We start from the raw sequence: 54746 nt of genomic DNA, 5'->3' as shown, positions 1-54746 counted from the left end.
CCCCTCGGCGGCCGTGTACGGGAGCTCGTACAGCGCCGCCTGCTCGTGGTGCGCCCGGCGCCACGCCTCCAGCAGGGGCGTCGCGTAGTGCGGGCGGCCGCGCGGCGCGAACAGGAACGCGCCGAGTTCTTCGGGGGCGTTGGCCGGGCTGAGGTGGGTGTGGCGCAGGAGGCCCTTGAGGCCGCGGCGGTACTTCACGGCGTCGAAGGCCAGGTCCTTGCGGGCGGCCAGCCAGTCACGCGCGATCGCGCGGGTGCGGCGGTTGTTGACCCCGGCCCGGCGCAGGGCGTCGAACAGCCCGTACACGCGCTGCGGCGGCAGGGCCGTCAGACGGGCGGCGATCAGCCGGCCCTCGCTGCGGCGCTGGTCCGTGGTGGCCTCCCCGGCGGTCTCCAGCAGCCGGCGCACGATGAGGACCGCGTTGTGGTCGTTGATGTCGAGCGCGAGGACCCCGGCGTACAGGTCGCGGTAGTTGCCCAGCATGTACGCGTGGAGGAAGTCGAGGGACAGGCGCTGTTCGTCCGCGCCGTCGTGGAACTCGCGCTGGCCGGTGGAGGTGATCGCCGCGTTGACGAAGAGCAGTACGTCGTCGGCCGCGATGAGGTCCGCGTACGTGTCCATGCTCTTCCTCCCCCGTGGTGGATGCCGGCCGGGGAATGGGGGCACGAGCTGCGAATCATTGCTTCAGAGGCAGGTTCCGGAAGTCGCACCGGAGTCCCGCGGCCGGCGGAAGGACCGTAACAGAGCGGGCCGTGAGGGCTCCACCGACTTCCCCCGCGAGGCCTCCGGCAGGCGCACGCGAGCGCACGCGTACGCCCCCGCACGCCCGGCGCACACTACCGACGGGGCCGGCTGAGGGTGCTTCCGACCCGTCAACAAGGGCCGCACCGGAAAAGGGAGATTGTCACTCTATTCCCGCTAAGGGATGGCTCACGTAGGTTCGTTGAGCTTCAGGTGTTTATGCTTCAACCGCTATGACGGACAGCCAGACATCCCGCGCTTTACGCGCCTCAGCCGACGTGGTCATCCTCGGTGCAGGTCCGGCCGGGCTCGTGCTCGGAAACCTCCTGCTCGCCGCCGGGACCGACTGCGTCATCCTGGAACGGGCCTCCCCCTCCCGCGTCCGGACCCGCGCCCGTGCCGGTTTCCTCGCCCCGAACACCGTGCGGATCCTGGACGGCCACGGCCTCGCCGACGGCCTGCACCGGTACGGCCACCCGCACGCCGCCTGCGAGTTCCGCACGCAGGACGGGCGGTTCCGCCTCGACTACGGGGCCCTCGGCCAGGGCGGACGGCACCACGTCTACCCGCAGCAGGACCTCGTCACGGACCTCCTGCGGCACTACCTCGGCCGCGGCGGGCGCATCCGCTTCCGGACCGAGGTGCTCGCCGTCCACGACACCGACGGCACCCGGCCCTCCGTCACGGCGCGCGGGCCCGACGGCCGCACCGTCCGGTGGACCGCACGCTACGTCGCCGGCTGCGACGGGCGCCGGGGCGCGGCCCGCCGCTCCCTGCCCGCGGACGCCGTCCACCACCACGACCACGGCGTCACCTGGCTCGGCCTGCTCGCCCAGGCCCCGCCGAGCCTCGACGCCGTCGGCTACGCGGTCCACGACCGCGGCTTCGCCGGACACATGGCCCGCACCCCGGAGGTGACCCGCTACTACCTCCAGTGGCAGCGCGGCACGGCCGCCGACGCCTGGCCCGAGCAGCGGATCTGGGACGAGCTCGACATCCGGATGCGCGCCCCGGAGTACGGCCCGCTGAACCGCGGTGCCCTCCTGGAGCGCGGGCTCTTCGACCTGTCCTGCGACGTGGCCGAACCGCTGCGCCACGGCTCGCTGTTCCTGGCCGGCGACGCCGCGAGCGTGCTCGCCCCCGCCGCGGCGAAGGGCGCCAACCTGGCGGTCCTGGAGGCCGAGATGCTGGCCGAGGCCCTCGTTGACGCCCTCACCCGGGGCGACACCGGGGGACTCGACACGTACTCGGACCGGAGCCTGGAACACATCTGGAGGGCGCAGGAGTTCACCGGTTGGATGACCCGGCTGCTGCACGCGCCACCCGACGGCGACCCGGGTGCCGGATCGTTCTTCCAGGCCGCCCGGCGACGCTCCCGCATCGCCTCGCTCCGCACCTCGCGCAGCCACCAGGACTGGTTCGCCGACAACTACGTCGGCGTCTGAACCTGCCGCGCCCCGCGCCCCCTTCCCCGGATCACCCCCGCCAGGCCCCGCTCCGCCCTGCCATGCCCCGCCCTGCCATGCCCCGCTCCGCACCGGCCCGAGGACATTTCCACGATGACGACGACGCTCGCCGGCGAAACGATGCTGCCCCGCGCATCGACGCTCCCCGACGAAACGATGCTCCCGGACGACACGGCCCGCCTGCGCGCGGCCGCCGCGTTCGTCCGCGAGCACGACAGCACCACCCTGCTGCCGCTCCTGCTGCCCGGCATCGACGGCCCGGAGCTGCGGACCCTGGCCGAGCGCTGCCGCTTCGCCCATGCGGGGACGCTGCTCTTCCCCTCCGATGCGCCGAGCCTGCGGGCCCAGCTCGACGCGTGCGGGCTGGACGCGGACACCCCCTCCCACCCCAGCGTGGTCGTCCGCGAGCGGCTCGCCCGGCGCCACCGGCGCGACCCGGCCGAGCTCGACGTGAGGATCCTGCGCCCGCGGGTGTCCGGAACCTCCGGAGAGCCCCGTGCGGTCGAGGTGTTCGCCCTGATCGTGCCCCCGCACTCCGCCCTGGAGCACATCGCCGCCTACGAACGGCCCCGCCGGCACGAGGCCCACCTCGCCTTCGAGATCGAGCGCCCCGACCCGCTGGTCCTGCGCGGCCTGTGCGCGACCCTGGCCCGCCACGGAGCCCGGCCCGACGGAGGCGGCTACAACCCGCACGAGAACGGCACGGTCCTCTACTTCACCACCCCCACCGACACCGCCTGCGGCTACCGGCGACTGGAGCTCTACGCCCACGGCGACCACCGCGGCGTCCTCGCCGACCACCTCGGCCACCAGGGCGGACGGCCGCCCGCCGAAACGCTCCTTCACCTGCTCACCGGTGCGTGGACCACCCAGGCCCTCGCCTCCTTCGCCCGGCTGCGCCTGCCCGATGCCATGGACACCCGCACCGCGTCCCGTACCGAGGACCTCGCCCGTCTGACCGGCACCCATCCCGAGGGCCTCGGCACCCTCCTGCGGTACCTCGCGATGCTGGGCGCCGTCGCCCCGGACACCGGTCCTGGCGGGCAGGAAGGTTTCCGCCTCACGGGGCTCGGAGCCCTGCTCCGCACGGACGAGCCCGAATCGATGCGCCCCCTCGCCCTGATGTACGGCGGCCCGTTCTACCGCTCCTTCGGAGGCCTCGACCACGCCGTGACGACCGGGCTGCCCGCCTTCGACCACCTCTTCGGCGAGAACCACTTCGACCACTTCGCCCGCGACCCCGGCCTCGCCGACCTGTTCGACCGGTCCATGGCCGCGAGCGCGCGCATGTTCCGGCCGCTCCCCGCCCACCCGGTCGTCACCGCCGCGGCCCGGGCGGCCGCGTCCGCCACCGTCGTCGACGTCGCGGGCGGCAACGGAGAGCTGCTCGGCCAGATCCTCACCGCCCACCCGGGCCTGCGCGGCGTCCTCCTCGAACGCCCGCACGCCGTCGAGGCGGCCCGCCGCCTCCTCGACGCCGCGGGATGCGGCGCGCGCTGCACCTACCGCGCCGGCGACTTCGCCGACGTACCGCCCGGAGGGGACGTCTACCTCCTCTCCCGCGTCCTGCACGACTGGGACGACGACCGCTGCCGGGAGATCCTGCGCCACTGCGCCCGCGCGATGCCGGACCACGCCGACCTGCTCATCGTCGAACGCCTCCTGCCCGCGGACGGCTCACCCTCGCTGGCCACCGCCTGGAACCTGCACATGCTCTGCAACGTCGGAGGCCGCGAACGCGACGCCGCCCACTACGCCCGCCTCCTGGAGGACGCCGGCCTCCGCCTCCACGGCCATGCGCCCCTGCCCCTGGACGCGCACGTCCTGCACGTCCGCAAGGCCCCGTCCCGGTGAGCCGCGCCGCGTGCACGTCCGTCCCGGTCCGCGGAGCCGACGGGAGCGCCGCGCCGGGCCGTTCGGGCCGGCCGCCCTCCTGAGCGTTACGCGGGCACCGGGCGCCCGCCCTTTGTAGGCTGGCCCCGGGCGCGCGGTGCGTCCGGACGCGGCACACTGCTACGGCGCTGGACGGGCGGGCTCATGACGACTGCACGGGATCTGCTGCTCCTCGCCCTGGACGGCACCGCCGGGCGGACCGCCGAGCAGGGCGACCTGTCGCTCGCCCTGGCGGGCGCGGAGGCGATCGACCTCCTCGGCGCCGGTGCCGTCCGGCTGGACGGGGACCGGATCGTGCCGGCGGGCGAACGGGCCCTTCCGGACCGGCTGCTCGCCGAGGCGGCCGCGTCCCTCGTCGGGGACGCCCCGTTCGAGTCGCTCACCGACTGGCTGTGGCGCCGGGGCAGCGGCCTGGCCAAGGGCTACCGGGCCGTCCTGGAGTCGGAGGGGGAGCTCGTCAGGGAGCCCCGCCGGGGCCTGTTCGCGCGCGCGGGCGAGCCGGCGGCGGCCGACACTCCGGCCCGCCGCCGGGCCAGGGCCCGCCGGGCGGCGGCCGAACCCGTACTCGCCGCCCTGCTGGCAGCCGTGGTCCACGGTGAGGGGGACGAGGACGCGCCGGACGTGACCGACGACGACAGCGCGGCGGTACTCGCCGCGGTCAACGACGCGGTGGTGGAACTCGCCTCCGAACGCCAGCGTCGCGCCGTCGACGAGGCCGCCTTCGACAACATCTGGCGGGGCACGGGAGGCTGACGCGCGGTCAGCCTCCGGCCACGACCCTGTTCGCGTACGCCGCCAGCTGGGCCCGCAGCCGCTCGCGCGGCACTCCCTCACGGTCGGCCAGCTGCTCCACGAGGTCGGCCCGGGTGGCGGCGAGCAGGGCGTGCGCGGTGAAGCCGGGCTCGGTCAGACCGGGGACCTGTTCCAGCACGGACCGGAGCAGGCCGTGCCACCCCTCGTAGCCCCCGGCCCGGTACGGGCTGCTGCTCGCGCTCTCCTCCAGGGCCAGCGCCAGGCGGCGGTTGTCGAGCTTGAAGCACAGCACGGCGTCGAGCAGGGCGGGCACGCGTTCCTGCGGGGGAGCGGCGGGCCCGAGGGGCGGCGGGCCCGACTCCACGGCCTCGCGGACCGGTTCGAGACGGGCCTCGTACAGCGCGCGCAGGAGCCCGGCCCGGTCGCCGAAGGCCCGGAAGAGGGTGCCCTTGCCGACCCCGGCCGCCGCCGCGATGTCGGCCATCGTGAGGTCCTCGGGGCTCTCGGAGCGGGCGAACAGGGCGTCCGCGGCCTCCAGTACGGCCTGCCGGTTGCGGGCGGCGTCCTTGCGGACGCGGCGTTCGGGTTCGGGCGGCGGGGTCACCGGATACCTCCGATTGAAAAACGGACCGCGGGTCCGTATTGTTGAAGCGGACCGACGGTCCGCATTCTTTGAGTGGAGGATACCCATGTCCGCAACCGCACCGCCCGCTCCCGCCGCCGTGTACCGCCACGGCCTCGAACTCCTGCTGGCCAAGGACACCGACGGCTGGGTCGCCCTGTGGGCCGAGGACGGGGTGATGGAGTTCCCCTTCGCACCCCCGGGGCTGCCCCGCAGGCTCGACGGCCGGGCGGCCGTCGCCGACTACATGCGCCCCTACCCCGACCGGATCGACCTGCACGACTTCCCCGAAGCCGACCTGCGGATCCACGAGACCGGCGATCCGCGGACCGTCGTGGCCGAGATGCGCGGGGTCGGCCGCTGGGTGGAGGACGGCAGCCCCTTCGACATGACGTACATAGCCGTCGTCACCGTCGAGGACGGCCGGTTCACCTCCTACCGCGACTACTGGAACCCCCTCGCCGCCGGCTCCGGCACCGGCCCCGCCGGGGCCGGCCGATGACCGCCGCGAACGCCGCCCCCGCGACCGGCACCACGCTCGTCATCGGCGCCACCGGGACCACCGGGAGCCGCACCTGCGCACAGCTGGCGGCCGCCGGGCACGCGGTCAGAGCCGCCGGCCGCAGGGCCACCCCGGTGCCGGGCGCCGAACCGGTCGCCTTCGACTGGTACGACCCCCGCACCCACGCCGCCGCCCTCGCGGGCATCGACCGCGTCTACGTGATCCCGCCCGTGGGCGATCCCGACCCGGCCGCCGCCGTCCTGCCCTTCCTGCGCCGGGCCCGCGCCGCCGGCGTCCGGCGCGCGGTGCTGCTGAGCGCCTCCTCCATCGAGGAGGGCGGCCCGGCGGTCGGGCAGGTCCACGCGGCACTGCCCGGGATCTTCGACGAGTGGGCGGTGCTGCGCCCGTCCTGGTTCATGCAGAACTTCACCGGCGGCCACCTGCACGCCGAGAGCATCCGGACCGAGGGCGTCATCCGCACCGCCACCGGGACCGGCCGGGTGGGCTTCGTCGACGCCGACGACATCGCGGCCGTCGCCGTCCGCGCCCTGACCGACGTCCGCGCCCCCGGCACCGACCTCGTGCTCACCGGCCCGGAGGCCCTCGGCTACGACGACGTCGCGGCCATCGCCGCCGAGGTCACCGGGAGACCCGTGGTCCACGAGCCGCTCTCCGGTGCGGAGCTGCGCGACCGGCTGGCCGCGCTGATGCCCGCGGAGTTCGCCGCACTGCTCGCCGGCATGGACCGGGCCATCGCGGACGGGGCCGAGGACCGCGTCACCGACTCCGTCCGGCGCCTGACCGGCCGCCCCGCACGGGGCCTCCGTGCCGTCATGCGGCGGGAGCTCGGAGCGGCGGGGGGCGCCGGCCGCTGACCGGGGCCCCCTTTCAGCCGGGGAGCGCGTCGGACAGGCCCGCGCCGAGGAGCCGGAAGGCCCGGTCGGCGGCGGCGACGGCCTCCGGGTAGACCTCGTCGGCCGGGCGGCCCGCCTGCACCTGGCGGCTGTTGCGGTCGGCGAGCGTGCGCAGGACGGTGACGACCTGCACCGCGGCGAGCCGTGCGGTGAGCTCGTCGGCGCCGGCCTCCTCCAGGGCCTCGGCGAGGGCGGCGATGCTGCGCCCCGCGTAGCGGATCAGCCGCTCGTTCAGGCTCTCCGTCGTGCTCAGCAGCCGGGCGAAGGCAATGGCCTCCGGGTCGGAGGTCAGGCCGGTGTTCGGGTCCCGCCGGGCCAGGGCGTCCAGCTCGTGGGCGTGGAGGGCGGCCAGCGGATCCGTACCGGCCGGGCGGGCGCGGACCACGCGGGCCGATTCGTCCTCGTGGTCGGCGAACACGTGCAGGACCAGGTCCTCCTTGGTCGGGAAGTAGGTGAACAGCGTGCGTTTGGAGACCTCGGAGGCGTCGGCGATCTCCGCGATGGAGACCTCGTCGAAACCACGGCTCAGGAACAGCCGCAGCGCCGCTTCGAAGATCGTCTGACGGGTCCGCTGCTTCTTGCGTTCCCGGAGTCCCAGTTGCTCAGCCATGCGCCCACGATAGCAATGGGGCACCGAGGCGAAACTTGCACCTGGTATAGTTATCGACCAAGTGAAGGAATCTTCCTGGGAGGCTCCATGAACACGCAGGTCACCGATGTCGTCGTGGTGGGCGCCGGCGGCGCCGGGCTCACCCTCGCGACCGAGCTCGCCCTCGCCGGGGTGCACGCCGTCGTGCTGGACCGCCTGCCCGGCCGCAACCTCCAGTCCCGTGCCGGCGCGATCCAGCCCCGGACCGCCGAGGTGCTGGCGCTGCGCGGCCTGCTGGACGGGGCCCTGGAGCGGGCGGTCGACTACCGGCTCGAAGGCGGCCACTTCGCGGGACTGCCCGTCCCCCTGGACTACACGGCCTGGGACACCCGCTACCCGCACCCCGTGCTGCTCCCGCAGGACCAGCTGGAGGCGGTGCTCGAAGACCGCCTCGTCGAGCTCGGCGGCCGGGTGCTCAGGGAGCACCGGCTGACCGGCTTCCGGCAGGACGCCGACGGCGTCACGGTCACCGTGACCGCACCCGACGGCGACCGCTCGCTGCGGGCCCGCTACCTCGTCGCGTGCGACGGGGCCCACAGCAGCGTGCGCAAGATCATCGGAGCCGACTTCCCCGGCCAGGCGGCCACCGTCCGCATGGCCACCGCCGACCTGCTGCTCACCGGCGACGTCGACGACAGCACCACCGGGCACATCAGCTCGCGGATCCACACCTCGGCGCAGGGCCACTTCGCCATGATCACGCCCTTGGCGAACGGGCTCCACAAGCTCATCTTCAGCGGCCCGCGCACCATGCTGGCCGAGCGCGACGCCCCCGTGACCCCCGAGGAGGTCCGAGAGGTCCTGCGCGCCACCCACGGCGGGGCGCTCGACGTCGCCGAGATCCGCTACTCCTCCCGGTTCAGCAACGCCAGCAGGCAGCTGGAGCAGTACCGCCACGGCCGCGTGTTCTTCGCCGGTGACTCCGCCCACATCCACTCACCGGCCGGAGGCCAGGGACTCAACCTGGGCGTCCAGGACGCGTTCAACCTCGGCTGGAAGCTCGCCGCCGTCCTGCGCGGCGAGGCCGGTGCGGAGCTGCTGGACACCTATCAGACCGAGCGGCACCCCGTGGCCGAGCGGGTCCTCGCCCTCACCCGGGCCCAGGGCGTGGTCATGGGGCCGCAGCGCGACGGCGGGCTGGGCGAGCTGCGCGACGTGCTCACCGATCTGCTCCGCCTGCCCGATGCCAACCGCTACATGGCCGGTGTGATGGCGGGCCTGGACCTGTGCCTCCCGTCTCCCGACGCCGCCGCCCACCCGCTGCTGGGCCTGCGCATGCCCGATGTCGAAATCGGCACCGCCGACGGCGAGCCGGTCCGGTTCAGCGACCTGACGCGGACCGGCCGCGCCGTGCTCGTCGACTTCACCGACGCCCACCTGACCGCCGCGGCCCCCTGGGGCGACCGGGTCATCCGAGTGCGGGCCAGCGCGGAGGCGGGCCCGGCGGACGCCGAGGCCGTGCTCGTCCGCCCCGACGGCTACGTCTGCTGGGCCGGCGGCGCCGGACTCACCGAGACCCTCACCCGCTGGTTCGGCCCGGCCGTCCCCGCGGACTGCGAGGCGGTGGGGAGCCGGGGCGAGGGCCCTACGGGGTGACGCGCACTCCGCCGCGGCAGCCCGCGAGGGACCTGCTCAGGATTCCTCGGCCACGGCGGCACCCGCGGACCGGGCCGCCCTCCGCCTGCGGTACACCACCGCCGCGCACACCGCGGCGGCGAGGACGGCGACGGCGGACCCGCCGAGGGCCGGGTGCCGGCCGAAGAGCCTTCCCAGCACTTCGAGCACACCGAGTCCCGCGGTGGCGTAGATCAGCGCCCAGGCCGCCCCGCCCAGGAACAGGGCGGGGAGGTAGCGCGGCAGGGGCATGCGCATGCTGCCCGCGAGGAAGTTGGCGGCGGTCTGGAAGCCGACGGTCAGGAAGGACACGGCCACCACCGGCGCACCCCACCGCTGGATCGCCCGCTCGGCACGCTGGAACTTCGCGGAGGAGACCCGCCCGGAGAACCTGCTGCGGCGGGCGCCGGCGCCGGCGAGCCACCCGATGGCGAACGTCCCGCCGGCGCGGAGCAGGACGATGACGTACAGGGCTCCGGCCGTGACAGCGATCTTATCCACGAGGCCCCGTCCCGAGCTCGGGGCACGGCCCCGGAACGCCCGTCACCCGCAGGGGCGCTCCGCCCCGGCGGGGCGCACGACGCGTACGAACCCGGTCACCGTTTCCCACCTGCACCCTGCCTCTGCCCGTTCCGTTCCATGGGTCGCCACCTGCACGCTCGCACGTCAGGCAAGGTAAGCCTAACCGCACGCGCATGCGGGGCATAGGCATCGGCCCGCCCGAGGTGCCGCGCGGCCCCTCCGGAGCCGGACGGGCGCCGGGCTCCCTGCGCGGCGCGGGGTGAATCGTCATTTATGCTTCAAGGCGGCCGCGGGGGCGGTGACTCGTCCTGTGCGGCAACCGCACGGCGGTCATGTCGGCCGGTCGTGTGTGCGGCCTGCGCCGGGTTCCGGGTCCGGGCCCGGAACCCCGTGGCGCTGATCATGAAGGTCGTGGGGGCATCGGGTGACCACCTGGGTGCGTCTCAGGGGTATGGAGTGCCGACCGCTCCTCCCACCCGCGAACAAGAAGACCCCCAGGGAGAAGTGAGGTATGTCGGTGATCTGCGTCGGAGGCATGATCGGAATCGGCAAGACCAGCGTGGCCGAACTGATCGCCAAGGAGCTGGGCAGCGAGGTCTTCTACGAGAGCGTGGAGGACAACCCGATCCTCCCGCTCTTCTACACGGCGAGCCCGGAGGAGATCCAGGCGAAGCGCTACCCCTTCCTCCTCCAGCTCTACTTCCTGCAGACCCGGTTCGCCGCCATCAAGGCGGCGTACAAGCAGGGCGACAACGTCCTGGACCGGTCCATCTACGAGGACTGGTACTTCGCCAAGGTCAACCACGACCTGGGCCGGATCAGCTCCCTCGAGATGCAGGTCTACGAGGGCCTGCTCGACGAGATGATGCGCGAGATCGACGGCCTGCCCTACCGCAAGGCCCCCGACCTCATGGTCTACCTCAAGGCCGACTTCGAGACGGTGCTGCACCGCATCGGCCTGCGGGGCCGCGACTTCGAGCAGGACGAGGGCCTCGTCGAGTACTACCGGACGCTCTGGTCCGGCTACGACGACTGGGTGTACAAGCACTACTCGGCCAGCGAGGTGCTCGTCATCGACATGAACAACACCGACGTGGTGCACAACCCCGACGACGCCGCCCGCGTGGCGCAGACGGTCCGGGAGGCCGTGGCCGCCGCCCGGAGCAGGGCCTGACCCCCTCCCGGGAGCGGCGGGCCGCCGCGCCCGCGCACGACGGCGCGGGAGCGGCGGCCCCGGCCGGCCACCCGCCGGGTGGTCAGATGGCGAACGGCGTCTGCGCGGCGAACTCCTTCGTGCGCTTGCCCGTCTGCAGCATGTTGGGCGTCTGGTAGAAGGGCATGCTCTCGACGATCTGCCGGTGCAGGGTCGCGTAGCTTCCCCGGAACGCCCCGTTCTTCCACGTCTTGACCAGGGTCTCGGTGAACAGCCCGTTGGCCCCCGTGCCGTCGCTGGAGGTCTGGTTGTCCTGGCATCCGGAGAGCAGCAGGACGTCGGCCCGGATGTCCTGGAGGTCCAGCGCCGGAACGGAACGCTGGATCCCGTCGTACAGCTCCTGATCGCGCTGGTAGTTGCGGAACTGGGCGTCCTGCGGCAGCGCGCGGATCCGGGCGCGGACCTCCGACGGCTCGCTGGTGTCGAAGGCGCGCACCAGCTCGGCGTCGTCGAGGAAGTGCGAGACGTCCCGCGAGACGGTGCCGCTGTGACAGCTGTCGGAGAGCAGGAGGACGCGCACGTCCTCGGGGAAGGCGCCGAGGAGGGCGTACAGCTCGTCGTCGACGAACTGCCGGTCGTAGAGCACCCACGTCTCGTCGCGGCGGTCGGGTTCGTCCCCGTTCTTGTCGGGGACCTGCGAGCCGTGACCGGCGTAGGTGAGCAGCAGGAGGTCGCCCGCGGTGAGCCGGGTCGCGGCCGTCTTCAGCGCCGCGGCGACGTTCTCGCTGGTGGCGTCCCGGGTGAGCAGGGTCGTGAGGGTCTCGAACCCGTTGGCCTTGGCGAGGTCCCGCATGGTCACGGCATCGTTCTCGGGGTTCTTCAGCTCGCCCTTGGTCCCGTAGCGGGACTCGTCGATCTCGTTGAGTCCGATGTGGATGGACAGTCCGTTGGACATGGCTGTTCCTCCGTGATGCGTGGGGGCGGTACCCGAGTCCCGCCCGACGTTACGGAAGGTGACGGACCGCTACCACGGTGACGCGCACGTGCCACACGAAGGGGCGACGCCGGTTGACGTCGCCCTCCCCGCCTGCCCCGTCCGTCAGGGGCGGTGCCCGGCCACCGAACGCCGCGCGACGGGGAAGTCGAAGTAGGTGTCCGGGAAGAGCTCGGGCTTGTACGTGAAGTGCCACCATTCCTCGGGCAGGTTGACGAACCCCTCCGCGGCCAGCGCCGTCTTCAGCAACTGCCGGTGCGCCCGCTGCGCCCCCTGGACGCGCGGGTCGTCGGTGTGCGAGAGGGTGTCGAAGCAGTCGAAGCCCGTTCCCATGTCCACGGAGTTGTCCGGATACCGTTCCGCCTGCGGCGCGTAGCAGGGAACGGACTCCTGCCCCGGCCTGGGCGGCGGCGCCGGGACCGCCGGGAGCGGGACGATCGTGAGGTCCAGGGTGCTGCCACGGCTGTGCCCGGACTTCTCGGCGATGTACCCGTCCTCGAACAGGCGCGACTTGTCGACCCGCGGATAGAACTCCGCCTTCCGCCGCTCGTCGGCCAGGTCCTCGGCCCACCGCACGAAGTGGTCGACGGCCCGCTGGGGCCGGTAGCAGTCGTACACCTTGAGCGTGTACCCCTGCGGCAGGAGGCGCCGCTGGGCCCGGTGCAGGGCTTGGGCCGCAGGCCGCGTGAGGATGCAGACCGGCTGCCGGTAGCCGTCGATCCGCTCGCCGACGAAGTTGTGGGCGGAGACGTAGCGCATCTCCTGGAGGATCGTGGGATCGACGGAGCCCAGCGGGACGAACTCCCTGGGAGCCCTGGGCTCCGGCGTCGCGGCGGCGGCGCCGGCACCGAGGGTCGAGGCCGCCGCGAACACGGTCGTGACCCCCACGGTCACGGCGATCCGCGCCATCGTCGACATGGTCATCGGGTTCTCCCTGAGCTGGGCCGGCCCCTCTGCGGGCGTCCGGTCTGCCCGTTTCCTCGCCCGCCCCCGCCGCAGTTATGCCCCGGCGCTCCGGTCTGTCCTGCGGAACGCCCCGGAATGGCGGATACCACCCCGTACGCCGCCCCACCGCCCGCCCGCCGGGGCGGACAGGACTGAACAGGCCCGGACACTTCCCGCGGCCGCCGGACCTGGGAAACGGACCCCTCCTCGTACGAGGCTGTGTGCAGCGGGGCCGAGCACCCTGAACGACTCCGTGCACGGCCGCCGCCCCAGACCGGCCCCCACCGCCCCCGCATCCGGAGGAACCCCGCCATGACGTCCCGTTCGCACCGCGCCCTGCCCCTGCTGCTCGCCGCCACCACCCTGTGCGCCGCCACCACCACGGCGGCCACGGCCCACGCCGCGCAGGACGCGGGACGCCGCCCGCCGAAGGTGGTCGCCGACTGGGCCCGCGCCTGGAACGGGACGGACCCGCGGGCGCTCGGCGCCCTGTTCACCGCCGACGGCACCTACACCGACCGGGCGATCGGCGTCGTGTTCCGCGGCCGTGAGGAGATCTCCGGGTGGAAGGCCCGCGCGGACGGCCTCATCGCCGACGTCCACGTCACCGTCCGCGGCACCCGCCGCGACCCCGGCGGCCGCATCACCGTCGACGCCGTCTACTCCGGCCACCTCAAAGGCGCGCCCAGGCCGTTCGCGGTGCCGATGACCACCCTGCTCGACCTCGACCGGCAGCGCTGCCGGATCACGGCCGACGAGGACCACTACAGCCTCCCCGCCGTCCTCGCCCAGTCCGGCCTGCCCGCCGACTGGACCCCGCCCGCCCCCTGATCCGATCATTCGCCATCTGCCGAAACGATGAGGCACCCTGGAGCCATGCATCACGACGACGCACCCACCACCTCGGCGGCCGATTCCCCCGCTCCCGCCGCCCGGCTCGCCTCCCTCGCCGCCGCCCTGGCGGACGAGACCCGCGCAGCCATGTGCATGACGCTGCTGGAGGGGCGCGCCTGGACCGCGGGCGAGCTGGCCCGGATCGCCGGGGTCGCCCCCTCCACCGCCAGCGGGCACCTGAACCGGCTCCTCGAAGCCGGGATCTGCGTGACGGAGCGGCAGGGGCGGCACAGCTACGTGCGCATCGCCGACACCGACACGGCCCGCCTGGTGGACGCACTGGCCTCCTACGCCATCCCCGGGCGGGACGCCGCGCACATCGCGCCGGTGGTCGCCGCGCCCGACCCGCTGGCCCGGGCCCGCACCTGCTACGACCATTTCGCGGGCCGGCTCGGCATGGCGGTGACGGACGCGATGGAACACCGGGGCCTGCTGCGCACCGAGGCCGTCTTCGCCCTGACCGAGGCCGGTCTGGACTGGTGCCGCGAAGCGGGCGTCGACGTGGCGGGCTCGGGGCGCCGGCCGCTGGCGAGCTCCTGCCTGGACTGGACCGAGCGCCGCCGCCACCTCGGCGGCCTCGTCGGGGCCAGGCTGTGCGCGCGGGCCCTGGGGGAGGGCTGGGTGGTCCGTCCGGAGGGCGGCGGCCGGGGTCTACTGGTGACGGCCGGGGGAGAGGCGGCCCTCGGCCGCCTCCTGGGCATCACCCCCGAGGCCTGGAGCTAGGGCCGCCCCACCACTCCCCGAAAAATACTTCGGCACTCACCGAAGTGTTGAACTAGGGTCGGGAGCCATGAAGACCCACCCGCGCGACCCCGCACGCGTCCTTCCGCGCGCCCTCCCGCCCCACCTCCTCACCCTCGGCGCCGTTTGCTTCACGGTGTGCGCCTGGGCATCCGCCTTCGTCTCCATCCGCAGCGCCGGAGCGGCCTACTCGCCGGGGGCGCTGGCCCTCGGCAGGCTCCTCGCCGCGTCGCTGGTCCTCGTGACGCTGCTCCTCCTGCGCCGTGAGGGCCTGCCCCCGCGCGGCGCACGGCGCGGCATCCTGCTGTCCGGCCTCGTCTGGTTCGGCGGCTACACGGTCGCCCTGAACTGGGGCGAACGGCTCGTCGACGCGGGCACCGCGTCCCTCCTCGTGAACACCGGCCCCATCCTGATGGCACTGCTGGCGGCGAGGCTGCTCGGGGAGGCCCTGCCGCCGCGGCTCCTGACCGGGATGGCGGTCTCCTTCGCCGGAGCCGTGGTCGTCGGCCTGTCGATGTCGTCCGGCGGCGACGGTTCGACCCCGGTGCTCGGCGTGGTGCTGTGCCTGCTCGCGGCGGTGGCGTACGCGACGGGCGTCGTCGCGCAGAAGCCCGCGCTCTCGTACGGGACGCCGCTGCAGATCACCACGTTCAGCTGCCTCGTCGGAACCGTGGCCTGCCTGCCCTTCGCCGGGCAGCTGGCGGCCGAGGTCCCGAGGGCCCCGCTCTCCGCGACCCTGAACGCGGTCTACCTGGGCGTCGTCCCGACCGCCCTCGCCTTCACCACCTGGACCTACGCCCTCGCGCGGATGCCGGCCGGGAAGCTCGGCGCGACGACCTACGCCGTGCCGGCCGTCGTCGTCCTGCTGAGCTGGATCCTCCTCGGCGAGGTGCCGGCCTGGCTCACCCTCCTCGGCGGCCTGCTGTGCCTGGCCGGGGTGGCCGTCTCCCGCCACCGCCCGCGCCCCCGCCGGACCCCGGCCGACGCGCATGCCCGCCCGCCCGGCGGGTACGAGCCCTGAGGCGCGGGAGCGTCGCGGAGGCGGCCGAGGTGAGAGGGTGCCGGAAGTGATCAGGAAACTGCAGGCGATCGCGCTGGACTGCGCCGATCCGGTACGGCTCGCGGAGTTCTACGCCGAGCTGCTCGGCGGCCGCGTGGTCGTGGACCCCGACGACCCCGACTGGGTCGAGGTGCACGGCTTCGAGGGAACCCCGCTGGCCTGCCAGCGCGTGGACGGCTACCAGCCGCCCCAATGGCCCGGTCAGCGGCACCCCCAGCAGCTCCACCTGGACTTCGACGTGGACGACCTCGACGGGGAGGAGGCGCGGGCGCTGGCCCTCGGCGCGACCGTCCTGGAACGCACGGACCGGCTCCGCCCGGACGCCGGCTGGCGCGTCTGCGCCGACCCGGCCGGCCACCCCTTCTGCCTCTGCCTCCACTGAACCCGGCGCGGGGTGCGGGCCGGTTCCCGGCCCGGTTCCGTCCGCCCCGCTTCTCAGGAGCCTCCCGCCAGCTGGAGCACCGCTATCCCCGCCAGGACCGCGGCGCTGGCGGCGATCCGGCGGTGGCCGAGGCGCTCGCGGAACACGACCGCGCCGATCAGGGCCCCGAAGACGATGCTGGTCTCCCGCAGCGCCGCGATGGTGGAGAGGTCGCCCCGGGACTGCGCCCACACCACGAGCCCGTACGCCAGCAGCGAGAGCAGCCCGCCCGCCAGGCCCCGGCCCCACAGCGGACGCAGCGCGGTGAACAGGGCACGGCCCCGGCGGGCGCCGGCGATGACCGGGAGGACGAGGCCCTGGCAGAGGAACAGCCAGGCGATGTAGCCGAAGACGCTGCCGGACACGCGGACGCCGCTGCCGTCGACCAGGGTGTACGAGGCGATCATCACCCCGGTGCCGACCGCGGCGGCCAGCGCCGGCAGCTGGGCGCGGCCGGGGATCCCGTCGGCGAGGGCGAGACCGGCCAGTCCGCAGGCGATCACCGCGATCCCGAGGGCCTGTCCGGCCGCCAGGGAGTGGCCGAGGAGGGTGGTGGACACCAGGGCCACCACGACGGGCGAGGTGCCGCGCGCGGTGGGGTACATCTGGCCGAAGTCCCCCAGCTGATAGGCGCGCAGCAGCAGGAGCTGGTACGTCACCTGGAGCGCGGCGGAGGCGGCTATGTAGGGCCAGGCCGCCGGTGCGGGCAGCGGGGCGAGGAACACCAGCACGGCCCCGCAGCCCGCGGAGGCCAGGCTGATCAGGGTGAAGCCGGCGAGCTTGTCGCGCAGGCCGTGGGTGAGGCCGTTCCAGACGGCGTGCAGCACCGCCGAGGCGAGGACGACGGCGGGCACGGCGGCGGCGCCGGTCACGGACGGCAGGATTGCGGGCACGGGGAGCTCCCCACGACGGGCGATGGAATGGAATTCCCTGCTAGCGTAAACCCATGGAAATCAGTTCCACACCCTCGGGCGGGCTGGCCGCCCACATCCGGGCCCACCTGTCCGAGCTGCGCGACACCGAGGCACGGGTGGCACGGGTCGTCCTCGACCAGGGCGCCGACCTGGTCCGGCTCAGCGTCAGCGACGTCGCGGCGCTGGCCGGCACCGCGCCGTCCTCCGTCGTACGGGCCTGCCAGCGGCTGGGGTTCCGCGGGTACCAGGAGCTGAAGATCGCCGCCGCCCGGCAGGCACCCGCCCCCGAGCCCTCCAGGGACCGCGACCCCGCCGCCCGTGCCCTGGCCGACACGGTCCGCGCGGGCCGGGACGCCCTGGACGGGATCGCGGCCACGGTGACCCCCCACGACCTCCGGGCGGCGGCCGAACTGATCGACGCGGCCGCCCGCGTCCTGGTCGTCGGCGCGGGACTGTCCGGCGCGGTCGCCCTGGACACCGCCTACCGGCTCCGCGCACTCGGCTGCGCGGTCGACGCCCCCGCCGACCCGCTGACCGCGCAGCTGGCTGCCTCGCAACTGACGTCCGCAGGGCTCTGCCTGGCCATCAGTCACACCGGCGCCACCCGCAGCACGGTGGACGCCGCCCGGCGCGCCCGGCAGGCCGGGGCCCGGGTCGTCGCCGTCACCAGCTACGCCCGGTCGCCGCTCAGCGAGGCGGGCGACCGCACGCTCGTCGCGGGCGGCCAGGACCTGGTCTTCGGGCTGGAGACCGTCGCCAGCCGGCTGGCCCACCTCACCGTGATCGACGCCCTCGCCCTCACCCTGCTGGGCCTGCGCGGGGAACCGGCCGAAGCGGCGCTGCGCCTGTCGGCCGACGTCACCGTCGACCATTCGTACTGACGCCCCGGCGCGGCCCCTGCCCGTCAGCGGCGGGTCGACGTGCGGTGGAGGAGCTCCAGGCGCTGCTGGGCCAGCGTCAGGTGCCGCGGTTCCAGGTCCGGCAGCGCGCGCAGCAGGCGGATGAGGTCGGGGCCCGCATCGACGGCCGCGTCCGGCTCCTTGAGCTGCGTCCAGCAGTAGAGTGCCCCCGCCGCCGCGGCACGCACCTCGGCGGAGTCCGGGGCCTGGAAGCCGAGGCGGGTCCGGGCGGCACCGGACCAGAGCCGGGTGGCGAGCCCGAAGTCGCCGGCCATGCGGGCGAGGTCCGCGCGGATCTCCACCCACTGCAGGGCCTCGGGCGAGCCGGGCCCGTGGGTCTGCTGCGCGTACTGCTCCCAGGCCCCGGCCAGTTCGGCCGCCTCCTCGTGCCGGCCGGCGGTGGCCAGGCGGTGGATGTGCGGGCGCGGGTCCTCCGCCGGAACCCGCCCACGGCGATCCGCGGGCTCCGTCTCCCCGGACGGGCGCGGGACCGTCCGCCCCGGTGCGGTGCCGACCGGATGCGGCCCGCGCACCGGCTCCAGCGGAGCGGCGGGACCGGTGCCGGAAGCGGGCCGCGCCTGCGCATCCCCGGTGGCCGCCGGCCCCGCGAACGCCGGTACGGCCTCCAGCTCGCGGGCGCTCGGCAGGATCAGGGACCCGGGCGCGATGGCGGCCGCCCCGGCGGCGAGGGCGTGCAGCTGGAGGTTGGACGGCCGGGTCGGAGTGGCGCGGAGCTGGTCGATCCACGCGCGGGTGTAGCTGCTCACGGCGGGGGAGCCGCCGCTCCAGCCGGGCGGGCTGACGACTCCGTACACCTCCGCGCCGGGCGCGACGGGCAGCGTGCCGTACTGCTGGAGGAGCGGCCACGCCGCCTTGTCCGCGGCGAGGTCGAGCAGCACCGTGGTCGGCCCGGCCGGACGGTCGCGCAGCTCCGTGCCCAGCCACTCCCAGGGCAGCGCGGTGTAGCGGACCGAGGCTGCCGTGGTGCCCGCCAGGGCCAGGTGCAGCCGGTGTCCCCTGCGGTCCGCCGTGAGCCGGCCCGACAGGTAGACGAGCAGCGGCCCCGGTGTCGCCGCCGCCGTACGCAGCCTCATCAGCACGGTGTTGGGATCCCGGAGGCCGTCCAGACAGGTGGTGTCGCAGGCGACGGTGCTGTTCAGCAGGGCGGACACGGGGACGACGCCCAGCGCGGACAGGTTGGCGCTCGGTGCCACCTGAACGCTCCGGCGCCTGACGGCGGCATCCCCCGCTATGAGGAGTACGTGCCCCCGCTGCTGCTGGCTCGGCCCGAAGTTGTGCATGAGCAGACCGTACTAAGTCCCTTCGGTTCCCGAAGCCGTGATCCTCCAGGAGATCCCGGCACGGCCGGCCCCGTCGAACGGCCGGTTCAGCGCGCGGCCGGCTCCAGTGCGTCCGGGTGGCCGGGGTAGGCCTGGGCCATGGGGGAGCGGCCCGTGGTGAGGAAGTCGTGGATCGCGGCCAGATAGACGGCTCGCTGCACGGTCCCCTCGCCGTGGGGGTCGAGGGCGTCGAACGCGGCGTCGGCGCCTTCGGGGGTGTTGCCGGTCGCCGCGCGCAGCCGGGTGAACTCGGCCCGCGTCAGGCACCCGTCACCGTCCTGGTCGGCCAGGTCGAAGAGGGACCCGAGAGCCGGCCGGCAGGACTCCTCGAAGGCCTCGTGTCCGGCCCAGTCGCGGTATTCCGCGTAGGTGACGCCGCCGTTCGCGTCACCGTCCATCTGGCGGAACACCTCTTCGTGGGCCGCGCGTGCCGCCGCGACCAGGGGGTGCCCCGCATCGCGCTCGCAGACGGCCGCGGCCCGGTCGACCCGGCCGAGGTACTCGGCCCGGGTGATGACCCCGTCCCCGTCGACGTCCAGCATGGCGAAGATGCGCAGCTTGGCAGCGTCGGACATCCCGTCACCTTTCCTTCCCTCGCAGTGGTTTCGTCCTCCGGCAAGGGAACGACGCGGGACCTGCTCCGGTCACCGCCACCGGGCTCCGGACCCTCGGACCTCCGCGGCGGCGGGTGCCCGCGGGGCCTCCGCCGGAGAGCCCAGGCGCGAGCCCAGACGCGACCGCATCTCGCGGGCGGCCACCCGGATGTCCGGTGTGCGGGCCGCGTCTTCGAGGGCGCCGAGCAGGACCATGATCGCGTGCGCCTCGTCCGTGGTCACCACCTTGATGCGGGTGTCGGTCGTGGCGTCGAGGAGTACGTCCAGGAAGTCGTCATCCATACCGGCACAACGCCGCGCCCCAGCCGCCGGTCACTGCCGTGCGGGTGCCGGGGACGCCACGCGCGCGACCGCGGGCGCTCGGACCGCCGGTCCGGGGCGGCCCCGGCCCGGCCGGCGGCGCAGCCGGACCGGCGGCACGCCCCGGGCTCAGAACGTCGCCCAGCCGGGTGTCTCCCCGGTGGCCTCGACCCAGGCCAGAACCTGGTCGAGGGCGCGATCGAGGTCGGCCGGCGACTGCGGATCCACGTGCCCCTGCCACGCGGCGTCCCCCACCAGGTCGATCGCGATCACACCGGCCCCGGACGCGGCGAACACGCTGACGCGGCCCCACCTGGTCCCGGAATCCATGGTGACCCCGGCATCGGGAGGGTTCTTCCTGCCGCGCCTGACCGGGCCGCGGTCGGCAGCCCGCACCGACAGCTCGATGGCGACACCGCGGTCCCGGCACCCCCGCTCACGCCCCGCGAACCACGCCTGCAGCCACGCGGGCGATCCGCTCACGCCGTTCCCCTCCCCCGGAACCGCAACCGGGCCGCCGTTCAGGCCTTGCGGGTCAGCGGCTGCCCGGCGAAGCGCACACCGGCCAGGCCGTGCGCCATGAGGTTGCGGATGTTGGCGTGGTCGGTGCCGTCCGGAGTGGCCAGCACGCTGCGGTAGTGCTCGCCGAAGGCCAGCAGCGCCTCCTGGTCGCTGAGCTCCTCCAGCAGGGCCAGTCCCAGGGTCTTGCAGGAACCCTCGTTCTCGCCCGCGGCGTTCTCCACGTCCCCGTTGCGGAAGGCCTGCGGCTGGTACGCGTAGTGCGCGGCGACGAAGGCCAGGGTGTCGGCGAACTCGTGCTCGCCCGACGCAAGGCTCGCCCGCAGGGAGGTCAGATCCGTCATGGTGGTGCTCCTGGGTTGAACAGACGATCCGATTGCCGTCCGTGACCGGACGACCATACCCCCCTGGCGTCCGTCCGCCGGGAATCGCGCCACATGCTGGAACCGGTGGCATCGCCGCAGGTCATGGCGGTTTCGCCGATCCTGCCCGCTACGCCGCCACGGTGCGCGCCCCCGCCGAACGGCGGCCGAGGACCGGCTCCGCGAGGGTGCGGGCCAGCGGGCACAGGGTCTGGCCGTGCCGGGCGAAGAGGTCGTCCCGGGACGCGAAGCGGCCGAGGTCGGTCAGGACGTAGGCCGACAGGTCGCAGGCTCCGGCGCCGGCCGGGCACACGGGCGCGGCCGTGTCGCCGTCCCAGTCGATCGCGGTACGGGAGAGCGCCTCGAAGAGCGTTTCGGAGCCCGCGTTCGTGAAACCGCCGCCCCCGACCGGGTCGAAGAGCTCCGAGACGGTCAGCCACGCCGGGGATCCCGTCCCCGTCGACGCGTGGAACTCCGGCCACGCCAGGAGCACCTGGTCCGGCACGAGCGGGCGGAGCCTCGGGAACCGGGGGTACCAGAACCTTCCGTCAACGACCAGGCCGCGCACCCGGGTGGCCGTTCCGGTCGCGCGCGCCACGGCCTCCAGCAGCGCCATCCGCTGGCTGCACGAGCCGCGTCCCCGCCGCAGCACCTCCGATACGGGCCGCTCGTCCTGGACGGAGTACACGGGCCGGACGGTGGCGGCGATCCACGCGTGCACCCGGCGCAGCGTCTCCACGTCGGCGGGGCCGGCGGGCAGTTCCAGGCTCCGCACCAGTGCGCCGACGCGAGGGTCCCGCCAGTCGAGGATGCGGGTGGGCGAGGCGCTGCCCGCGGGGGATCCGGCCGCCTCTCCCCCCGTACGGATGCGTCGGCGCGGCCGCAGGAGCGAGCTCGTCATGCTGTTCGGTCCTTCCCTCGGAGGCGTGTCGGACTCGTATCCTGACACAGGATTTGAACGCGTTCAACACTTGGGGGATGCGTGGGCCGAGCGGGTCCTTCGCAGACGTGCGCAGGGCGCGTACCGATCACGACGGGACGTACGGGCGACTACGCTGCGCGCATGCCGCACGCTCAGGCGCAGTTGAAGCTGCGGGAGATTCCGGGCTGGGCGGTGGCGCTGTGCCTGTCCGGGCTCGCCGCCGGTCTCTTCATGATCCTCTGGTACGCGGCCGACCCCCCGTTCCGGTCCAGGCCCACCGGCGACCGCGAACTGCGGCTGCAGTTCGCGGCGACGGCCGGCGCCGCCCGCGCCCTCGTGCGCGACGGAGGCGGGTACGAGCTCTTCCGGGACGGCCTCCTCCTCGACTGGTGCTGGCTCATCCCCGCCTACACGGCGGCACTCGCCGGAGCCTTCGGACTCGGCCACCTGCTCCTCTACCGGAAGTCCACGCGCCGGTGGGCCCTGCGGGCCCTGATCCTCACGCCCGTCGCGACGGCGGCGGACTGCGTGGAGAACCTCTTCCTCTGGAAGGCCCTGGCCCGCATCGGGGCCGATCCCCGCGGTCCCCTACCCGGCAGCGCCACGGATCCGCACCTTCAGCGGAACCTGGAATGGGCGAGCCACTTCGCCCAGCTGAAGTGGGCCCTCCTCATCCCCCTGGTGGCAGCCGCCGTCCTGGCCGTCACCACCCTCTGCTGCCGACGCGTCCTGGACCCCTGCGAACTGCGGTGCGCACAGCGGGACCGCCGCCCCGTGTGGGCGTACGCGCACCACCCCGCCGGCGATCCGCAGACGGCCCCCGACGTCATCCTGCCGCCCGCCGCGCCCCACGACTGGGAGCCCCGGGCCCAGTGGACCGCCCGCGACCCGGCGGTGCCGGCCCTGGCGCAGAAGCCCGAGGACCTCGCGGACAGCGCGTCGGCCCGCTGGCGCAACCGCGCCTACCAGCCTCCCGGCCGCAAGCCCGGGGAGATCGGCTTCTGCGTTTCCGGCGGCGGCATCCGGTCGGCCTCGATCGCCCTCGGCGCACTGCAGGCGCTGCGCGGACCACTGCTGAAGGCGGACTACCTGGTGTCGGTGTCCGGCGGCGGCTACACCGCCGGAGCCCTCCAACTGGCCCTGACCGGAGCCCGGCCCGCGGACGCGCAGGGCAACCCCTCGGTGCCGCCCGGCCTCGCGGTGCCCGCGGACGTCTTCGCGCCCGGCAGCCCGGAGGAGGACCACGTCCGGCGGCACGCGAAGTACCTCGCGGACGCGCCCAAGGAGAAACTCGTCGCCACCGGGGCGGTGCTGCGCGGCATGGCCGTCTCCTTCGGCATGCTGGGCCTGGTCTTCGCGGTGGCGGGCCAGTTCCTGAACGCCTTCTACTCCCGCGTGCCGCTGACCGACCTCCAGAGCTTCGTGCCCCGACCGAAGGTGTTCGTCCCCACGTGCCCGGTCACCGAGGCCCCGAAGTGCCCCACGGCACCGGAACTCTTCCTGCCGTCCTTCACCCTGTACCCGAACGCGTGGCTGCCCGTCCTCGCACTGCTCGGCCTGGCCGGCGCCGCCTCCGTGGCCGTCGCCTTCGGGATGCCGGGAGGCAGGTCGCGCCCCGCCTGGCTGCGCACCTGGCTGAGCATGATCGTGGGCCTGGCCGTGGCCGTCGCCCTGCTCTCCGTCGTCCTCCCGGCGGTGATCTGGTTCTTCGCCTGGCTGGCGCAGGAGCAGGGACTGGTGCACAACGACGGCAGGGGGCTGTCGGTGCTCGCCGCGCTCACCGCCGCGGCCACCGCGGTCGGCACCTGGTTCACCGTCGTCCACCGGTCGGTGAAGGAACTGAAGCCGGACGGCGAGAAGTCGGGCCTCCTCGGCAAGGGGAACGGCCCCTCCCTCGTCGTCCAGGCCGGCGCCGGGTGGGCGAAGGCCGTGGTGTGCTGGCTGGTGCTGTTCCTGGTCGCCTTCTTCTGCCTCGCCCTCATGTCCTGGGTCGCGGTCTACTCCGGCAGCTGGAACCCCTGGCTCAAGGCCGGGGTCCCCTTCGCCCTGCTCGTGCTGGCGCTCGTGATCGACCAGACCACCTTCAGCCTCCACCCTTTCTACCGCCAACGGCTGGCGAGCGCCTTCGCCGTCCGCCGTACGGTCCTGAAGGACGGATCGGTGGGCGCCCTGCCGTACGACTACAACCGCGAGCCGACCCCCTTGCACGCCTACGCGGAGCGGGTGCCCGGCTTCCCCAAGGTCATCTTCGCCGCCTCGGCAGCCGTGTCCCTGCGCAACCGCACCGCCCCCGGCCGGCCCGCCGTGCCGTTCACCTTCGCCTCCGACTACTGCGGCGGCCCCGACACCGGCTGGGTGCGCACCGACACCCTGCGGGAGACCTCCCCGGCGCTGATCCGGCGCGACCTGACCGTGCAGTCCGCCGTCGCCGTCTCGGGAGCGGCCTTCGCCTCCGCGATGGGCTCCCAGACCATGTTCATGGAACGCCTGCTCGCCCTCTCCAACGTACGGCTGGGCACCTGGGTCCCCAACCCCCTCTACCTCGCCGAACTGGCGAAGTACGGACCCAACCGGATCATGCCGCGGCTGCCGAGGGTGCGGCGCCTGCGCTACCAGCTCCAGGAACTGGTGGGCCGCTACTCCGACACCACGCCGCTGCTCCTGTGCACCGACGGCGGGCACTTCGACAACCTCGGCCTGGTCGAGATGCTCCGGATCGGGTGCCGGACCGTCTACGTCATCGACTCCTCCGGGGACACGCCGCCGCTGGCCACCACCCTCGCCCAGGCGGTCACCCTCGCCTACGAGGACCTCGGAGTGAAGATCACCTTCACGGACCCGGGACAGAACCTCCTGGACCTGGTACCCGGCAGCGCCGAACCGCTGCCCCCCGAGGTCCCGATGGCCGCGCTGAACGCCCGCTTCTCCGCCACGACCGTCGTCCGGGGCACGATCGAGTACCCGAACCCCGTCGAGTTCTCGCCCGGCCGGTGGGACACCAAGGGGACCATCGTCTTCGTGAAGGCCGGCCTGACCCCCGACATGCCGTACGAACTGCTCAGCTACGCCCTCAGGGAGAAGGCCTTCCCCCGCCAGGCCACCTTCGACCAGTGGTTCGACCACGCCCAGTTCGACGCCTACCGCGCGCTCGGGCACCACATCGGCACCAAGGCGGCGGAAACACCCCCCGCCCCGCCCCGCCGCAGCACCACGTCCTGGTGGCGCCGCAGCTGACGCCCGCCCTGATCGAGCCCTTGCGGAGATCCTGATCACCCACGACCGCCCCGCCGAAGCCCTCGCCGTGCTCAACCGGACGGCGTGCCGCTAGAGGCCGGTTCAAGGGCGGTGCCGACGGTGCCGTCGGTGCCGACCGGACCGCGGGGAAGCGTCCGGTCGAGCCACTTCGGCAGCCACCAGTTGGCCCGGCCGAGGAGCGTCATGGTCGCCGGGACCAGCACCATGCGGACGACCGTGGCGTCGATGAAGACCGCGGTGGCCAGGCCGAGCCCGAACATCTTGCTGGAGGGGTCGTCGGCGACGGCGAAAGAGAGGAAGACCGCCACCATGATGAGGGCGGCCGAGGTGATGATCCGGGCGGTGCGCGAGACGCCCTCGATGATCGCCGTGCCGTTGTCGCCGGTGCGCTGGTACTCCTCGCGCACGCGGGAGAGGAGGAACACCTCGTAGTCCATCGACAGGCCGAACAGGATGGCGAAGAGGAACATCGGGATGAACGACACGATGGGAACCGTCGCTTCCAGCCCGATGAGCGCGCCTCCCCAGCCCCACTGGAAGACCGCGACCATGACCCCGTAGGCCGCGCCGATGCTCAGCAGGTTCAGCAGCACCGCCTTGAGCGGGACGAGTACCGAGCGGAAGACCAGCATCAGCAGCAGGAACGACATCCCCAGCACGGCGGCCACGAACACCGGCAGGCGCTCGCTGGTGCGCCGGCCCACATCGGACAGGCTCGCGGCGGCGCCGCCGACGTGGGCCCTGGCCGGGCCCTGCCCGATCGCCGCGGGCAGCACGTCGGCGCGCAGCCGGGCGATGGTGCCGGCCGTGGCCTTCTCCTGGGGGCCGGTGGTCGGGAACACCACGACGGTCGCGATGCCGGTGGCCCGGTCGACGTGCGCCGGCGCGACGGACGCGATGCCCGGATCCGCCGCGACCGCCCCGACGAGCCGGTCCAGCACCCCCGGATCACCGGCGGGGTCCGCCGCGATGACCACGGGACCGTTGGTACCCGGGCCGAATCCCTCGGCGACCAGATCGTAGGCCCGGCGCTCGGTACGGCTCTGCGGCAGCGATCCGTCGTCGGGCAGTCCGACGCGCAGGCCGAGCACGGGCAGCGTCGCCGTCAGCAGCAGCACCGCAGATCCGACCGCGTACGGCACCGGGTGCCGGCCGACGTGCCCGATCCAGCGCCGCCAGCCGGCGGCGGGGACGGCGTCCGGCCCCGCGCCCCGGCGGCGCAGGAACCGCCCGGCCCGGCCCAGACGCGGGCCGGCCGCCCCGAGGAAGGCCGGCAGCAGCGTCACCGACGCGAGCACCATGGTCAGGACGACGATCGAGACGGCAACCCCGCCCACCGTCATGAACGGCACGTTCGCGACCGCCATGCCGAGGATCGACACGACGACGGTGCCGCCGGCGAAGACCACCGGCCGCCCCGCCGTGGCCACCGCCCGTCCGGCCGCCTCGTGCGGATCGAGCCCGTGCGCGAGGTACTCCCGGTGCCTCGCGAGCACGAACAGCGCGTAGTCGATGCCCACGCCGAGCCCGACCATGCTGCCCAGGACCGGTGCGAAGGAGGGGACGTCCGTGAACCCCGCCAGCACCGTCATCGTGGCGACCCCGACGGTCAGTCCGAACACCGCCATGCCGATCGGCAGCGCGGCCGCGACGAGCGAACCGAACGCCAGGAACAGGACCGCGGCCGCCGCGAGGAGGCCGATCAACTCGCTCACCCCGCCGTCCGGGTCGGAGAAGGCGTAGAAGAGGCTCCCGCCCATCTCGATCCGCAGGGGCAGTTCGGCGCGCAGCCGGTCGCCGAGTCCGACGAGCGCGTCGAGGTCCTCGGCCGACAGCCGGCTCTGGTCCGGGTACTGCACCCGGACGACCGCGATCCGCCCGTCGGCCGAGACGAGGCCGCCGCGCACGGCCTGCTCCCCGCCCGCGCCCAGTGCCCCCGCGGGGTCGCCGGTGCCGAGCACGTGCGGCAGCCGCTCCACCTCGGCCTGCAGCCGCGAGAGAGCGGCGCGCGCGCCGTCGTCGGCGAAGAACGTCGCAGTGCCGTCGAGGGGGGTGACGACCACTTGGGCGGTCATCCCCTCCTGGCCGGTGCCGGCCCGCTCGATCAACTCCGCGGCCCGCTGGGAGTCCAGTCCCGGAGCGGTCATCGCATCCGCGCTCCGCCCGCCGAAGGCGACGGCGGCGAGGACGGCGAGCGCGGCGGCGGCCAGCCATGCCGCGATCACGCGCCAGGGATGGCGGGCGGCGCCAGTGCCCAGGCGCAACAGGGATTTCGAGAGCATCGGGGTCCTCCAACCACCTCGTCGGCCGTCCTCGTACGGACGCCGATGCCGAGGTTCGTCGCCGGGGAGCTCCGCGGCATCGGCCCGCGGGCCGCCGATCCGTCAGCCCCGGGGCGGAGCGACGAACCGTCCTTTCGGCCGATGCGCGGCACGCCGCGGCACCTACGCTGAGAACCGTGCTCCGAGACGACCTGCGAACCCTGTGGACCGAACCCCGGCCGCCCGGCGCGCCCGACCGGGTGTGGCGGGACTGGGCCCTGCTCGCCGCGGGCCTCGCCGAGGTGGCGCTGGAGGCCACCCTGCGCGAGGACGTCGTGTGGCGGCCGGTGGCGGTGGTGCTCGCCGTGTGGCTGTGCCTGCTGCCCCTGTGGCGCCGGACCCGCCCGCTGGCCGCGGTGACGCTGGCGTTCGGCTCGGTGGTCCTGCTTCCGGTGGCCTCGCTCGTCGCCGCACCGCCCCAGCCCGTCGGCCTGTACACCGGCGTGGTCGTGCTCGTGCTGGTGTACGCGCTGCCCCGGTGGGGATCGGGACGCGAGATCGTGCTGGGCGGCGCGGTGATCCTCGCCTCCGGCGCGCTGTGCGTCGCCACGGACGGGACCCCGCTCGTCGAGAAGGCCGTGGGCTTCGTCTTCCTGCTGCTGCCCGGCGTGGTCGGGGCCGCCGTGCGGTTCCGGGTGACCGCGCGCGAGCGGCAGTTGGACCAGGTGCGCTCCCGGGAGCGCGAGCAGCTCGCCCGGGAACTGCACGACACGGTGGCCCACCACGTGTCGGCCATGGTGATCATCGCCCAGGCGGGCCGGGTGCTCGCGGGCACCGACCCGTCCGCCGCCGTCGGGGCGCTGGAGGGCGTCGAGGAGGAAGGGGCGCGCACGCTGGAGGAGATGCGCGCCATGGTCGCCGCGCTGCGCGACCGCGGGGTCGGCGCCGAGCTGGCGCCCCCGGCCGGTGTCGCGGATCTGGAGCGCCTGGTGCGCACCCCGGGCGGTCGCCTCAGCGTCGACCTGTCGATCGACGGCGAACTGGACGCGCTGCCCCCGGCCGTGGACGCGGCCGTCTACCGGATCGTGCAGGAGTCGATGACCAACGCGCGGCGCCATGCCGTCGACGCGACCGAGCTCGTCGTCCGGGTCGCCGCGGAACGGCACGCGGTACGGGTGAGCGTGCGCGACAACGGCCGGCGCACCGGCCGGGGCCGCGACGGATACGGACTCACCGGACTGCGCGAGCGCGCGGCCCTGCTCGGCGGTACCCTGCGAGCCGGCCCGGGTACCGACCGGGGCTGGCACGTCGAAGCCGAACTGCCGGGAGCGAGGAGCGAGAGCGGTGTCCATTCGCGTCCTCGTCGCTGACGACCAGACGATCATCCGCACCGGGTTGCGGATCATCCTGGACGCCCAGCCCGGCATCGAGGTGGTCGGCGAGGCCGCCGACGGGCGGCAGGCGGTCCGTCTGGCTCGCGAACTCCGCCCTGACGTCTGCCTGTTCGACATCCGCATGCCCGTGATCGACGGGCTGGAGGCCACCCGGCTGATCGCCGGCCCGGGCGTCGCGGATCCGCTGGCCGTGGTCGTCATCACCACGTTCGACCTCGACGAGTACGTCTACGGCGCGCTGCGTGCCGGCGCCCGCGGATTCCTCCTCAAGGACACGGGACCGGACCTGCTGGCCCAGGCCGTACGGTCGGCGTCCGGCGGTGAGGCGCTCATCGCGCCCAGCGTCACCGTCCGTCTGCTCCAGGCGTTCGCGGACCTGCCCGCCGGCCGGCCCGTGGCCCAGCCGGTGTCCCCCGTCACCGCCCGCGAGGAGCAGGTGCTCCTCGCCGTCGCCCGCGGGCTGACCAACACCGAGATCGCCGACGCACTCCACATCAGCCTCAGCACCGTCAAGACGCACCTGGCCAGCCTGATGGCCAAACTCGGCGCCCGCAACCGCGTCGAGATCGCGATGTGGGCCTACGAGACCCGCCGCATCCTCCCCGGAAGCTGAGCCGGATCCCGCGCCTGCCGGAGGGGGCCTCCGGCAGGACTTCGTGCGGACCGGCCGGTTCTCAGAGGCGCTGCCAGAGCGCCGGCACGTTCGGCGGCTCCCAGCCGGCGACCGCCGTGTGCGCCTGCAGGCACCGGTACGCGAGGCCCGCGTACGTGGCCCCGTCGCCGGCCCGGTACGCCCGGCCGGCTGTCCAGGTGCCCGTGGGCGGTGTGGTCGGCGGGGGAGTGGTCGGCGGCGTGGTCGGGTCCTGGGGCACGTCCAGGACGAAGTCGAAGGTGCCCTCCTGGCCGGGCCCGGCCTGGCGCAGGTTCATCAGCAGGCGGCTGTCGAAGAGGCTGTCCGTGTTGTTGCGCGGTTCGCCGGGGAAGTACAGCTGGGTGGTGACCACCCGGCGGCCGGGCGCCTGGAGCTTGACGTGGAGGTGGCGGGTGCGCCCGGGGTAGAGCCCCGGGACGATGGTGGTCAGGCTGAACGAGCCCTGCGCCGTGCTGAACTGGTGCCCGCGGAAACGGTAGCCGCTGTTGTCGTACGCGCCGGCGTGGTCCGCCTGCCAGAAGTCGATCAGGACGCCGGGGATCGGGCGGCAGCCCCGCCCGAAGACGTACCCGGTGACGGTGAGCCGGGTGCCCGGCGTACCGCTGGTGACCAGGGAGTCCCGCAGCGGGGAGTTGGGCTTGAAGTACGGGCCCTCCATCTGCTCCACCGTCGGCCCGTCGCCGTCGTGGCAGTCCGGGGTCGGCGCGAGGGTGGCGCCGGCCGGACCCGTCCGGTCGCGGGCGAGCGCGACCGGCGCCCCGATCAGCAGCGGGGCGGCGCCGAGTGCGGCGGCGGCGCGCAGGACGGTCTTGCGGCTGACCCGGCGTCCGCTTTCGCCGGTCGCGGGTATGGCGTTGGGCTCCTCGGGTAACGGCATCGAGGCCTCCTCGCTGGACGGGTGGGGGGTGAGGGCGGGGGCGGGGACGCGGTGCGCTCCGGTCCGCTCGCCACCGGCAGTCAACCTACGGGCCGTCCGGGTGCGCGGCGATGGACTCGATCCGGGGATCGTGGTGATTTCGACCGGCCCGGTTGCGGAACTCGCCCGGCGACATCCCCGTCTCCTTGCGGAAGAACCGGCAGAAGTACGCCGGATCCGCGAAGCCGGCCTGGTGCGACACCTGGCGGATGGTCATGTGCGTGCCGGACAGCAGCCGCTTCGCCTCCAGCGTCCGCTGCTGCCGGATCAGGCTGCCGGGCGAACGTCCCGTGGCCCGCCGTACGAGCGTCTGGAAGTGCCCCGCGGACAGGCCGAGTTCCCGCGCGTACCAGCCGACCGCCCAGCGTGCTCCACCGGGTTCGCAGAGCAGCCGGCCGAAGGCCGAGGCGACTTCCGCGGCCCGGTCGCACGCCGGCGCGGGCGCATCCGACGGGGATCCCGTGCTGCCCGGGGTCCGGGACGCCCGGGCGATCAGGATGTGCAGGCAGGCCCGCAGCACGTTCTGGTACCCGGGCCGCAGTTCCCGGTACTCGCCGCCCATGTCGGCCAGGAGCGCGGCGATCGGTGCGGCCTGCTCCCCGGCCGGGTGTCCGGGGCGGGCGGCCAGCGCCCGGAGGGCGGACGCGTCGTCCGCGTGGGGCAGCAGGAAGTCCTCGTTGAAGAGCACGACGTGCCCGGTGAGTTCCTCCGCCCCGGCCCAGTGGTGGACCTGGCCGGGGGTGATCACGCACAGCTGCGGGGGCTCCACCGGCCGGCTGACCAGGTCCAGCACGTGCGAGCCGCTCCCGCCGGTCACGTAGACGATCTCGTAGAAGGTGTGCCGGTGGGGGAAGGCGGCGCGGGACAGCGGGCCGATGGTGTCGAAGGTACCGATCGCGAAGGGCAGCAGGTGGGGGAGGGGGACCTCGAGCCGGTGCAGGGGCAGGTCGGGGAGGCGGGTGTTCCGAAGCCGGTCCATGCCCGAAGTCTCGGCCCGCCCCTCCGGCAGGTCCAGACCAGTCACGGACGCGGGCCGCCGCCCGCCCTGCCGCCCCGGGGGCAGGTGCTCGATCGGAGGGTTGACGCACCGTGTAGAAAGGGACCTCGAACGACCGGGCCGACCGACCGGCCGGTCCCGCACATCCCCGGGGGGAAGCCACCATGCGCACGCACGCGCTCCGAAGAACCTTCGTGTCCCTGCTCGTCGTCTCGGCCTCGGCCACCCTGGTCCCGGCTGCGGCCGCTCCGGCCGCAGCCGCCCCGGCCCAGTGCCGCGGACCGCAGAGCGGTGTCCTCGCGACGCTCTACCCGGGCCAGCGCCTGGACGCGGGAGCCCGCCTGGCCGACAACGTGAGCACCACCGAACTGGTCATGCAGCCCGACGGCAACCTGGTGCTCTACGCACTGGGAACCCCCGGCGGCTACAAGCTGCCCCTGTGGAGCAGCGGTACGTACGGCAACCCCGGCGCGTACGCCGCCATGCAGGCGGACGGCAACTTCGTCGTGTACAGGAAGGACGGCGGCGACGGCAGGGGCGGCGCCCTCTGGCACACGGCGACGTACGGCAGCGGACCGGGCACGGGAAGCGTCAAGGCGTCGCTCCTCGGCGGCGAGTTCCTCGTCGAGGGCCGCAGCGCCACCCGGTGGTCCACCCGCAGCTCCGAGCGGCAGGCCTGGCTCTGCTCCGATCCCGCGACGGCCGCCGACGGCTGGTGGACGGGCAACTGGGCCCAGTCGGCGACCGTGTGGCTGGTGCTCCAGCAGGACAACAACCTGGTCATGTACCGCAAGCGGGACGGCAAGGCCATCTGGAGCAGCGGCACCTACGGCGGCAGCCGCCGGGTGACCCTGCAGATGGCACCCAAGGACCGCGGGGACCTGACGCTCGTCGAGGAGGGCCGCACCACGGTCCGCTGGCGGACCGGCACGGCCAACAACCCCGGCGCGTACGCCCAGCTCCAGGACGACGGCAACCTCGTCGTCTACAAGAAGGACGGCGGCCCCGGTAAGGGCGGCGCCCTCTGGTACACCGGCACCTACAACAAGGTCTGACCGGTCGAGGGGCCGAGGACGTGGCGGACGACGGCCGCGGCTTCGTCCGGGTGGTCGTCCAGCCAGTCGGTGACGTGCGCCCGGACGACCTCCTGGACGTAGGCACCCGCTTCGGGGTTGGCGAGCCTGGTCCTGGTGGAGCCCTCGAAGACGGGACGGACGAGTTTCACGGAGACGACCGCGGTCAGTCCCCGGTGGACGGCCTCGGCCGGAACGTCGCCGTCCTGTGCGGACAGCAGGCCCCGGCGGCGCGCGTGGTCGTTGACGAGCCCGGTGAGCGCCGAACGGAAGCCCTCCTCGTGGGTGCCTCCCTCGTGGGTGCGGGAGCCGTTCGCGAAGGACCGGAGCTCTCCCGGGGGCCAGGTGCTCCACTGCAGGGCGACCTGCACGCAGAGCGTCTTGTCCTCGTTCTCCGACTCGAAGCCGATGACGGGGGAGTGGACGAGGCGTACGGGGTGGGGGTTGAGCCGGGCCACGAAGGCTTTGAGGCCGTCCGGGTGGTGGTGGCGGATCACCCGGTCCGGCCGCTCGTCGGTGAGCGAGACGGCCAGGCCTGCGTTGAGGAGCGCCAGTTCCTGCAAGTGCTCCGACAACGTGGCGAACGAGTACCGGGTGGTCTCGAATATGCCGGCGTCGGGCAGGAACGCGATCGTGGTGCCGTGTTCGCGGGTCTCCTCGTTCCTCGTCAAGGGGGTGACGGGGACGCCCTTCTCGTACTGCTGGGTCCAGCGGTGGCCGTCCCGCCGGACCTCGACGGTGAGACGGCTCGACAGTGCGTTGACCACGAACAGCCCCAGGCCGCTGAGCCCGCCGGAGTTCCCGTAGCCGGTGCGGAGCCTGGAGCCGAAGGGCAGCTCCGTCAGCTCGCGTTCGAGGGCCGACGTGCCGGTGGGCTCCTCCGCCTCGACGGGCAGGCCCCGCCCGTCGTCCGCGACGCGGATGCCGCCCTCCGCGGTGATCGTGACGTCGATGGTGCCGGCGTGGCCGGCCAGGTGCTCGTCGACGGCGTACGAGACGACCTCGTACACCATGTGGTGCAGCCCGCGTTCGCCGGTCGAACCGAGGTACATGCCGGGGCGTAGGCGCACGGCCTCGTGGCCTTCGATGATCTGGATGTCACTGGCGCTGTACCGGTGCGCGTTCGCGGACTGACGGGGCTGATGGGGCTGACTGGCGTTCACGGATTCGGTCATGGAGCACCCTCCCTGGGCCGTCCTGAGCAGGTGTGCCGACGAAGGGCATCGGAGCAGCCGACGCTGCTTCCGTGCCGTTGCGGACGTGTGCCCATCCTAGGAACTTCGCGATAAAAGCGCAGGTCAGGCCGCATGTGACGAAGCCTCAGGCGCGCGTGTCGCCGACTTTCCCGAGGCCGGCGCCACCGGGGGCCGCCGCCGCGGGCGGAGCAGGGTGACGACCCCGCGGAAGGCCGCCAAGGGGGTGTTCCCGGCGGAGCCCGAGGGCCTTTCCCGCGCATTTTGGCGGACGCGTTCGCCCGGGGCCCGTCCCGCCCGTCGGGGAGGGGCCCGGCTACTCGCCGGCCGGGGTTCCCGGATGCTCCATGCGGGAGAGCCAGGTGGTGAGCAGCGCCTCGAGTGACGCCGCCTCGGCGGGCGTCAGCAGGTCCAGCAGGTGGCGTTCGTTGCGCATGTGGTCGGTGAACGCCAGGTCGATCAGCTCGCGTCCGGGGTCGGTGAGGGCGACGATCCGGCCGCGCTGGTCGTCGTCGGCGCGGCGGCGGGTGACGAGCCCGGCCCGCTCCAGGCGGTCGATCCGCTTGGTCATCGCGCCGGTGGTGACCATGGTGTGCGCGGCGAGCTCCCCGGGTGCCCGCTCGTAGGGCTCCCCGGCGCGGCGCAGGGCGCACAGGACGTCGAACTCGCCTTCGCCGAGGCCGTAGCGCCCGTAGACGAGACCGAGCTCCTCCGTGAGCCGGCCGGCCAGCCGGTGCAGTCGGCCGATCACTCCCTGCGGGCCGACGTCCAGGTCGGGCCGCTCGCGGCGCCAGTCGGCCTGGATGCGGGCCACGCGGTCCAGCGGTTCACCGTGTTCCATGCGCACCAGCATACCTTCCCGGGAAGCTATATTGGCTTCCATGGAAGCCAATAAGCGCTGGGTGGCACTGACGGCGATCGCGCCGGTGGCCTGGGGGACCAACTACTTCGTCACGCACGAGTTCCTGCCGGCCGACCGCCCCCTCCACGGGGCCGCCCTGCGGGCACTGCCCGCTGGCCTCGTCCTGCTGGCCCTGTGCCGGCAGCGGCCGCGCGGCGCGTGGTGGTGGCGGTCGGCCGTGCTCGGGCTGCTCAACACGAGCGTGTTCTTCGTCCTCGTCTACGCCGCCTCCCAGCTGCTGGCGACGAGCGTCGCCGCGACCGTCATGGCGCTCTCCCCGCTCACGATGATGCTGATCGCCTGGCCCCTGGTGTCCGAGCGCCCGCGGACCGCCCACCTGACCGGCGCCGTGATCGGGCTCGGCGGGGTGTGCCTCATGCTGCTCAGCGGTGCGGAAGCGGTGAGCGTGCCGGGAGTCCTCGCCTCGGCCGCCGCGATGCTGGTGTCCTCCTTCGGCCACGTCCTGACCAAACGGTGGGGCGCCGGCGCCGACGTGCTCGCTTCGACCGCCTGGCAGCTCACCGCCGGAGGGCTCTTCCTCCTCCCGGTGGCTGCGCTCGTGGAGGGCCCTCCGCCGGCGCTCACCGCCCCGACGCTCCTCGCTTTCGGCTACGTCGCCCTGATCGCCACGGCGCTGGCCTTCGCGGCCTGGTTCACCGGGCTGAAGCACCTGCCCGCGGGAACGGTCGCGCTGATCGGGCTGCTCAACCCCGTCACCGGCGTACTGCTGGGCACGGCGGTCGCCGGAGAGGTGCTGACCGTCCAGCAGCTGTGCGGCCTGCTCCTGGTCCTGACCGGAGTCGTCCTCGGCCGGCCCCGACGCCGGCCGCGCCGGCGCGACAGCGGTCAGGAACCCCCGTCCGGCGTCCGGCGAACCGCCCGCGGTACTCGGCCCGCGGGCCGGAGTTCAGTCCCGGCCGCCGTCCCGGGCGTCCAGCGGGGTGATCACCGCGCCGCTGCGCAGGGTCGCGGTCAGGGTGGCGGGGGGCGCGGGGGGCGGTGGGGCCGGGACGGCGAGGGCGCGTCCGGGGGCGCGGGTGCGCAGTGATCCCGTGGCGTTGATCTCCGCGACCTCGCGGCTGCCCGCGGCCAACTGGTAGTCGCGGCCGGACGGGGCCCGCCAGACCGTCGTGGCGAGGACGTGCTGCCCGAACCGCCCGCAGGCGGCCGTGGCGCGGGCCTGGGTCACCGCGAGGGTGGCCCCCGCGGGTGGCCGGAGCCGGATCCGGACGTCCCCCTGCCCGGTCCAGTGGGTGGCGCGGGTGCAGGACCAGACCGCCCGCCCGGCGGCCTCGGGGAGCTCGGTGAGGGCGAAGTCCCAGAGGTTCACGGCCCGGACCGCCCGCCCGTCCACCGCGTCCAGGGTGCAGGCCTCCTGCGCCCAGCGGGCCAGGGCCGCGGGCCCGGTGGCCTCGCGGGGCTGCCGGGCCGGCGGTGCGCCGGCGCCCTCCGGGGGCGGGGTGTAGGTGAGGTGGACGGGGAGGAGCCCGCCGCGGTCGGCGAGGAGGAAGGCGTGCTTCTCCACGATCCGGGGCGAGGAAGCGACCTCCAGTACCGGACGGGGCCCGCAGCCCCCACCCCCCTCACCGGCACGGGTGTTCGGGTCGCCCCCGTCCTCGCTCGGGAAGGCGGTGGTGACCGTTCCGTCCGCGCCGACCGGCAGGGGCCGGGCGGGTTCGGCGGGGGCGGCGAGGTCCCGGGTTCCCGCGGTGGCGATCCACGGCGCGAGGAGCCGGCGGGCCGTGTTCCCGTCCCGGGACAGGGTGATGGCCGCCGCCGTGGTGACGTTGGCGTCGTCGGTGCGGGCGATGTCCAGGCTCCGGCGGCCGCCGCGTTCGGTGTAGCGGACGACCCGGTCGGCATCGAGGAACACGACCACGGCCGTCCCCGGCCGGGGATCCCCCGCGAACAGCAGCTGCGGAGGGTGCCCCGGCGGCTCCGCCGAGGCCGCGGGCGCGACGGCGACGGCCGTACCGGAGGGCGGTGCGGCCCAGGTGGCCAGGGCCCTCGTCAGGAGGGGCCGGTCCCCGGTGCGCGGCCCGCGGGCCGGCCAGGCCGTGAAGTCCACCCGGCCGGTGTCGGACCAGGCCCGCGCGGGCACCCGGACCAGGCGCGCGGGATCGAGGGCGGCGCGGGCGGCGGGTGCTCCGGCGTAGGGGACGGGGAGCCCGTCGCGGTCCCCGGAGACGGTGGCCCGGGTCAGCGCGGTGGCCAGCAGCAGGACGGCGGCGACGCCCCAGGCGGCGCGGACGCGGGTGCGGCGCAGCAGCAGGTCGGTGGGACGGGTGTGGACGTCCGCCGGGTGCAAGACCGATTCTCTGCGGGGCGGGGGACCGTCCCCGGCGCCCGTCCCGCCGTCGCGAGCCGCATCCGCCACGCGTCCCGCTCCGGCCGCGAGGGCGGCCCGTACCTCGGCCGCCGGATCAAGGGCTCCGGCCTCCGCCAGCACGTCCGCCGCGGCGTCCTCGTCCAGCCCGTCGAACCGGCACAGCACGTGCGCCGCGCGGGCGTACGGGGAAAGCCCCTCCAGCGCGTGCACCGCATCGTCGAGCCCCTCGGAGCTGGGCCACATCCGCAGCCCCCACACCCACGGCGGGAGCGGCGCGCGCAGCCGTCGTCCGGCCGCGTACCGCACCACCTCGGCCCGTACGGCGGCCAGCGGATCCCCGCCCTGCCGCGCCCGGCGCCCCGCGGCCCGCAGGGAGTGCTGGACTCCGCGGTGGGCGCGCAGCAGCCGGGTGTGCCGGCCGAGCCCCGGCGGCAGGGCCAGGTAGGCCAGGCGCAGCAGTTGGGGGTAGCGCTCGATGATGACGGCCTCGGCCTGGCGCAGCCCGGCCCCGGAGCTGTGACGTCGTCCCACACTGTGGACAACGAAGCAATCATCATTTGGTCACACGCCGGTACGGCAGGGCTCCCGCGCGGAGCGGCCGCACATCGCGCCGGTCCGCTCAGCCGCCCGGCAGTGCGCCCGCCAGCCGCCCCAGCGCCGCCTTGATCCGGTCGGGGCTCACCCCCACTGCGCGCTGCCGGAGGAAGACTTCCGGCGCCAGGGGTGCGAGCAGGCCGTCCACGAGGGCTTCCGGATCCGGGGTGCCGGACTCGCGCAGCAGGACCAGGACATGGGTGCGCCAGAAGGCGTAGGCCCCGACGGTGAAGCGCTTCTCGCCGGTCTCGGCGCCCAGTACCAGGTGGCCGTGGGTCTCCAGCAGGTCGACCATGGCGGCGTAGAACGCGGCGAGCCGTTCGAGCGGCGGCGCGCCGGGGCCCAGCGGGGGCTCGCCGCGCAGCAGCTCTTCCTGCAGGCGGCGCTCGTGCTCGTCGAGGAGGGCCGCCGCGATGGACGTGACGTCGGGGTAGCGGCGGTAGAGCGTGCCGCGGCCGATGCCGGCGGCCCGGGCGACGTCCTCCATGGTGACCGCCCGCGGGTCACCGGCGGCGAACAGCCCTGCGGCGGCGGCGAGCACCTTGGCCCGGTTGCGGGCGGCGTCCGCGCGTTCCCTCGTCTCCATGGCGCCCCAGCCTACCGGAATAACCGGACGCCCTGTCCGGTTCCCTCTCTCGTCCGGTATAACTGGACGCCCTGTCCGCTTCCCGTGCGGGCGCCGTACCGAGGGAGTTCCACCATGACCGCACCGCTGCGCCCCGCCGCTCCGCAGGCCGCCCGCACGACAGGAGGGACCCGGTGAACTGGCTGCTCCTCATCGCCGCCGGCCTGGTGGAGGTCGCCTGGTCACAGAGCATCAAGCCGACGGCCGGCTTCACCCGCCCGTTGCCCACACTGCTCTGCTTCGCTCTCGCCGCCGTCGCGGTCTACCTGCTGTCCCGGGCGATGCAGGGCCTGCCGGTCGGCACGGCCTATGCCGTCTTCACGGGGATCGGCGCGGCCGGCGCCATCGCCCTGGGCGTCGTGGTCCACAAGGACCCGGTCACCCCGGGCCGCCTGCTGGCCCTCGCCCTCATCATCGGCGGGGTGGCGCTGTCCCACGCGACCGCCCGGGCCGCGTGAGGAGCAGCGGGCTTCACGGAGGCTCAGAACACGGTGACCGTGAAGGGGTTGTCCACGTAGCTGCCGTGGAGGTCGTACGTGCGGACGGTGACCGTGTCCGGGCCGCAGAGGGAGTTGGGCTCGGTGCTGAAGCTGCGCCGGTTGGAGTTGGGGAGCTCCACGTGGACCACGCTGAAGGCGAGGTTGACCTCGGAGCTGACGTTCACGCAGTACCTGCCGGTGTTGACGTGCCGCACCCAGTCGATGTTCTTCGCCCGTTGCAGCACGCCGGACGCCGTGACGTCCGCCGCGGCCTGGACGTAGGGCGAGGTGATCGGCCTCGGGTCGGCGGGGGCGGCGACCGCGGGGGCGGCGAGCGCACCCGCCACGGCGGCGGCGACGGGAAGGGCGGAGAGGAATCGGATCACGCGAATCACACCTTCGGCGACGGCGTCCTGCGGGGCGCGGACGATCCCCCCACCCTCGGCCGGTACGCACCACCCTGCGTCCGCCGCGCCGACCCGGGATCGGCCGAACGGGTCCGGAAGTCACCCGTGTGGCCCGGCGGCCCGCGCCGGGCGCCCCCGGCTCCTCGGCCCTTCCTGCACCGCTCCTCGTGCAGCCGTACGACTACATCGGTGCGAAGGCCGGTGCCGTCAGCACCACGGCCGTGAAGGGCGGATGCACCGGACATCCCGGGAACCGGGACGCCCCGGGCCGGCGCCCGGTACCTTCCCGCCATGAGCGACGACGAGGACTACCTGGAGAAGAGCCCGGCGGCCGCACGGATGGGGAAGGCCGCGGAGTACCTGGTGGCGGCCTCGTCCATCCTGGCCACGGGCGGCGAGCTGAACGTCTCCACCGCGCTCGTGGACGACGAGGGAGTGGACCTCGTCTTCCACCGTCGCGGGAGTTCCGCGACCCTGGCGGTGCAGGTGAAGGCGAGGATGTCCACCGGGACCCAGGTCCGGCAGGGCAAGGTGATGGCCTTCGTGCGGTCGCAGACGTTCCGGCCGCGAACCGGTCTGGACCTGCTGGTCGTCGCCGTGGACGTCGAGCGCGGCGCGGTCATGACGGCCTGGCTGATACCGAGCCGGACGTTCGCAGCGATGGCGACGGAGCCCAACAGCAGGGGCCAGTTCCGGTTCTCGGCATCGATGAAGCCGGATTCCAAGGACCGCTGGACCCCGTTCCGGCTCACGGCCGCCGAACTCCCGCGACGCCTCCTCGCCCGGCTCGCCGAGCTGGAGAAGGCCGGGTCGGGTACCGAGACCTGACCCTCGTCGGGGATGGTGAGGCGCAACCCGAGGCCGACTGGCGTTCAGCGCGGCCCAGTGTGGGGGACGGCGACGGCGTTCCCCACGCCGCGATCAACTGATGTACTCCCTGCGCAACGCCGTCAACCAGGCCGACACCCTCCCCGGCCCCGACACCCTCTCTGCGCCCCGACACCCATCGGAACCTGCACCGACTGACGGCGGGGCTCCGCCCCCGCCCCGCGACCGGACCGGGCGGCGGGAGCGCGTACCCGCCGGGCGGCGCCACGCACGGCGGGGAGGAACTTGCCCCGTTCTCCTGACCGCGCGGCCGCAGTGCGCCATGGTCGAGCCAAGGGCCCGCCGTCGTGGCGGCCCGCCACGCGGAAGCAGGGTGACACCATGGCAGACGACCGCGAGACCTGGACGACGGAGGAGTTCGGTCGCTCCCACGAGGGCCGGGTCGGAGTGCTCCTGCCCGACGGCACCGTCCCGCCGCCGGCCCTCTTCGACATCGGCTCGGGCTCCGCCATGCACGAGAGCTCCCACTGGTCCGTCTACGACGGCCGCTTCGCCCGCATTCCCCGCGCGGCCGCCCTGCGCGGGGTGTGCTCGTGCGGATGGACCGGCCCGGAGCGCGTCCTCGACTGGGAGGCGATCGGACAGCAGGACCTGGAGGACGCCGCCGACGAACAGGCCGACGCCTGCTGCCAGGACTGGGACGACCACACCACCACCGTCGAAGCGACCGCGATCCCGCTGCCCGCGACGGTCACCCACCTCCTGGAGCAGCTGGAGACCGAGATCGGCAAACTCGCCGAATCCGCGCCCCTGGCCGCCCTCCGCGCGGTACGCCGCATGGAGACCACCGCCAGTGCCACCGGCTACTGGGCTGCCCGCCACGCCCAGGACGACGCGACTCCGGCGCAGGCCGCGACCGCACTCGGGCTGACCGAGGACGCCGTCCGCCGCGAGCTCGGCCGACTGATCCGCGGCAGCCGCCACCGGACGTGACGGTTCCCGGCCTACCAGGCGAGCGGCTTGCCGTCCCTGAAGAAGCCGCCGGTGGGTCCGGAGTCGGGAAGGGTGGCGGCCCAGACGACACCGGCAGCGCCCTCTTCGACCGGTCCGCCGCCCGGACCCCCCATGTCGGTCGCGACCCAGCCCGGGCAGACGGCGTTGACGAGGACCCGCTCGGCGCGCAGCTCGTCGGCGAGCTTGCGGGTGAGGGCGTTCAAGGCCGCCTTCGACACCCCGTAGGCGGGGGTGCCTCCCGCCATGAGCTCCAAGGAGCCCGACTCGCTCGAGACGTTCACCACGCGGGGGTGGGCCGAGCGCCGCAGCAGCGGCAGGAACGCCTGCGCCGTACGCCACGGTCCGAAGAGGTTGGTGTCCAGCGTCCGGCCGACCTCGCCGAGGTCGACGGAGACGGCGCGCCGGGAGGTGTCGTAGTTGACGGCGGCGTTGTTGACGAGGACGTCCAGGCGCCCGAAATCGGCCTCGACGCCGCGGGCGAGAGCGCGGACGCCGTCGTCCTCGGTCACGTCCAGCCGGCGTGGCAGCAGTACGCCGGGCACGTCGGGAGCCAGACCGGCCACGGCCCGTTCGGCATCCCCGAGGCGGCGGGCGCACAGTAGGACGGTGTGCCCGAGCCCGGCGAGCCGGCGCGCGGTCTCCAGGCCGATCCCGCGGTTGGCACCGGTGACGAGCGATACCGGAGCGGTGGTGTTCATGACTTCTCCTCGACACGGACGAACCTGACCCGGTCAGCACGCTATGCGGTGCCCCGGGCACGCGGATCGGACCGGGGGAGCAGTCGGCCTGGGACTCTGGACGTAGTCCTCACGACCCACCCCACCCCGGAGCCGGCCGGCCATTCGCTTGCCGTAAGCGCCGGAACCGGGGTCACCGGCCGGCTCAGCCGCCGGCGTGTCCCTCGTACGAGCGGACGAGGCGTGCGAGTTGCCGGCCGGCCGCGTGCAGGGGTTCCTCGCTGCGGTTGACCTGGGCGGTGACCTCGGCCCCCTCCAGCGTGCTGATCACGGTGGTGGCCAGTTCCGCGGCGGTCGCCGGGTCGAAGCCGCCGGCGAGCAGCTTCTCGGTGACCAGCCGCGTCCAGTCGCGGAGGGCTTCGGCGCAGGCCCGCTGGATCTCGGAGTCGGTGCCGAGGGTCTCCAGGGCGGCCGCCGTGACGGGGCAGCCGTCGATCCAGCCGGATTCGCGCAGCTCCGCGGCGAGTTGCCGGGAGCAGGCGAGCACCGCCTCGGCGGGGTCGTCCTCCGCCGCCAGGGCCGTGCGCAGGATCGAGGCGAACTCCTCGCTGCTGTGCCGGATCGCCGCCACCCCCACGGCCTCCTTGCCGCCGGGGAAGAAGTGGTAGACGGAGCCGAGCGTGGCCTGCGCCTCGCCCGCGATCTGTTTGATCCCCGTCCCCACGTACCCCTGGCGCTGGAGCAGGCGTGCTGCTGCGACGACGATCCGGTCCCGGGTGCTGCTGCTCTGCATGGGGACACCCTACCCGGCTATTGAGTAGAGCGTTCGTTCTAGAGCTGTGCTACGTTTTTCCCAGCCGCTAAATAGAGCGATCGTTTTAGTCCAAGGGAGGACACCCCATGAACAGCACCACCGCCCCCGGCACCAAGGCCCGGCCCGTCACCGTCATCGGCCTCGGCCCCATGGGCACGGCCATGGCCGGCGCCCTCCTGGACCAGGGGTACGACGTCACCGTCTGGAACCGCACCGCCTCCCGCGCCGACGCGCTGGTGGCCCGCGGCGCACACCTCGCGCCCGGCATCGGGGAGGCGCTCGCCGCCAACGAGCTGGTGGTCCTGAGCCTCACGGACTACGCGGCGATGTACGACCTGCTCGGCCCCGCCGAGGAGCACCTGGCGGGCCGCGTCCTGGTCAACCTCAGCTCCGACACCCCCGAAGAGGCCCGCAAGGCCGCGCGCTGGGCGGCCGACCGCGGCGCCGTACAGCTCACCGGCGGCGTCACCGTCCCGCCCTCCGGCATCGGAAAGCCCGAGTCGTCCACCTTCTACAGCGGCCCGCGCGAGGTCTTCGAACGCCACCGGCCGACACTGGAGACGATCACCGGCACCACCGACTACCGGGGCGAGGACCCGGGACTCGCCGCGCTCTTCTACCAGATCGGCATGACGATGTTCTGGACGTCCATGCTGAGCTACTGGCAGGCGACCGCGCTGGCCCGGGCCAACGGACTCACCGCCTCCGACATCCTGGGACACGCGGTCGACACCGCGAACTCCCTCCCCGGCTTCCTCGCCTTCTACGCCGAGCGCATCGACGCCGGCCGGCACACCGGTGACGTCGACCGGCTCGCCATGGGCACGGCCAGCGTCGAGCACGTCCTGCACACCCACGCCGACGCCGGCGTCGACACCGCCCTCCCGGCCGCCGTCGCCGCCCTCTTCCGCCGCGGCATGGACGCGGGCGGCGCCACGGACAGCTTCTCGGGCCTCGTGGAACTGATGGGCAAGCCCGAGTAACCGCCCCGCTGTCACATTTCCCGCCCCCGTTCTGTCCTACGGGCGAACGACCACGGCGGCGGGCCGAACCGCCGCACGACCACGGAAAGAAGACGCATGGAACTCAGCGTTCACACCTTCGTCAGCCTCGACGGAGTCATGCAGGGCCCCGGCGGAGTCCAGGAGGACCCCTCCGGCGGCTTCGACCGCGGAGGCTGGCTCGTCCCGCACAGCACCGAGGGCCAGCTCGACCCGGTGGGCGAGTGGTTCGGCCGGGCCGACGCCCTCCTGCTGGGCCGGACCACCTTCCAGATGATGCGCGGCTACTGGTCCCAGGTGACCGACCCCGACAACCCCGTCGCCACCGTCCTGAACACCGCACACAAGTACCTCGTCAGCAACACGCTCACCGACACCGACGCCGCCTGGGGCAAGACCACCGTGCTGCGCGGCGACGACATCGTGGAACAGGTGCGCCGCCTCAAGGAACAGCCGGGCGGGGAGCTCCAGGTCCACGGGAGCTGGCAGCTCGTCCGCACCCTGCACGACGCCGGCCTGGTGGACGTCCACCGGCTGATCCAGTTCCCCGTGGTCGTCGGCTCCGGCAAGCGCCTCTTCGAAGACGGCGCCGTCCCGGCCGGCTACCGCATCACCGAGTCCCACGTCGCCGCCGGCGGGTCCGGGGCGGTCGCCCTCACCCTCCGCCGCACCGCCACGGGCACCACCGCCACCGGCGAGTTCACGGTCCGCGACGGCCACGAAGCCACGGCATAACCCCGAACCCGGCCCCCGGCCCGCCCAGCGGACCGGGGGCCGGCCCCGTCCTGCCCCGAAGAGCCCCCCCGCCCCCCGCCCCACCCCCTGCCTGTGGCTCAATGGAGCCCTGCCGAATGCCAGGGGGAGGCACGTGGTGACGCCAGGGAACAGCGAGCGGAGCGCAGCACAGACGCAGGTACCGGTACCGGGCGAGCGGGGCATCGGCGCCTTGCTGCTCCTGGTGTCCCTGATCCCGGCGACGGTCTGCTGGTTCGTCTTCGCGGTACAGCTGCCGTCCGACACCGGGCGGCTGCGGGACTACACGGCGGCCCCACCCTGCGCGGCCGGCAGCGCGGTGCAGCAGGGGGAGCGCTGCGTGCGCGCGGTCCCCTTCACCGTCGAGGAGGTACGGCTCAACGGCGGTCGGGGGCAGCGCTTCACGGTCACCCTGACGGGCGGGCCCTCGTGGCGCGGGAAGCTGCACTTCGGCGGTCCGGGACCGCTGCTGGAGCGGCTCGGTCCCGGCGACCGGGTGACCGGCACCGTCTGGCAGGGCGCGGTCATGGCCCTCGCCGTCGGGGACGTCCGGCAGGAGACCGCCGAAGAGCCCCGTGACGAGGCTCAGATCCTCGCCGGCTTCGGCACGTACACGGGTCTGGCCGCGGCACTGGGACTGTGGTTCGGAGCCGCACGACTGACGGGACGACGCCGCCTGTACGAGCGCCACACCTGGCGCGGACTCGGACGCCCGCTGCTCATCGCCATGGCGGCGATCTGCCTGGCCGTAGCGGTGACCTCCTACGTGCTGGGCATCCCGTGGTGGGCGGTCCCCGTGGTCCCCACCCTCCTGTCGGCCTTCACGGCCCGGCAGTTCGACCGCTACCGGCGGCAACAGTCCGCACCCGCCTGAGCACCCTGCCCCGTCGACCCCGGCGGAGGTGTTGGTTAGGCTCACCCGGATGGAAGCCCGCACCCCGCCCGTCCTCCTCCTCTGCACGCCCCGCACCTCGACCGCCGAACTCCTCGCACGAGCAGCGGCGTGGCGCGGCTACGACGTGGCCGAGCGGGCGGCGTCCGCCATCGGGCGCCGCACGCACTGGTACGGCGGGCCCCTCGCCGCAGCACGCCTCGCGGGCCCCCTGGGACTCGGGCTCCTCGAACCGTCCGACGACTGGCTGACGCGCGTACCGCACTCCCTCCTGCGCCGCTCCGTACGGCTCACCACCCTCGACGAGGCCCGGGCGCTGCGGGAACGGGCCTTCGTGAAGCCGCCCTCGGCCAAGATCGACCTGCTGCCCGCCGCCGTACACGAGGACGGGACGGCACTGCCCGGCGGACTCGACGGCTCCACCCCGGTTCTGGTGAGCGGGGTGGTGGACTTCACCACCGAGTACCGGTTGTTCGTCCTCGACGGCGAAGCGGTCACCGGCAGCCGGTACGCCGTCCACGGGCACCTCGACCCGGCGCCGCTGGACGCGGACGGCCGTGCCTTCGCCCGCACCGTCCTCCGGGCCACGGCCGCAGGCCTGCCCAGCGCGGTGTGCCTGGACATCGGCCGGCTCGCCGACGGCAGCTGGGCCGTCGTCGAGGCCAACATGGCCTGGTTCGCGCACTGCTACGCCGCCGAACCCGACCGCGTCCTCGACGTGGTGCTCCGCTCCGCCGGCCCGGTCGACGCGGTCGCCGACCGGGACCGGCCGTACCTCAACAGGGCCTCCGTCCCCGCGCCCCACGCGCCCGCCTCCGCACGGTCGTAGAAGGCCGCCCGCACCGCCCGCCCACCACCCTGATCATTTAGCCGTGGCTTAAACGATGGCCGGGCCCGGCCACCGCCCCCAGGCTGTTCGCCAGGAACCCTTCCCCGCCCGCTCGTGAGGCGTGGAAGCGGTGCGAAGCCATCAAGGTGCCGGCGGAGGCGGGTGTGAGGTTCGAGGTGCTCGGGGTGCTGACCGTATGCGGTGCTGCGGGGGAGGCCCGAGCGGTCCGCGCTTTGAAATCCCGGGCGTTGCTCGGCGCCCTCCTGCTCGCGCCGAACCGGACCCTGTCCGTCGACGACCTCAAGGGCGCGCTGTGGGGCGAACGGCCACCCGCCTCCGCGACGGCCTCGCTGCACAACCACATCGCCCGGCTGCGGCGTTCCCTCGGAGCCGAGGGCGGTGACCGGCTGCGTTCCGTTTCGCAGGGATTCGCCCTGCACGTTGCCGACGGGGAACTCGACGCGGACGACTTCCTGTGCTGGACCCGCCGTGCGCAGACGGCCCGGCAGTCCCGGGACTGGGCGGCGGCGCACGAGGAGGCCGCGGCCGCCCTCGCCCTGTGGCGGGGGAACCCGTTCGCCGACCTGCCCCAGCTCGCAGACCACCCGTGGGTGGCCGCCCTGCACGAACAGCGGCTCGAAGCCCTCGAATGCCGCTTCGACGCCCTCCTCCGGCTCGGCCGCCCGGACGGACTGGCCGCCGAACTCGGCCTGCTCATCGGGGAACACCCCCTCCGCGAGGGGCTCCACCGGCGCCTGATGCTCGCCCTGGCACGGACGCACCGCCAGGCAGAGGCCCTCGCCGTCTTCCACCGCCTGCGCAGGACGCTCGTCGAGGAGCTCGGCGTGGAGCCCGGCGAGGCGGTCCAGGAGACCTACCGGGCCATCCTCCGGGGGCCTGGAACACCCGAAGACGCCAACACCGACGCCTACGCCCCGACCACCACCGCGGAACCACCGCCGCCCACACCCCCGGACGCCGTCCCCGCACCCCCACGCCCTGCGCAACTTCCCGCCCCGCCCCCCCCGGGTTCGTGGGCCGCGAGAGCGAGCTCCGCACCGTCCGCCGCACCGTGACGGCCCCCCGGGCACACGCCCCGGTGGTCGTCGTGAGCGGCATGGCCGGGATCGGCAAGACCGGCTTCGCCCTGCACGCCGCCCACCAGGTGCGCCCCGACTTCCCGGACGGCCAGCTCTACCTCGACCTCCACGGAGCCACCCCGGGGGCCACCCCCCTGGACCCCGCCCGGGCGCTGGCCGCCCTGCTGCGCGACCTCGGGGTGGGACCAGGTCTCGTCCCCGCCGACAGCGCATCGGCCTCGGCGCTCCTGCGCACCGTGCTGGCGGACTCCCGCACCCTGCTGGTGCTCGACGACGCCGCTTCCGCTGCCCAGGTCCGGCCCCTGCTGCCGGCCGGCCCCGGATGCGCGGTGCTGGTCACCAGCCGGCAGCCGCTGGCGACGCTGGGCGCGGCCGTACGCCTCAGGCTCGGCACCTTGTCCCCGGAGGAGGGCGTCCGGCTGCTGCGGAGCACGTCGGGCCGCGAGTGGACCCCCGCCGACGCCGCCCCGGTGGCTCGGCTCGCCGCACTGTGCGGACGGCTGCCGCTGGCCCTGAAGGTCGTCGCCGCCCGCCTGGCGACCCGTACCGCCCTCCCCGTCGAGGACCTGGTGGCCCGGCTCTCCGCCCACGAGGACCGGCTCGACCACCTCGAACTCGACGACCTGAGCGTACGCCGCACCCTGGCCGGCGCCCACGACGCACTGGCCGCCTCCCCGCTCCGACGCGACCGGGACGCGGCCCTCGCACTCGTCCGCCTGGGCGCCCTGGACCTCCCCGAGTACACCGCCCCGCAGCTCGCCCGGCTGTGCGGCATCTGCCTGCGCCGGGCGGAGGCCGCGCTGGACCGGCTGGAGGAGCTCGCCCTCGTCGAGCCCGTGAGCACGGGCCGCCACGCACCCCACGACCTGGTACGGGCCTACGCCCGCGAACTGGCCCGGCGCCCGCACGAGGAGGCGCCGGGCCCGCGCCCGGCTGCCTAGTAGACCTTGGTCCAACGCTTGTAGGCGTCCCCCTGCCCGGGCAGGCAGTAGCCGATGTTCCCGGCGCCCGCGCTGCCCATGCCGAGGTAGCAATTCTTCCCCGCCACCAGGGTGTTCGTGTCCCCGGACGTAGCCCAGCTGTTGGACCACCCGCTGCCGGCCGCGTCGCTGCAACCGGTCGTCAGCGCGCTCCAGCTCGGGGTGGAGACGAGACAGACCGAGATGGACGTGTTCGCCATGATGATCTGGGACTTGTAGTTGCCCCACCACTGCGAGGCGTCGCCGCGGTTGCAGGGCACGCCGCGCGTTTCGTACGTGGACTGCGACAGGGAGCCCTGCAGGCAGAGCCCCGTGGCGGCGTTCTTCAGCATGAACGCCCCGGTGCCCGCGTGCGCCGAGGTGCTGCCCATCATGAGCGAGCCCGCCAGGGCGCTGCCGGCGAGCAGTGCGGCGGAAAGCCGACGCTTCATTGGATCTCCTTGGTGAAGGGGTGTCACCGCCCGCCCAGCGGGACGGCGGTGACCGACTGAGGAGATCGTGCGCGGGCCCGCCAACCACGTACCAACGCCTCGCCCCTCACCCGCCAACGCCCTGCCAACCAGCCCTGGCCGTGCGTTCCCCCTCCCGCTGCCGCGGGCACCGTGAGGCAGGGGCCCGGTCAGGGGGTGACGATGGCGAAGTCGGGGTCCGGGGCGTCGAGGGCGTCCAGGAGCTCGGTCAGCTTGGCGGGATCGCCGCTGATGCCGGCGCGCCGTGCGAGCTCCGTGGCCGGGACGGCGCCGATGAGCACGGCCCGCAGGTCGGCTTCACCGAGGGAGATCTCCACGTCCGGCTGCCCGGCGGCCGCACGGGCGTGGGAGCTGTGGCTGAGCACACCGTTCCGCAGCCACTGGGTGATCCGCCGCCCGTCGTCGAGGCTCCAGCGGACGGTGACGGTCTTGTCCCAGCAGGCGGGCGCGTTCACCCGGACCGCCAGGGAGTCGAAGACCTGATCGAGGGTGAGCGTCGCGATCAGGTCCGGGGACGCGGCGACCGTCGGGGTGCCGACACCGCCGTGGCGCAGTTCGTGGGCGCCCATCAGGTAGAAGTTCCGCCAGGTGCCGTTCTCGCTTCCGTAGCCGAGCTGTTCCAGGGCGTCCGCCTGGAGGCTGCGGGCTTCGGCGTTGCCGGGGTCCGCGAAGACCAGGTGGTTGACCACCTGGGCCACCCACCGGTAGTCGCCCTCTGCGAAGGAGGCGCGTGCCCGCTCCAGGACGTTCTGCGGGCCGCCCATGAACGCGACGTAGCGCCGGGCGGCCTCGACCGGGGGGTGTTCCCACAGGTGGGCCGGATTGCCGTCGAACCAGCCCAGGTAGCGCTGGTAGACGGCCTTGGTGTTGTGGCTCAGCGAACCGTAGTAGCCGTGGGTGTGCCAGGCCCGCTCCAGCGCCGGGGGCAGCTGGATGCGTTCGGCGATCTCCAGCGGGGTGAGGCCCTGATTGAGCAGCCGCAGGGTCTGGTCGTGCACGTAGGCGTAGAGGTCGTGCTGTTCGGCCAGGTACCGCCCGATGCGCTCACGACCCCAGGTGGGCCAGTGGTGGGAGGCGAACGAGACGTCCGTGCCGTCGAGGAACAGGTCGGCCGCCTCGGCCAGGTAGCGCGCCCATACCCGCGGGTCCCGGACCTGGGCCCCGCGCAGGGTCAGCAGGTTGTGCAGGTTGTGCGTGGCGTTCTCGGCCAGGCACAGCGCGGACCGGTCGGGGAAGTGGACGTTCAGCTCCGCCGGGGCTTCGGTGCCCGGGGTCAGCTGGAACACCATGCGGATGCCGTCCACGGTCTCCGTCCGGCCCGTCTCCGTGACCGTCAGGGTCGGTGGGACCAGGCCCACGGAACCGGTCGACGTCGTCTGCCCGAGGCCGGCGCCGACCTGCCCCCGGGGCCCCTTGGGCAGGGCGGCGCCGTACATGTAGGCGGCGCGGCGGGCCATGGCCGTTCCGGCGTAGACGTTCTCGCTCGCCGCGTGGTGCATGAATCCCTCGGGAGCGATCACCGGGACGCCGGCGGCGACATCGGCGTCGCCGATGATGCCGCGCACCCCGCCGAAGTGGTCGACGTGACTGTGGGTGTAGAGCACCCCCGTCACCGGCCGGTCGCCCCGGTGGGTGCGGTAGAGGGCGAGGGCCGCGGCCGCCGTCTCGGCGGAGATGAGGGGGTCGATCACCAGCACCCCGCGCTCGCCCTCGACGACCGTCATGTTGGACAGGTCGAGGCCGCGGACCTGGTAGATGCCGTCGGTGACCTCGAACAGGCCGTGCCCGGACACCAGCCGGGACTGCCGCCACAGACTGGGGTTGACCGTGTCCGGGCAGTCCGCCTCCAGGAAGGCGTAGGCGCCCGCGTCCCACACCACGGCCCCGGCGGCGTCCCGGACGCACCCGTCCTCCAGGGCCCCGACGAACCCGCGGGCGGCGTCCTCGAAGTCCTGTCCGTCGTCGAACGCGAACCGCTCCGCGACCGCCGCGTTGACCGCGGCGATGGCGGGCTCCGCATCCCGCTGCTGCTCGTCGTGCATCGTTCCGCGTTCCTTCCGGCGACCCTGCCCGTGCCGTGGCCGTACCCGCCCACTCTCCCGGGCCGCGTCCCCCTCCACCATCCGGGCCGCCCGATCGGAGGAGACCACCCACGGCACACCCCACCGGAACCCGGCCGCGGCACCCGCTTTCCCCCGGCGTCCACCCAGCCCCACTGGTAGGCGAGCACCTCCGCCGCGCGCGGCTCCACCCCTTCCAGCAAGGGGGCGATCACCGCATCCGTACGGCGCCTGGCGTCCGCGAGGAGCCCGTCGACCCCGGCGAAGGGACGGGCGGGAGCGCCGACCAACCGTTCCTCCCCGAGATCGACCTGACCACCCGCCCGCACAGCAGGCCCTCAGCCGAGGCCGCGCCACAACGCCGATCCGATCCCCCGGAGGGACCGGCCCAGCACCGGACCCGACGTGACGGCCTGCGCGATCCGCCCGGCCCGCCGGTCCATCCGCCGCAGGACGCGGGTACGGGTCCGTTCGTCGGGGGCGTTCCACAGCGTCAGGATGTCCCGCCAGCTCCGGTCGCGCCACGACACCAGCATCAGCATGACCGCGTACGCGGCCGTCCGGCGGCCGAGCGGCAGGTACCCGGCGGCCGTGGTGGCCCGGCAGCCGTAGCGGTCCACCAGCACGTCCGCGCACTCGGCCACCGACTGCTCCAGGATCCGGTTCACCCGCTGGTAGTCCTGGTGGTACCGGCGCAACTGCGGCGCGTCGATCCGCTCGCGGTGCGCACGCAGGTAGTCGTGCACCACCAGCCCCAGGTCGTAGTTGACGTGCGCGTTGATCCCCAGGACCGCGCTCCGCCAGGGCGACGCCGGCCGCCGCGCCGCATGGCGGGTGGCGAGCCGCCAGGAGGAACTGGTCACCGGCTCGCCGAGCAGCGAGCAGCGGGTGGCGATGAGGGCCTCCTCGGCGAAGAGACCGGTCAGCTCGGAGAGCCACTGCGGGTCGAGGAACCCGGTGTCGTCCTCTGCTTGCATGACGTCGACGACCCGACGGGTGATGACCGCGTAGACGTCGATGAAGACCGCGCGGTCGTCCCCGGCCCCGCGCAGCCGGCTGCTGAGCAGTTCGAGCGCCGTCAGCGCCTCCGGCGCCGTACGGGGCCGCCAGTTGATGTCCCCGGTCGTGATCGGCACGCGTACTCCGCCCCCTGTGGTGATGTCCTCGATCACGCCAACCTATGTGCTCCGCGACGCCCGCCCCGGCCCCGCGGAACCCGGGTGGCCGAATCCGCACACCGGACTCCACACCCCGGCGGGACGGCCCGGCCGGGGGCCGGACCGGCCACCCCCGTACCACCCCCGTAGGCTCCGGGACCATGACGAGGACCACGCCCCCGCGCCCGCTCGACGTCGAAGGACTCTTCCCCGGACTCTCGGCCCACCGGGGAACGACCACCCGGCTGCACCCGCGCCCGGGCAGCCCCGATGCGTCGATGAGCTCCGTGGGCGGGCCCATGCTCTGGCCGGCGGACGAACCGTGGCCGGTGTGCACCGACCCGCACCCCCACGGTCGTGGCCGGCGCCCCGCGGACATCCACCGCGAGCGGGAGCTCCTGGCCGCCGCATGGGCCCGGGACCCGGACTCCGGACCCACGGACGGGGAGCGCCGGCTCCTGGAGGAGCTCAGGACCAGGCACCGGACGGCGGGGGAGGGCGGCGGGACGGACCCGCTCCCGATGATCGGCCTGGCGCAGCTGTACCGCAGGGACGTCCCCGACCTCCTCGCGGGGCCGGAGGACTGCGACCTGCTCCAGGTGTTCTGGTGCCCCTTCGACGCGCACGGCGAGAACCGGACCGGCATGCTCCTGGACCTGCGCTGGCGGAGGTCGTCGGAGGTCGTCGCACCGACGGCACAGCCACCCGCCCCGGAGGTGGTGGGCTTCGAGGGCTACGTACCCGAGCCCTGCGTGCTGCACCCCGAGCAGGTGGTCACGTACCCCTTCGCCGGGCTGCTGCCCGAGGAGCTGTGCGCCCGGATCGAGGCCAGGGAAGAGGCCCTGGAAGAGGAGGCCGAGGAAGCCGGCGCGGAGGAATGGGACTGGCCGACGTACCAGTTCGACCTGTCCATCCCGCCCGGCTGGCGGGCCGGTGGCCCCGCGTGCTGGAACCTGACCGACGCCGCCGACACCCCCTGCCCGGCCTGCGCGACCCCGATGGAACTGCTCCTGACGATCGCCAGCTCGGAATGGGACGGCGGAAGCCACAGCTGGAAACCCCTGGAGGAACGCGACCCTGCCGTCCACGGCGGCTCCGAGCCCACCCAGGTCACGGTGGGCCGCTGGGGCAAACTGAACGTCTTCGCCTGCCCCGCCGACCCGGCACACCCCCACCTCACGAGCATCCAGTAGCAGCCAGGAGCGCCTCCGCCATGTACAGCTCGCTGATCGTGTGGGACCGTCCCGACGGATGGTCCCGTCGGCTGGCGGAGACGAGTTGCTCGACGAGAGGGACGTCCTCGGGCGCGCGGACCCGCTCCGGGTAGGAGGCCTCTTCCCACAACTGCCGCACGAACCGCCACAGGTCGCCCGCCTCATCGGCTTCCTTCTCGCCCTTGGCCGCGGTGGTCCCGGCCACGGCCGGGCCGAGGACCCCCTCGCGCCGGGCGGCGGCGGCCAGGACGGCCCAGGCCCGCAGCGTCTGGAAGCGAGAACAGCCGATCACGCGGTCGCGCAGGGCGGCGAACCGCTCGCCGTCGCCGAGGGCAGCCGCAAGGTGCGCCCGCATCTCCTCACGGTGCGGGCCGTCGTACCACCGGAGGACCCACCGTGCGCCGCTGTCGTGGGCCAGCTCGACGGGGACGGCGGTGACCTCGGACAGGTGCTCGGCGAGGCGGATCGCCTGCCTGCTGCGGTTCATGACGGGGTGTCCTCTTCGGCGCTCGGGAGGCGCGGCTCTGCACCTCGGCAGGGAGACGGGGGAGGGGCAGGCCTCGCGCACGTCCTCGCAGGCGAGCGTAAGCGCATCCACTGACAACGGGCCGAAGCCGGCGGTCTGTTCACTGATGACCCCGAGGACGGCCCTGAATTTTGAGCGTGTTCAAATAAGGGTGCGCGGCCGAAAGGCCGGTCATCCAACCTTGGGGGAGAGGTCTGTGGACAACAAGCGTGCATGGCGTGCGGTGCTCCTGTCGCTGACGGGCGTGCTGCTCACGGCGTCCTGCGGGTACGCCGCGGCGATCCACTCGGCGGAGATCCCGCAGGAGCGGTTGACCGGGACCTGGGTCAGCCCCGCCGGCACGTCCCTGACCTTCTCGCCGGACCACACCTTCGCCGGAGCGGGCTTCGACAAGGTCGAGGCGATGGCCGGCTGCGCCGGTCGCGCGACCCTGTCCACCGGCCGCTGGGCCTTCCACGACGTCCCCGCCGTCCCCGACGAGACCGCCACGCGCGGCCACGACCTCCAGCTGTCCTTCGACGGGCACCCGGCGTGCATTGTGCGGGTCTACCTCTACGGGGACTTCGGCGACACGGACGACCCCAGCATGTGCCCCACGCAGGACCCTGACGCCGGCTGCCCCTCGGGCGGCTACCTGAAGCGGGAGGCCTGAGCCGTGGGAAGGGGCGCAGCGGCCGTCCCGTTCCCGGCGTTCGTCCTTCGGACTCGCACGGCCGATCGGGCCGCCGTGCCGGTCGCCTGTCGGTGGCTTGCCCGTGGCTGTCGGTGCGCTGTCGGAGCGGGCTGACACCGTTCGAGAGGTCCAGCCGGACAACCGTCCGGTTCGGAGTCCGAAGAAGGGATCTCTCGTGCATGACGTACTGATCGTGGGAGCCGGCCCGGTCGGCCTGGCCCTGGCCTGCGAGCTCGGCCTCGCCGGCTGTTCCGTGGTGGTGCTTGAGCGGGAGCCGGAGATCGGCTCCCCGTTACGGTCGGCCCCGCTCGGGAGGCGTGGACTGTTCGCCGCATCGGTGGAGGCGTTCTACCGGCGCGGATTACTGGAACCGCTGCTGACCGCCTCGGGGGCCCAAGAAGTGTTCGGCGAGGCCCCCGAAGCGGGTGCGCCGGCACGCCCCCGGTTCGCCGGACACTTCGCCGGCATGATGCTCGACGGGGACCGGGTCGACGTCTCCGCCCTCCCCTTCCGGCTTCCCGGACCGGCGTCCGAAGCCGTGATGACGGACCTCGCAGCGGTGGAGGCGGTGCTGTCCGGGCAGGCGGCCAAGCTCGGCGTGGAGATCAGGCGCGGCGTCACCGTCTCGGCCGTCTCCCAGACCGGCGAGAGCGTGGTCGCACGAGCGGGCGAGGACGCGTACGAGGCGCGCTGGCTGGTCGGCTGCGACGGCGGACGCAGTACGGTGCGCCGGCTCGCCGACTTCGAGTTCACCGGCACCGAGCCGCAGTTCACCGGCTACACCATGCAGGCCACCCTCGCCGATCCCACGCAGCTGAGCCCCGGGTTCCACCTGACGCCGACGGGCATGTACCTCCGGATGCCCGCAGACGGGCACATCGCCATGATGGACTTCGACGGCGGCGCCTTCGACCGTTCACAGCCGCTG

At 73.9% G+C, this 54746-nt stretch carries 55 protein-coding genes (2 of these 55 only partly in view); 29 read left to right on the top strand and 26 right to left on the bottom strand.

The features are described from left to right. A protein-coding gene (locus ACIPW5_RS29970) for a hypothetical protein (protein ID WP_401251450.1) crosses the window boundary here: on the bottom strand, window positions 1-621 show its beginning. It extends 825 nt beyond the left edge of the window; 621 of the gene's 1446 nt are visible here — the first part of the coding sequence; the start codon lies at window positions 619-621; the stop codon falls past the left edge of the window. Window positions 622-974: 353 nt separating this feature from the next. On the opposite strand from ACIPW5_RS29970, the gene ACIPW5_RS29965 reads away from it, so the two are divergent. The 3 genes from ACIPW5_RS29965 to ACIPW5_RS29955 all read left to right on the top strand — a co-directional run bounded on the left by ACIPW5_RS29965 (window position 975) and on the right by ACIPW5_RS29955 (window position 4853). Continuing rightward, complete coding sequence (locus tag ACIPW5_RS29965) at window positions 975-2186, top strand: 4-hydroxybenzoate 3-monooxygenase (RefSeq protein ID WP_401251447.1); 1212 nt, start codon at window positions 975-977, stop codon at window positions 2184-2186. A 114-nt stretch (window positions 2187-2300) separates the two neighbouring features. Next, window positions 2301-4061 carry a methyltransferase gene (locus ACIPW5_RS29960; protein ID WP_401251444.1) on the top strand — a complete coding sequence of 587 codons (1761 nt, stop codon included), beginning with the start codon at window positions 2301-2303 and terminating at the stop codon, window positions 4059-4061. Between the two features lie 183 nt (window positions 4062-4244). After that, window positions 4245-4853: a GPP34 family phosphoprotein gene (locus ACIPW5_RS29955; RefSeq protein ID WP_401251441.1), complete on the top strand. Its 609-nt coding sequence runs from the start codon at window positions 4245-4247 to the stop codon at window positions 4851-4853. Window positions 4854-4860: 7 nt separating this feature from the next. Here ACIPW5_RS29955 and ACIPW5_RS29950 read toward each other — a convergent pair whose 3' ends face one another. After that, window positions 4861-5457, bottom strand: coding sequence for a TetR/AcrR family transcriptional regulator (locus ACIPW5_RS29950; protein ID WP_401251438.1), 597 nt, complete (start codon window positions 5455-5457; stop codon window positions 4861-4863). 85 nt (window positions 5458-5542) lie between these two features. Between ACIPW5_RS29950 and ACIPW5_RS29945 the strand changes: the two genes are divergently transcribed. Next, window positions 5543-5977, top strand: a complete 435-nt coding sequence (locus ACIPW5_RS29945) for a nuclear transport factor 2 family protein (protein WP_401251435.1) — start codon at window positions 5543-5545, stop codon at window positions 5975-5977. After that, a complete protein-coding gene (locus tag ACIPW5_RS29940) occupies window positions 5974-6852 on the top strand; it encodes an NAD(P)H-binding protein (protein WP_401251433.1) in 879 nt (292 codons plus the stop codon). The genes ACIPW5_RS29945 and ACIPW5_RS29940 overlap by 4 nt, the downstream gene beginning before the upstream one ends. A gap of 13 nt (window positions 6853-6865) precedes the next feature. Here the strand turns inward: ACIPW5_RS29940 and ACIPW5_RS29935 are convergent, their stop codons facing one another. Next, on the bottom strand, window positions 6866-7501 hold the full coding sequence (locus ACIPW5_RS29935) for a TetR/AcrR family transcriptional regulator (RefSeq protein ID WP_401251430.1): 636 nt from the start codon (window positions 7499-7501) through the stop codon (window positions 6866-6868). 87 nt (window positions 7502-7588) lie between these two features. Between ACIPW5_RS29935 and ACIPW5_RS29930 the strand changes: the two genes are divergently transcribed. Continuing rightward, window positions 7589-9136, top strand: coding sequence for an FAD-dependent monooxygenase (locus ACIPW5_RS29930; RefSeq protein ID WP_401251427.1), 1548 nt, complete (start codon window positions 7589-7591; stop codon window positions 9134-9136). Window positions 9137-9172: 36 nt separating this feature from the next. On the opposite strand, the gene ACIPW5_RS29925 is transcribed toward ACIPW5_RS29930, so the two are convergent. Then, the gene (locus tag ACIPW5_RS29925) at window positions 9173-9655 is read right to left on the bottom strand and encodes a DedA family protein (RefSeq protein ID WP_401251424.1); all 483 of its coding nucleotides are present in this window, start codon (window positions 9653-9655) and stop codon (window positions 9173-9175) included. 532 nt (window positions 9656-10187) lie between these two features. Here ACIPW5_RS29925 and ACIPW5_RS29920 point away from each other — a divergent pair. Beyond that, window positions 10188-10850, top strand: a complete 663-nt coding sequence (locus ACIPW5_RS29920) for a deoxynucleoside kinase (protein ID WP_401251422.1) — start codon at window positions 10188-10190, stop codon at window positions 10848-10850. 82 nt (window positions 10851-10932) lie between these two features. On the opposite strand, the gene ACIPW5_RS29915 is transcribed toward ACIPW5_RS29920, so the two are convergent. Together ACIPW5_RS29915 and ACIPW5_RS29910 are read right to left on the bottom strand one after the other, a co-directional pair. Further along, window positions 10933-11784, bottom strand: a complete 852-nt coding sequence (locus tag ACIPW5_RS29915; RefSeq protein ID WP_401251418.1) for a caspase family protein — start codon at window positions 11782-11784, stop codon at window positions 10933-10935. Window positions 11785-11928: 144 nt separating this feature from the next. After that, window positions 11929-12747, bottom strand: coding sequence for a M15 family metallopeptidase (locus tag ACIPW5_RS29910; protein ID WP_401251415.1), 819 nt, complete (start codon window positions 12745-12747; stop codon window positions 11929-11931). Window positions 12748-13080: 333 nt separating this feature from the next. On the opposite strand from ACIPW5_RS29910, the gene ACIPW5_RS29905 reads away from it, so the two are divergent. The 4 genes from ACIPW5_RS29905 to ACIPW5_RS29890 all read left to right on the top strand — a co-directional run bounded on the left by ACIPW5_RS29905 (window position 13081) and on the right by ACIPW5_RS29890 (window position 15845). Next, on the top strand, window positions 13081-13599 hold the full coding sequence (locus tag ACIPW5_RS29905) for a nuclear transport factor 2 family protein (RefSeq protein WP_401251412.1): 519 nt from the start codon (window positions 13081-13083) through the stop codon (window positions 13597-13599). A 45-nt stretch (window positions 13600-13644) separates the two neighbouring features. After that, a complete protein-coding gene (locus tag ACIPW5_RS29900) occupies window positions 13645-14385 on the top strand; it encodes an ArsR/SmtB family transcription factor (protein ID WP_401251409.1) in 741 nt (246 codons plus the stop codon). A 67-nt stretch (window positions 14386-14452) separates the two neighbouring features. After that, window positions 14453-15424: a DMT family transporter gene (locus ACIPW5_RS29895; protein ID WP_401251406.1), complete on the top strand. Its 972-nt coding sequence runs from the start codon at window positions 14453-14455 to the stop codon at window positions 15422-15424. A 46-nt stretch (window positions 15425-15470) separates the two neighbouring features. Next, entirely contained in the window at window positions 15471-15845 is a 375-nt protein-coding gene (locus tag ACIPW5_RS29890; RefSeq protein ID WP_401251404.1) for a VOC family protein, read from the top strand. A 53-nt stretch (window positions 15846-15898) separates the two neighbouring features. Here ACIPW5_RS29890 and ACIPW5_RS29885 read toward each other — a convergent pair whose 3' ends face one another. Beyond that, the gene (locus tag ACIPW5_RS29885) at window positions 15899-16777 is read right to left on the bottom strand and encodes an EamA family transporter (RefSeq protein WP_401251401.1); all 879 of its coding nucleotides are present in this window, start codon (window positions 16775-16777) and stop codon (window positions 15899-15901) included. Between the two features lie 53 nt (window positions 16778-16830). Between ACIPW5_RS29885 and ACIPW5_RS29880 the strand changes: the two genes are divergently transcribed. After that, complete coding sequence (locus ACIPW5_RS29880; RefSeq protein ID WP_401251398.1) at window positions 16831-17679, top strand: MurR/RpiR family transcriptional regulator; 849 nt, start codon at window positions 16831-16833, stop codon at window positions 17677-17679. Between the two features lie 23 nt (window positions 17680-17702). On the opposite strand, the gene ACIPW5_RS29875 is transcribed toward ACIPW5_RS29880, so the two are convergent. The 6 genes from ACIPW5_RS29875 to ACIPW5_RS29850 form a co-directional block, all read right to left on the bottom strand. Beyond that, on the bottom strand, window positions 17703-18998 hold the full coding sequence (locus tag ACIPW5_RS29875) for a hypothetical protein (RefSeq protein ID WP_401251395.1): 1296 nt from the start codon (window positions 18996-18998) through the stop codon (window positions 17703-17705). Between the two features lie 86 nt (window positions 18999-19084). Next, entirely contained in the window at window positions 19085-19612 is a 528-nt protein-coding gene (locus tag ACIPW5_RS29870) for an EF-hand domain-containing protein (RefSeq protein ID WP_401251392.1), read from the bottom strand. Between the two features lie 69 nt (window positions 19613-19681). Next, window positions 19682-19933 (bottom strand): hypothetical protein, encoded by a 252-nt coding sequence (locus ACIPW5_RS29865; RefSeq protein ID WP_401251389.1) that lies wholly within the window; start codon window positions 19931-19933, stop codon window positions 19682-19684. 147 nt (window positions 19934-20080) lie between these two features. Further along, window positions 20081-20434 (bottom strand): hypothetical protein, encoded by a 354-nt coding sequence (locus ACIPW5_RS29860; RefSeq protein ID WP_401251386.1) that lies wholly within the window; start codon window positions 20432-20434, stop codon window positions 20081-20083. A 38-nt stretch (window positions 20435-20472) separates the two neighbouring features. After that, window positions 20473-20814 carry a HopJ type III effector protein gene (locus tag ACIPW5_RS29855; protein WP_401251384.1) on the bottom strand — a complete coding sequence of 114 codons (342 nt, stop codon included), beginning with the start codon at window positions 20812-20814 and terminating at the stop codon, window positions 20473-20475. A 148-nt stretch (window positions 20815-20962) separates the two neighbouring features. Next, the gene (locus ACIPW5_RS29850) at window positions 20963-21733 is read right to left on the bottom strand and encodes a transglutaminase domain-containing protein (RefSeq protein ID WP_401251381.1); all 771 of its coding nucleotides are present in this window, start codon (window positions 21731-21733) and stop codon (window positions 20963-20965) included. A 162-nt stretch (window positions 21734-21895) separates the two neighbouring features. Here ACIPW5_RS29850 and ACIPW5_RS29845 point away from each other — a divergent pair, with 162 nt between their 5' ends. Then, window positions 21896-24988 (top strand): patatin-like phospholipase family protein, encoded by a 3093-nt coding sequence (locus tag ACIPW5_RS29845; RefSeq protein ID WP_401251379.1) that lies wholly within the window; start codon window positions 21896-21898, stop codon window positions 24986-24988. Window positions 24989-25059: 71 nt separating this feature from the next. Here the strand turns inward: ACIPW5_RS29845 and ACIPW5_RS29840 are convergent, their stop codons facing one another. Then, the gene (locus ACIPW5_RS29840; RefSeq protein WP_401251376.1) at window positions 25060-27291 is read right to left on the bottom strand and encodes an MMPL family transporter; all 2232 of its coding nucleotides are present in this window, start codon (window positions 27289-27291) and stop codon (window positions 25060-25062) included. Window positions 27292-27467: 176 nt separating this feature from the next. Between ACIPW5_RS29840 and ACIPW5_RS29835 the strand changes: the two genes are divergently transcribed. Together ACIPW5_RS29835 and ACIPW5_RS29830 are read left to right on the top strand one after the other, a co-directional pair. After that, entirely contained in the window at window positions 27468-28640 is a 1173-nt protein-coding gene (locus ACIPW5_RS29835; RefSeq protein ID WP_401251374.1) for a sensor histidine kinase, read from the top strand. Then, a complete protein-coding gene (locus tag ACIPW5_RS29830; RefSeq protein WP_401251371.1) occupies window positions 28615-29277 on the top strand; it encodes a response regulator in 663 nt (220 codons plus the stop codon). The genes ACIPW5_RS29835 and ACIPW5_RS29830 overlap by 26 nt, the downstream gene beginning before the upstream one ends. Before the next feature lie 61 nt (window positions 29278-29338). On the opposite strand, the gene ACIPW5_RS29825 is transcribed toward ACIPW5_RS29830, so the two are convergent. Further along, the gene (locus tag ACIPW5_RS29825; protein WP_401251368.1) at window positions 29339-30193 is read right to left on the bottom strand and encodes a carbohydrate-binding protein; all 855 of its coding nucleotides are present in this window, start codon (window positions 30191-30193) and stop codon (window positions 29339-29341) included. 85 nt (window positions 30194-30278) lie between these two features. Next, window positions 30279-31211: an AraC family transcriptional regulator gene (locus ACIPW5_RS29820; RefSeq protein WP_401251365.1), complete on the bottom strand. Its 933-nt coding sequence runs from the start codon at window positions 31209-31211 to the stop codon at window positions 30279-30281. 182 nt (window positions 31212-31393) lie between these two features. Here ACIPW5_RS29820 and ACIPW5_RS29815 point away from each other — a divergent pair, with 182 nt between their 5' ends. Beyond that, window positions 31394-32284, top strand: a complete 891-nt coding sequence (locus ACIPW5_RS29815) for a hypothetical protein (RefSeq protein WP_401251363.1) — start codon at window positions 31394-31396, stop codon at window positions 32282-32284. On the opposite strand, the gene ACIPW5_RS29810 is transcribed toward ACIPW5_RS29815, so the two are convergent. Further along, complete coding sequence (locus ACIPW5_RS29810; protein WP_401251361.1) at window positions 32269-33477, bottom strand: ATP-binding protein; 1209 nt, start codon at window positions 33475-33477, stop codon at window positions 32269-32271. The two genes, ACIPW5_RS29815 and ACIPW5_RS29810, sit on opposite strands and share 16 nt — an antisense overlap. Before the next feature lie 334 nt (window positions 33478-33811). Continuing rightward, a complete protein-coding gene (locus tag ACIPW5_RS29805) occupies window positions 33812-34336 on the bottom strand; it encodes a MarR family winged helix-turn-helix transcriptional regulator (protein ID WP_401251358.1) in 525 nt (174 codons plus the stop codon). Window positions 34337-34376: 40 nt separating this feature from the next. Here ACIPW5_RS29805 and ACIPW5_RS29800 point away from each other — a divergent pair, with 40 nt between their 5' ends. Then, window positions 34377-35444 carry an EamA family transporter gene (locus ACIPW5_RS29800; protein WP_401251355.1) on the top strand — a complete coding sequence of 356 codons (1068 nt, stop codon included), beginning with the start codon at window positions 34377-34379 and terminating at the stop codon, window positions 35442-35444. Between the two features lie 1900 nt (window positions 35445-37344). Here ACIPW5_RS29800 and ACIPW5_RS29795 read toward each other — a convergent pair. Then, entirely contained in the window at window positions 37345-37905 is a 561-nt protein-coding gene (locus ACIPW5_RS29795; protein ID WP_401251352.1) for a TetR/AcrR family transcriptional regulator, read from the bottom strand. 173 nt (window positions 37906-38078) lie between these two features. Here ACIPW5_RS29795 and ACIPW5_RS29790 point away from each other — a divergent pair, with 173 nt between their 5' ends. After that, the gene (locus ACIPW5_RS29790; RefSeq protein WP_401251349.1) at window positions 38079-38402 is read left to right on the top strand and encodes a DMT family transporter; all 324 of its coding nucleotides are present in this window, start codon (window positions 38079-38081) and stop codon (window positions 38400-38402) included. Window positions 38403-38425: 23 nt separating this feature from the next. Here the strand turns inward: ACIPW5_RS29790 and ACIPW5_RS29785 are convergent, their stop codons facing one another. Continuing rightward, window positions 38426-38809, bottom strand: coding sequence for a hypothetical protein (locus ACIPW5_RS29785; protein WP_401251346.1), 384 nt, complete (start codon window positions 38807-38809; stop codon window positions 38426-38428). Between the two features lie 312 nt (window positions 38810-39121). Between ACIPW5_RS29785 and ACIPW5_RS29780 the strand changes: the two genes are divergently transcribed. After that, the gene (locus tag ACIPW5_RS29780) at window positions 39122-39658 is read left to right on the top strand and encodes a hypothetical protein (RefSeq protein ID WP_401251344.1); all 537 of its coding nucleotides are present in this window, start codon (window positions 39122-39124) and stop codon (window positions 39656-39658) included. A gap of 381 nt (window positions 39659-40039) precedes the next feature. Continuing rightward, a complete protein-coding gene (locus tag ACIPW5_RS29775; protein ID WP_401251341.1) occupies window positions 40040-40651 on the top strand; it encodes a hypothetical protein in 612 nt (203 codons plus the stop codon). A gap of 11 nt (window positions 40652-40662) precedes the next feature. On the opposite strand, the gene ACIPW5_RS29770 is transcribed toward ACIPW5_RS29775, so the two are convergent. Together ACIPW5_RS29770 and ACIPW5_RS29765 are read right to left on the bottom strand one after the other, a co-directional pair. Then, window positions 40663-41370: an SDR family NAD(P)-dependent oxidoreductase gene (locus tag ACIPW5_RS29770; protein WP_401251338.1), complete on the bottom strand. Its 708-nt coding sequence runs from the start codon at window positions 41368-41370 to the stop codon at window positions 40663-40665. A 184-nt stretch (window positions 41371-41554) separates the two neighbouring features. Beyond that, window positions 41555-42142: a TetR/AcrR family transcriptional regulator gene (locus ACIPW5_RS29765; RefSeq protein WP_401251335.1), complete on the bottom strand. Its 588-nt coding sequence runs from the start codon at window positions 42140-42142 to the stop codon at window positions 41555-41557. Window positions 42143-42249: 107 nt separating this feature from the next. On the opposite strand from ACIPW5_RS29765, the gene ACIPW5_RS29760 reads away from it, so the two are divergent. The 6 genes from ACIPW5_RS29760 to ACIPW5_RS29735 all read left to right on the top strand — a co-directional run bounded on the left by ACIPW5_RS29760 (window position 42250) and on the right by ACIPW5_RS29735 (window position 47679). Next, window positions 42250-43146 (top strand): NAD(P)-dependent oxidoreductase, encoded by an 897-nt coding sequence (locus tag ACIPW5_RS29760; RefSeq protein ID WP_401251332.1) that lies wholly within the window; start codon window positions 42250-42252, stop codon window positions 43144-43146. 96 nt (window positions 43147-43242) lie between these two features. Beyond that, the gene (locus ACIPW5_RS29755) at window positions 43243-43899 is read left to right on the top strand and encodes a dihydrofolate reductase family protein (RefSeq protein ID WP_401251330.1); all 657 of its coding nucleotides are present in this window, start codon (window positions 43243-43245) and stop codon (window positions 43897-43899) included. A 136-nt stretch (window positions 43900-44035) separates the two neighbouring features. Beyond that, entirely contained in the window at window positions 44036-44791 is a 756-nt protein-coding gene (locus tag ACIPW5_RS29750; protein ID WP_401251329.1) for a hypothetical protein, read from the top strand. A gap of 49 nt (window positions 44792-44840) precedes the next feature. Next, window positions 44841-45638, top strand: coding sequence for an ATP-grasp domain-containing protein (locus ACIPW5_RS29745; RefSeq protein ID WP_401251326.1), 798 nt, complete (start codon window positions 44841-44843; stop codon window positions 45636-45638). Between the two features lie 164 nt (window positions 45639-45802). Further along, window positions 45803-46714 carry a BTAD domain-containing putative transcriptional regulator gene (locus ACIPW5_RS29740; RefSeq protein WP_401251323.1) on the top strand — a complete coding sequence of 304 codons (912 nt, stop codon included), beginning with the start codon at window positions 45803-45805 and terminating at the stop codon, window positions 46712-46714. Next, the gene (locus ACIPW5_RS29735; protein ID WP_401251320.1) at window positions 46711-47679 is read left to right on the top strand and encodes an NB-ARC domain-containing protein; all 969 of its coding nucleotides are present in this window, start codon (window positions 46711-46713) and stop codon (window positions 47677-47679) included. The genes ACIPW5_RS29740 and ACIPW5_RS29735 overlap by 4 nt, the downstream gene beginning before the upstream one ends. On the opposite strand, the gene ACIPW5_RS29730 is transcribed toward ACIPW5_RS29735, so the two are convergent. From ACIPW5_RS29730 to ACIPW5_RS29720, 3 genes are all read right to left on the bottom strand, one after another. Next, window positions 47676-48149 carry a hypothetical protein gene (locus ACIPW5_RS29730; RefSeq protein WP_401251317.1) on the bottom strand — a complete coding sequence of 158 codons (474 nt, stop codon included), beginning with the start codon at window positions 48147-48149 and terminating at the stop codon, window positions 47676-47678. The genes ACIPW5_RS29735 and ACIPW5_RS29730 overlap by 4 nt on opposite strands. Before the next feature lie 188 nt (window positions 48150-48337). Further along, entirely contained in the window at window positions 48338-50230 is a 1893-nt protein-coding gene (locus tag ACIPW5_RS29725) for an alkyl/aryl-sulfatase (RefSeq protein WP_401251314.1), read from the bottom strand. A 356-nt stretch (window positions 50231-50586) separates the two neighbouring features. After that, window positions 50587-51384 (bottom strand): DUF5995 family protein, encoded by a 798-nt coding sequence (locus ACIPW5_RS29720; RefSeq protein ID WP_401251311.1) that lies wholly within the window; start codon window positions 51382-51384, stop codon window positions 50587-50589. Between the two features lie 182 nt (window positions 51385-51566). On the opposite strand from ACIPW5_RS29720, the gene ACIPW5_RS29715 reads away from it, so the two are divergent. Further along, on the top strand, window positions 51567-52598 hold the full coding sequence (locus tag ACIPW5_RS29715; RefSeq protein ID WP_401251308.1) for a hypothetical protein: 1032 nt from the start codon (window positions 51567-51569) through the stop codon (window positions 52596-52598). Here ACIPW5_RS29715 and ACIPW5_RS29710 read toward each other — a convergent pair. After that, window positions 52582-53106 (bottom strand): hypothetical protein, encoded by a 525-nt coding sequence (locus ACIPW5_RS29710; protein ID WP_401251305.1) that lies wholly within the window; start codon window positions 53104-53106, stop codon window positions 52582-52584. The genes ACIPW5_RS29715 and ACIPW5_RS29710 overlap by 17 nt on opposite strands. 235 nt (window positions 53107-53341) lie before the next feature. Here ACIPW5_RS29710 and ACIPW5_RS29705 point away from each other — a divergent pair, with 235 nt between their 5' ends. Together ACIPW5_RS29705 and ACIPW5_RS29700 are read left to right on the top strand one after the other, a co-directional pair. Further along, window positions 53342-53797 (top strand): hypothetical protein, encoded by a 456-nt coding sequence (locus ACIPW5_RS29705; protein WP_401251303.1) that lies wholly within the window; start codon window positions 53342-53344, stop codon window positions 53795-53797. Between the two features lie 196 nt (window positions 53798-53993). After that, a protein-coding gene (locus tag ACIPW5_RS29700) for an FAD-dependent oxidoreductase (RefSeq protein ID WP_401251300.1) crosses the window boundary here: on the top strand, window positions 53994-54746 show its 5' end (the start). 837 nt of this gene lie beyond the right edge of the window; 753 of the gene's 1590 nt are visible here — the first part of the coding sequence; the start codon lies at window positions 53994-53996; its stop codon lies beyond the right edge, outside the window.

Origin of the sequence: Streptomyces sp. NPDC090077, assembly GCF_044747545.1 — a bacterium.
In the GTDB taxonomy this organism is placed as follows: Bacteria; Actinomycetota; Actinomycetes; order Streptomycetales; family Streptomycetaceae; genus Streptomyces.
The sequence above is the reverse complement of the archived record's forward strand: the minus strand, read 5'-3'. Positions and strand labels throughout refer to the sequence as shown.

What these genes read in the sequence shown, in the direction of transcription:
- ACIPW5_RS29965 (WP_401251447.1), top strand. Translation starts at nt 975, where the DNA reads ATGACGGACAGCCAGACATCCCGCGCTTTACGCGCCTCAGCCGACGTG.
- ACIPW5_RS29960 (WP_401251444.1), top strand. Translation starts at nt 2,301, where the DNA reads ATGACGACGACGCTCGCCGGCGAAACGATGCTGCCCCGCGCATCGACG.
- ACIPW5_RS29955 (WP_401251441.1), top strand. Translation starts at nt 4,245, where the DNA reads ATGACGACTGCACGGGATCTGCTGCTCCTCGCCCTGGACGGCACCGCC.
- ACIPW5_RS29945 (WP_401251435.1), top strand. Translation starts at nt 5,543, where the DNA reads ATGTCCGCAACCGCACCGCCCGCTCCCGCCGCCGTGTACCGCCACGGC.
- ACIPW5_RS29940 (WP_401251433.1), top strand. Translation starts at nt 5,974, where the DNA reads ATGACCGCCGCGAACGCCGCCCCCGCGACCGGCACCACGCTCGTCATC.
- ACIPW5_RS29935 (WP_401251430.1), bottom strand. Translation starts at nt 7,501, where the DNA reads ATGGCTGAGCAACTGGGACTCCGGGAACGCAAGAAGCAGCGGACCCGT.
- ACIPW5_RS29930 (WP_401251427.1), top strand. Translation starts at nt 7,589, where the DNA reads ATGAACACGCAGGTCACCGATGTCGTCGTGGTGGGCGCCGGCGGCGCC.
- ACIPW5_RS29920 (WP_401251422.1), top strand. Translation starts at nt 10,188, where the DNA reads ATGTCGGTGATCTGCGTCGGAGGCATGATCGGAATCGGCAAGACCAGC.
- ACIPW5_RS29915 (WP_401251418.1), bottom strand. Translation starts at nt 11,784, where the DNA reads ATGTCCAACGGACTGTCCATCCACATCGGACTCAACGAGATCGACGAG.
- ACIPW5_RS29910 (WP_401251415.1), bottom strand. Translation starts at nt 12,747, where the DNA reads ATGACCATGTCGACGATGGCGCGGATCGCCGTGACCGTGGGGGTCACG.
- ACIPW5_RS29905 (WP_401251412.1), top strand. Translation starts at nt 13,081, where the DNA reads ATGACGTCCCGTTCGCACCGCGCCCTGCCCCTGCTGCTCGCCGCCACC.
- ACIPW5_RS29900 (WP_401251409.1), top strand. Translation starts at nt 13,645, where the DNA reads ATGCATCACGACGACGCACCCACCACCTCGGCGGCCGATTCCCCCGCT.
- ACIPW5_RS29895 (WP_401251406.1), top strand. Translation starts at nt 14,453, where the DNA reads ATGAAGACCCACCCGCGCGACCCCGCACGCGTCCTTCCGCGCGCCCTC.
- ACIPW5_RS29880 (WP_401251398.1), top strand. Translation starts at nt 16,831, where the DNA reads ATGGAAATCAGTTCCACACCCTCGGGCGGGCTGGCCGCCCACATCCGG.
- ACIPW5_RS29875 (WP_401251395.1), bottom strand. Translation starts at nt 18,998, where the DNA reads ATGCACAACTTCGGGCCGAGCCAGCAGCAGCGGGGGCACGTACTCCTC.
- ACIPW5_RS29870 (WP_401251392.1), bottom strand. Translation starts at nt 19,612, where the DNA reads ATGTCCGACGCTGCCAAGCTGCGCATCTTCGCCATGCTGGACGTCGAC.
- ACIPW5_RS29865 (WP_401251389.1), bottom strand. Translation starts at nt 19,933, where the DNA reads ATGGATGACGACTTCCTGGACGTACTCCTCGACGCCACGACCGACACC.
- ACIPW5_RS29855 (WP_401251384.1), bottom strand. Translation starts at nt 20,814, where the DNA reads ATGACGGATCTGACCTCCCTGCGGGCGAGCCTTGCGTCGGGCGAGCAC.
- ACIPW5_RS29850 (WP_401251381.1), bottom strand. Translation starts at nt 21,733, where the DNA reads ATGACGAGCTCGCTCCTGCGGCCGCGCCGACGCATCCGTACGGGGGGA.
- ACIPW5_RS29845 (WP_401251379.1), top strand. Translation starts at nt 21,896, where the DNA reads ATGCCGCACGCTCAGGCGCAGTTGAAGCTGCGGGAGATTCCGGGCTGG.
- ACIPW5_RS29840 (WP_401251376.1), bottom strand. Translation starts at nt 27,291, where the DNA reads ATGCTCTCGAAATCCCTGTTGCGCCTGGGCACTGGCGCCGCCCGCCAT.
- ACIPW5_RS29825 (WP_401251368.1), bottom strand. Translation starts at nt 30,193, where the DNA reads ATGCCGTTACCCGAGGAGCCCAACGCCATACCCGCGACCGGCGAAAGC.
- ACIPW5_RS29820 (WP_401251365.1), bottom strand. Translation starts at nt 31,211, where the DNA reads ATGGACCGGCTTCGGAACACCCGCCTCCCCGACCTGCCCCTGCACCGG.
- ACIPW5_RS29815 (WP_401251363.1), top strand. Translation starts at nt 31,394, where the DNA reads ATGCGCACGCACGCGCTCCGAAGAACCTTCGTGTCCCTGCTCGTCGTC.
- ACIPW5_RS29810 (WP_401251361.1), bottom strand. Translation starts at nt 33,477, where the DNA reads ATGACCGAATCCGTGAACGCCAGTCAGCCCCATCAGCCCCGTCAGTCC.
- ACIPW5_RS29805 (WP_401251358.1), bottom strand. Translation starts at nt 34,336, where the DNA reads ATGGAACACGGTGAACCGCTGGACCGCGTGGCCCGCATCCAGGCCGAC.
- ACIPW5_RS29800 (WP_401251355.1), top strand. Translation starts at nt 34,377, where the DNA reads ATGGAAGCCAATAAGCGCTGGGTGGCACTGACGGCGATCGCGCCGGTG.
- ACIPW5_RS29795 (WP_401251352.1), bottom strand. Translation starts at nt 37,905, where the DNA reads ATGGAGACGAGGGAACGCGCGGACGCCGCCCGCAACCGGGCCAAGGTG.
- ACIPW5_RS29780 (WP_401251344.1), top strand. Translation starts at nt 39,122, where the DNA reads ATGAGCGACGACGAGGACTACCTGGAGAAGAGCCCGGCGGCCGCACGG.
- ACIPW5_RS29775 (WP_401251341.1), top strand. Translation starts at nt 40,040, where the DNA reads ATGGCAGACGACCGCGAGACCTGGACGACGGAGGAGTTCGGTCGCTCC.
- ACIPW5_RS29770 (WP_401251338.1), bottom strand. Translation starts at nt 41,370, where the DNA reads ATGAACACCACCGCTCCGGTATCGCTCGTCACCGGTGCCAACCGCGGG.
- ACIPW5_RS29765 (WP_401251335.1), bottom strand. Translation starts at nt 42,142, where the DNA reads ATGCAGAGCAGCAGCACCCGGGACCGGATCGTCGTCGCAGCAGCACGC.
- ACIPW5_RS29760 (WP_401251332.1), top strand. Translation starts at nt 42,250, where the DNA reads ATGAACAGCACCACCGCCCCCGGCACCAAGGCCCGGCCCGTCACCGTC.
- ACIPW5_RS29755 (WP_401251330.1), top strand. Translation starts at nt 43,243, where the DNA reads ATGGAACTCAGCGTTCACACCTTCGTCAGCCTCGACGGAGTCATGCAG.
- ACIPW5_RS29745 (WP_401251326.1), top strand. Translation starts at nt 44,841, where the DNA reads ATGGAAGCCCGCACCCCGCCCGTCCTCCTCCTCTGCACGCCCCGCACC.
- ACIPW5_RS29730 (WP_401251317.1), bottom strand. Translation starts at nt 48,149, where the DNA reads ATGAAGCGTCGGCTTTCCGCCGCACTGCTCGCCGGCAGCGCCCTGGCG.
- ACIPW5_RS29725 (WP_401251314.1), bottom strand. Translation starts at nt 50,230, where the DNA reads ATGCACGACGAGCAGCAGCGGGATGCGGAGCCCGCCATCGCCGCGGTC.
- ACIPW5_RS29715 (WP_401251308.1), top strand. Translation starts at nt 51,567, where the DNA reads ATGACGAGGACCACGCCCCCGCGCCCGCTCGACGTCGAAGGACTCTTC.
- ACIPW5_RS29710 (WP_401251305.1), bottom strand. Translation starts at nt 53,106, where the DNA reads ATGAACCGCAGCAGGCAGGCGATCCGCCTCGCCGAGCACCTGTCCGAG.